This window comes from Dactylosporangium sp. NPDC051485 (assembly GCF_040682015.1).
In the GTDB taxonomy this organism is placed as follows: Bacteria; Actinomycetota; Actinomycetes; order Mycobacteriales; family Micromonosporaceae; genus Dactylosporangium.
Genome location: NZ_JBFAZW010000066.1, coordinates 1 through 55,014, shown reverse-complemented (window position 1 = coordinate 55,014; position 55,014 = coordinate 1). Strand labels below are relative to the sequence as shown.

Genomic DNA, 55,014 nt, shown 5'->3' with positions numbered 1-55,014 from the left:
CAGCCGCCACAGCGAGATGTCCGGGGACTGCCCGGAGAGGATCAGCAGCCGGCGCATGCTCAGCCGCACGATGTGGTGCGAGACGAAGAACAGCCACATGGCGAGGGGCAGCTCGATCAGGACGGAGGTGGCCAGGCTGATCCAGCGGTCGTCGCCGGCCGCGGTGAGCAGGTCGAACCAGGCGTCGCAGGCCAGCAGGGTGCCGCTCACCTGCGCGGCCAGGATCATGATCTGCCGCCGCCGCAGCGCCGCCCACGCGGTCAGGGCCAGGGCCGCGCCGAGCACGACGTCGAAGCCGACCCAGGTGATCCGCCAGTGCCCGGCGAGGTACTTCGGCGGCAGCGTCACGGTCAGCGCGATCACCCACGGAATCATGAGCACGCTGGCCACGCCGACGACGATGACGAACCGGCGCCGGGCCCCCTCCGCGACGTCCCTGGAACGCCGGGTGACCGGAGGCGCGAGCGCAGCCAGACGCCGGGCCAGCTCGGCCCGCTCCTCGGTCGTCATGGAGCGCAGCTCGGCGTCCCCGATCACGGTTCGACCATACGTCGCCGCGGGCCCGCGCGGCCCGCGGCGACGGGGTTCCTCAGCGGCCGCGCACCGCCCGGTAGCGGCCGACCAGCGACGCGGTGGACGAGTCCAGGGCCGAGAGGTCGGGGCTGTCCGAGGTGAGCGCCGGCTCGATCCGCTTGGCCAGCACCTTGCCCAGCTCCACGCCCCACTGGTCGAACGAGTCGATGTCCCAGATGGCGCCCTGGACGAAGACCTTGTGCTCGTACAGCGCGATGAGCTGCCCGAGCACCGACGGGGTGAGCTCGTCGGCGAGGATCGTCGTGGTGGGCCGGTTGCCGTGGAAGGTGCGGTGCGGCACCTCGGCCTCGGCCACCCCCTCGGCGGCGACCTGCTCCGCCGCCTTGCCGAACGCGAGCGCCTGCCCCTGGGCGAAAAGGTTGGCCATGAGCAGGTCGTGCTGGTCGCCGAGGGCGCCGAGCTCGGCCACGGGCCTGACGAAGCCGAGCAGGTCGGCCGGGATGAGCGCGGTGCCCTGGTGGATGAGCTGGTAGTAGGCGTGCTGGCCGTTGGTGCCGGGGGTGCCCCACACGATCGGCCCGGTCGCCCACTCGACCGGCCTGCCCTCGCGGTCGACGGACTTGCCGTTGGACTCCATGTCCAGCTGCTGCAGGTACGCGGTGAAGCGGGACAGGTAGTGGCTGTACGGCAGCACCGCGTGGGTCTGGGCGTCGTGGAAGTCGCGATACCAGATGCCGAGCAGGCCCAGGATCAGCGGCGCGTTGACCTCCGGCGGGGCGGTGCGGAAGTGCTCGTCCATCCGGTGGAACCCGTCGAGCATGGACCGGAAGCCCTCCGGGCCGAGCGCGACCATGAGCGACAGGCCGATCGCCGAGTCGTAGGAGTAGCGCCCGCCGACCCAGTCCCAGAACTCGAACATGTTGGTCGTGTCGATGCCGAACTTGGCGACCTCGCCGGCGTTGGTCGACACGGCCACGAAGTGCTTGGCCACGGCCTCCTCGGCGCCGAGCGCGTCGATCAGCCAGGTGCGGGCGGCGGTGGCGTTGGTGATCGTCTCGATCGTGGTGAACGTCTTGGACGACACGATGAACAGCGTGCTGTCCGGGTCGGCGTCGCGGACGGCCTCGTGCAGGTCGGCCCCGTCGACGTTGGAGACGAACTTGAAGGCCAGCGAGCGGTCGGTGAAGGCCCGCAGCGCCTCGTAGGCCATCGCCGGGCCGAGGTCCGACCCGCCGATGCCGATGTTGACCACGGTGGTGATGCGCTTGCCGGTGTGCCCCGTCCACTCCCCCGACCGGATCCGGTCGGCGAACGCGGCCATCCGGTCGAGCACGGCGTGGACCTTGGGCACCACGTTCTCGCCGTCGACGAAGATCTCGGCGTCGCGCGGCGCCCGCAGCGCGGTGTGCAGCACGGCCCGGTGCTCGGTAAAGTTGATCTTGTCACCGCGGAACATGGCGTCGCGCAGGTCGAACACCCCGCGGGCCGCCGCGAGCTCCTGCAGCAGCCGCAGTGTCTCGTCGGTGACGAGGTGCTTGCCATAGTCGAGGTAGAGGTCGCCGGTGGACACCGAGTAACGGCTGCCCCGGTCGGGGTCTTCGGCGAACAGGTCGCGCAGGTGCACCTCTCCGAGCTCCGAGCGGTGCTTGGCGAGCGCCGCCCACTCGGGCAGATGGTTGAGCCGAGGCATCAGGAAACTCCTAGCGAGTCAGCGAGAGACCACTCCACTCGCTGATTCTGCCCCCTTCACGCCCGTCTCGTCCCCGGTGTCCCGATCATGTCCGCGCCGCCACGCCCATTGCCCCACGAACAGCAGCGTGATGGTGGTGGCGATGGCCAGCACGAGGGTGGTCGGGACGTTGAACAGCTTGAGCGCGCTGGCCACCAGGACCACGACCAGGGCCGCCCGCACGACCCCGGCCGGCGCCCGGGACGACAGCCGCGCGCCGATGAGCACGCCGGGCACCGAGCCGATGAGCACCGCGGCGGCGAGGTCGAGCTTCAGGTCCCCGAAGAGCGCGTGGCCGAGCGCCGCCGAGAACACCAGCGGGATCGCCTGCACGAGGTCGGTCCCCACCAGGTCGCTCGGGCGCAGCGCGGGGTACAGCGCCAGGAGGATGACGATGATCAGCGACCCGGACCCGACCGAGGTCATCCCGACCACGAGCCCGCCGAGCGCCCCGAGCAGCAGGGTCGGCACCGGCCGGACCTTGATCGGCTTCGGCTCCCCCGCCCGCTCGCCGCCCTTGCGGTACGCCTTGATCAGCAGCCCGACGACGGCCAGCAGCAGCGCCACCCCCAGGGCGTTGCGCACCACGTCCTGGACCCGGTCGCCGCCCCCGAGGGCCCGCATGAGCAGCACGCCGAGGAACGCGCTGGGCACGCTGCCCAGGCACAGCCAGCGCACCAGCGCCCAGTTCACGGTCCCGCGCCGGGCGTGCACGAACCCGCCGAACGGCTTCATCACCGCGCTGGCCGCCAGGTCGCTGGAGACCGCGGCCAGCGGCGGCACGCCGAAGAACAGCACGAGGATGGGCGTCATGAGCGCCCCGCCCCCCATGCCGGTCAGCCCGACGATGACACCGACGCCGAGCCCGGCAAACGCCAGTTTGGGATCCACCCGCAGAAGTGTGCCGCCCGAAGCCTGTCTTGTCCACTGACTAAGTCGACAATCCAGGATTTAGCTACGCAAGGTCATGGCAGGCATGCATACCGCTACCGCTTGTCGCCCCGGAAGCGGCGCTGAGCGCTGCAACGCTCAGCGCCGCAGCGCGCGTCAGCGTCGGTGGACCTGGCGGTCAGGGTGGTGTTCCCGCCCTGGCCGCGGCGCCCTGATCCCCCGCTGCATGATCACCGGCGGGCGAACTCGAGGAGGCGGAAGAGCGTCAGCCACTGCTCTGGCCACACGAGCCCGACGGGGGTCGCCGCGTCCAGCCGCAGCGCCCGGAACGCGCCCGCGACCCGGGCCGGCGGATATCGGCGGGAGAGCGAGGCCAGCAGCGACCCGCCGGCACCACCGAAACCCAGCGAGACCATGCCGCGGTACCGCCCGAGCCTCCCCGCCGGCACCAGCACCTCGGCCCGGCGGGTGAGCCGCAGGATGCCCCCGTCGACGCCGGGCACCGGCCGGAAGGCGCCCCGCGGCACCCGCCCGGCCAGGCGCCACTCGAACTCGGGCCACGTCTCGACGGTGAGGCGGGACCAGCGGCCGTAGTCGCCGGTGCGCTTGCGGGCGTACTCCAGCTGGGTGAGCAGCGTCGCCGAGCGCAGCGTGGGCGCGGCCAGGCACCAGGCCACGACGGCGGACGTGAGCGCGTACGGGATGTTGCCCACGACGGCGAACGGCCCGCCGGGCACGGGCGCGGCCAGGAAGTCGCCGGTGCGCACGGTGAGCCCAGCCCGACGCGGCAGCGCGGCGGCCAGGCCCGGGTCGACCTCGTAGGCGACCACCCGCCCGGCCCGGCGCAGCAGTTCGGCGGTGAGGGCGCCCCGCCCGGCCCCGACCTCGACGACGAGGTCGGCCGGGTGCAGCGCGGCGGCGTCGGCGACCCGCCGGATCACCGAGGAATCGACAAGAAGGTTCTGCCCGTAGACGCGACGGGCGCGCGGATAGCGAGACATGACCAGGTTCCCTGAGGCGCGAGACGCGGATGCGGACGCGGAAGGGCCCTGGTTGCCCTTTGTTGGTGCAGGCGTCAGGCCTGGGCGACCAGGGCGCGACGCCGGATGCGCAGCCGCGCGGCCGGCGTCATCGCCGGCGTGATCAGGGCGTGCGTCGTGGTCATGGGCCGACAGTAACGCGGGCGGACAGCGCGGGCGAGCGTATTACTGCCGTGCCCTGCGGCGCAGCGCGTATGACATCCTAGGAAACTAGGATCGGTCCAGCCCGACCGCGGCGTGGCCGGCGCGTAAGGTGTTCGCGTGCGGGAGGCCACTTTCACGAAGCGCCCGGCGGGCGGCGTCGGGCTGCGCTCCGAGCGCGGTCCGGTCCTCGGTTCCGTCATGCTCACCACCGGTCTGGTGGCGCTGGACAGCACGATCATCGCCACCGCGGTCCCGTCGGTGGTGCGTGACCTCGGCGGCTTCGCGCACTTCCCCTGGCTCTTCTCGATCTACCTGCTGACCGCGGCGGTGACCACGCCGCTGTACGGCAAGCTGGCCGACGTCCTCGGGCGCAAGCCGGTCATGTTCTTCGGCGTCGCCGTGTTCCTCGTCGGCTCCGTGCTGTGCGGGGCGGCGTGGAGCATGCTCACGCTCATCGTGTTCCGGGCGGTGCAGGGCATCGGCGCGGGCGCGATCCAGCCGATGAGCATGACGATCATCGGCGATCTGTACACCGTGCCGGAGCGGGCCAAGGTCCAGGGCTACCTCGCGGGCGTGTGGGGCGTGTCCTCGGTCCTCGGGCCGACGCTGGGCGGGGTCTTCGCGGAGTACATCTCCTGGCGCTGGATCTTCTTCATCAACCTGCCGCTGGGCCTCATCGCGGCGTGGATGCTCGCCCGGCACCTGAAGGAAAAGGTCGAACGCCGCGAGCGCCGCGTCGACTACCTCGGCGCGGCCCTGCTCATCGCCGGCTGCACGCTGCTCATCCTGGGCATCCTCGAGGGCGGCATCAGCTGGGCGTGGGACAGCGCGCCGAGCATCGTCATCTTCGCCCTGGGCACGGTGCTGGTCACGGCGTTCGTGTTCGTGGAACGGCGCGCCGCGGAGCCCGTGCTGCCGCTGTGGGTGTTCCGGCACCGCACGCTCGTCGGCGGCAACCTGGCCTCGGTCACGATCGGCGCGACGGTCATCGGGCTGAGCTCCTACGTGCCCAACTTCTCCCAGGGCGTGCTCGGCACCGGCGCGCTCGTGGCCGGGTTCGTGGTCGCGGCCATGACGCTGGGTTGGCCGATCGCCGCCACGCTCTCCGGCAAGGTGTACCTCAGGATCGGCTTCCGCAACACCGCGCTGATCGGCAGCGTCATCATCATCGCCGGCACCGCGATGTGCGCCCTGCTGTCCGAGCAGACCACGGTCGGCATGGTCGCGGCGGCGTGCTTCGTCATCGGCGCGGGGCTGGGCCTGGCCTCGGCCCCGACGCTGGTGGCCATCCAGTCGGTGGTCGGCTGGGACCGCCGCGGCGTGGTCACCGGCACCAACATGTTCTGCCGCTCGATCGGCAGCGCGGTCGGCGCGGCGGTCTTCGGCGCCATCGCGAACACGACCCTGGACCGCCGCTTCGCCGCCGCCCCGCCGGACGTGCGCCCGGCCCTGGGCTCGGGGGCGGACGCGACCAGCATCGTGCTGCAGGGCCGGCACGCGTCCTCGGCGGTGGCCGACTACGTGCGGGCGGCCCTGTACTCGGCCACGCACAACGTCTTCATGGCCCTCGCCGTGGTCGGCGCGTGCAGCCTCCTGGTGCTGCTGCTCATCCCCCGCAAGATCGAACAGGTGCCCTAAAAATGTCATAGGTGCTCGCTAACCTGTCGCCGTGAACCTGGACCTCCCGGCGTCGTGGCGACGCAGCATCCATCCGCGGCGCGGCGGCGCGGCGGTGCCGTACGAACCGGCCCCGCCGGGCCCCACCGTCATGGACGATGCGGCCCCGCCGACCCCGCTCGGCGTGGCCACCGCGACCGCGGCGCTGCCGGACAGGCTCCGGACCCCCGTGCTGCGGGACACCGTCGCGACGCTGGCCGACGACTGGATCGCACGGCACGGGCTGGTCTTTGCCGCGCTGGCGGGCGCTGAATACTCAGGGCTGGCCGGGGCGTATGACGGGCTGTTGCTGGGGCAGATCCGGCGGGCCCTCGCCGCGGCGCCCGACGGCGAGTTCGAGGCCGCGGTGGAGGCCCTCCAGGCACTGCGGACCGCACACCACGCCGCACCGATGATCCGGGTCGCCACGTCGTTCCTCGTCCCGACCCGGACGGACTGGGTGGCCGAGGATATGGACGTGCTGCCCCGCGGACACGAGCACTGGACGCTCCTGCTCGGCTGCGTCACCACCACGGCACAGGCGACGCACGTGGTGCGAGAGCTCGGCTACGTCGACCTCGGCAATCTGAGCGCGCACAGCACCGCGACGCTGCACACACTGACCGAGGCCATCGGCGACGGCATCCTCGACGTCTACGCCGAGGACTGGGCCGGCCGGATCGCGAGCTGGGACGTCAACTACAGCGTCGCCGACTTTGTGCGGAGCATGGCCGAGGCCCTCGCCGTGATACCGACCGACCGGGCGTTCCAGGCGCTGCTCGACGGGGTCGTGGCGGGACGGAAGGGAGCGGCTGCCGCCGTGGCCGAGGCCGCCGAGCGCTTCCCGGAGCGGGCGATGCGGCTGCTGGAGGCCTCGGCCGCCCGGCCCCGCATCGGCGACCTGCTGCTCCTGCACGCGGCCCGCCACCCGGAGCTGGCCCCGGACCACCTGCGCCGGGCCGCGCCGGACGGCGCCGGCTCGGTGCCGGTGCTCGCCGCGCCGCCGTGGACGACCCGCGGCAAGCCGGCCAAGCCGGTCGTGCTGGCCGGGCTCGCGTGCACGGACGAGCCGGAGGCGGCCTGGCAGCCGGGCGCGCGGGAGCGGCTGATCGACAGGCTGGGCCAGCCGTACGCGCACCACGACTATCCGGCGCTCGCCGAGGAGGTCCGCGCCGGCACCGCCCGGGACTGGGAGGCGGAGAGCCTGTTCCTCTACGGGCCGGAGGATCTCGCCCGTTCGATGCTCCCGGTGTACCGGCCGAGAGGACGCAGCTTCGGCGGCGGGGCCTGGTTGCACAAGGCCGTCGCACGCTTCGGCATCGACGCGCTGCCGTTGTTGCTCGGCCACGTGCGGGTGCATCCGACCGACGGCACCCTGCTCATGTGGTACTCCAGCCCCGAGGTCGCGCTGCTCATGGCCGACTGGCACGCCCGGCTCAAGGAGGCCCGCAAGGTCGCGCTGGCCTGGCTGCAGACCCACCCGGCCCAGGCGGCCCGCGCGCTGGTCCCGGCGGCGCTGGGCAAGGCCGGGCCCGGGCGGCGCCAGGCCGGGCTGGCGCTGCTCGCCCTGGACGCGGCCGGGCAGCGGGAGACGGTGCTGGAGGCGGCGGCCGGGTACGGACCGGCGGCGGAGAAGGCCATCGCCGCCATGCTCGACGAGGACCCGCTGGTGCGGCAGCTGCCGACCCGGATCCCGGAGCCGCCGGACTGGGCCGACCCGATCGTTCTGCCGCCGGTCCGGGTGCGCGGCGGGGGCGGCGCCCTGCCCGCGGCGCAGATCCGGGCCCTGCTGACCATGCTCATGCTGTCCAAGCCCGGCGAGCCGTATGCGGGGCTGGCCCTCGTGCGCGAGGCGTGCGAGCCGGGCGACCTGGCCCACTTCGGCCTGCACCTGCTGCGCCGCTGGGAGGCGGCCGATGCCCCGCCCGCCGGCGGTTGGGCGCTCGACGCGCAGGCGGTCATCGGCGACGACGAGTCCGTCGAGAGGCTGGCGGAGCGGGTGCAGCGGTGGCCGTACGAGGGGGCGCACAAGCGGGCCGCGACCGGCCTCGACGTGCTCGCCGCGTTCGGGACCGAGGCGGCCCTGCGCCAGTTGCACGAGCTGTCGCGCAAGGCCAAGGCCCCGGCGGTGCGCGCCCGCGCCGGGCAGAACCTGACCGCCGCCGCCGAGGCCGCCGGCCTCACCGCCGAGCAGCTCACGGACCGCCTGGTGCCGTCGTTCGACCTGGCCCCGGACGCGACCATGGTGCTGGACTACGGCCCGCGCCGGTTCGTGGCCGGCTTCGACGAGCAGCTGCGGCCCTGGGTCGCCTACGAGGACGGCGCCCGCCGCAAGGACCTCCCGGCCCCGGCCGCCCGCGACGACGAGGCACTGGCCACCGCGGCCCGGCGCCGGTTCGCGGCGGCCAAGAAGGGCGTGCGCAAGGTCGCCACCGAGCAGGCCCAGCGCCTGGAGCGGGCCATGGGCGACGGCCGCCGCTGGACGGCCGCCGAGTTCCGCACCGTGTTCCTCGAGCACCCGGTGCTGTGGCTGCTGGCCCGCCGCCTGGTCTGGCGCGCCGACGACGGCCCGGCGCTGCGGGTGGCCGAGGACCGCACCCTCGCGGACGTGGCCGACGAGGAGGTGACGCTGCCCGGCGAGGCCCTGCTGGGCGTGGCCCACCCCGTCGACCTGGACGTCCCCGCGTGGTCTGCCGTGTTCGCCGACTACGGCATCCTGCAGCCCTTCGACCAGCTCTCCCGCGACGTGTACCGCCTCGGCCCCGGCGAGGCCGCCTCGCCCCGCCTGACCCGCTTCGACGACCGCCGCGCACTGAGCGTCGCGCTGATCGGCCTGGAGCGCCGGGGCTGGCGGCGCGAGGGCCGCGACGGCGCCCACCAGTCCCGGATGGAGCGCGACCTGCCCGGCGGCGCCGTCCTCATCGCCCAGCTCGACCCGGGCATCCTCCTCGGCGTGCCGGGCGAGCACCCGGAGCAGCACCTCGCCGACGTCTGGATCTGCCCGCCGGACGCCGACCCGTGGGGCCGCGACCGCCCCGTCCCCTTCTCGGCCCTGCCGGCCGCGACCGCCTCGGAGGTGCTCCGCGACCTGTCCTCAACCCTGGCTTAGCCCGCGCGGGCACCTCGACCGGCTGCGGGGACGTGGGCGGCGCGCTGTCGCAGGCGCGACGCCCGCGGACCGGTCGCACCGGGTCGCGGGGCCGACGCTGGACCGGGCCCGCCGCTGCCGCTCCCCCGCCTGGCGCAGCAGGTGCAGTGCCGGTCTCGAGTCCGGCGCTGGACGGGCCCGCCGTGGCCGCCTCCAAGCTGCTCCCGGCCTGGCACAGCAGGATCCAGCGCCAGTCTCGAGGCCAGCGGCCGCCTCCAAGGTGCTCCGTGGCCTGGCGCAGCACGTGACGTGCCGGTCTCGGGTCCCGCGCTGGACCGTTCGCCGTCAGCGCTGGTGGCCGTTCAGGGCTCGGGTGAACAGTTCCAGGACGGCGGCGACGGTCAGCGGCCGCCAGTCGGCGTGCATGATGTCGCGGGCGTACCGCCAGCGCAGCCGGCCGTCGGCGGCGGCCTCGCACTGCAGGACCGCGTGGGAGACCCGGTTCGACAGCGCGTTGCCGATCCGGACGGTCCGCGGCAGGGCGGGATCGGTGTGGCGGGACAGGGTGATCGCCTCGCGGGTGTCGAAGGTGAGCCGGGCCGGGCCGAGGCTGAGGGTCTTGTCCTGCAGGTCGAGGCGGGCGTCGTGCAACGTCCGAAGGATCCGCTCGTGCGCGTCCTCCAGCAGCGCGCGCAGGTCGCCCTCGGCCTGCTCGGCCTGGTGCCGGGCCTCCCGGGCGGCCTCCGCGGTGACCGCCTCGCTCGCGTCGCCGAGCGTGAGCCGGTGCTCCAGCCCGGCGGCCGCCTCGGTCATCGCCGCCGGCCCGGCGGGCAGCCGCTCGTCCTCGGCGATGCCGTCGAGGGTCTCGAGGACGGCCGCCGCGTCCTGCGGGCGCTGCGAGGGCTGCTTGCGCAGCAGCCGGAGCATCAGCCGGGCCAGCGCGTTGGGCACCCCGGCGGGCCACGGCGCGGCCTCCTCACGGTGCTGCTGGCGGTACTGCGGCTCCCGCGGCCCGGCGAACGGCCGCGCCCCGGTGAACACCTCGTAGGCCACGACGCCGAGCGCGTAGAGGTCGGTCTGGTTCGTGGCCTGCTGGCCGTCCCAGATCTCGGGGGCCATGTACGGGACGGTGCCGGGGAGCACGAAGGTGTAGGTCCCGGCGGACTCGTCCAGGTTCCGAGCGATCCCGAAGTCGGCGAGCCGCCACCGCTCGCCGTAGCGCAGCACGTTCGGCGTCTTCAGGTCCCGGTGCAGCACGGGCAGCGCGTGCAGCTGGCCGAGCCCCTCGGCCACCTCGCGCACGACCCGCAGCCCGGCGGCGAGGTCCATGGCCCGGCGCCGCAGCGCCGCGTGCAGCGACTCGTCGGCCAGCGGCAGCACGATCATCAGGTCGTCGCCGGCCAGGACGTGGGTGATCGGCACCACGAGGCGGTCGGTGGGCCGCCCGTCCCGGGCCGCGCGCATCAGCAGGTGACCGATCTCGACCTCGCGCATGCGGCGGCGCTCGGGGCCCTCCCCGTAGCCGCCGGGCCGGATCCGCTTGATCGCCACCGGCTGCCCGCCGGGGCCGCTGCCGCGGAAGACCTCCCCCATGCCGCTGGGCTCGCCGATGCGATCCGCCTCGTCGAAACCCCACTGCCGGCCATCGGTGTCCATGAAGATCACCACATCGACGATCGTAATAGCTGCCGGATGCGGCCCGGAATCAGCCGGACCGGGGTCGTGGACGGCGACGCGCTCGCCGCCCTCCCGGACCGGTTGCGCGGGCGGAACCCAGCAGCGCAAACACCCCGAGCGGGCGATCCGAATGCGCTCTGTCAGATATCAGGAACGGGGCCGACGAGCCGCCGAATATCTGCTGTGGGTTTCGCAACCGGAGTGCAGCGACTGGCCGCCCGGGCCCGTCGTGGAGATCGGCGGATCCCCCGTACACCCGTGGTCGGCACAGCTAGCTGGAGCTGCGCAGGGTAAGACTGGAGCTGCGCAGGGTAAGAGTGGTCGGCAGGCGGCGCGGGGTGGGCAGGGCCGGGTCGATGAGGTGACGGATCGCGGCGGCGGCCTCCTCCTCCACGGGCATGTAGACCGACGACAGGTCGGCCGCCTCGGCCAGGGCGCTGCCGTCGAAGCTCACCACGGCCACGTCGCCGGGGACGCGGCGGCCGGTTTCGCGGAGGGCCTGCAGTACGCCCATCGCGGAGACGTCGCAGGCGGCGAAGACGGCGTCGAGGTGCGGGTGGCGGGCCAGCAGCTCGTGGGCGGCGGCGTAGGCCGCCGGGCGGGTAAAGTCGCCGTCGATCGATACCACGTCCTGACCGGCGGCGGCCAGCGCGTGCAGGAACCCGGTCTTGCGCTCGCGGGCGCAGGGGGTCGGCGGGCCGAACACGGCGCCGATGCGCCGGCGGCCGGTGGCGACGAGATGCATGGCCGCCTGGTGGCCGCCGCCGTAGTTGTCCGGGGCTACGAACGGGATGCCCGGCGCCGCTTCGCCCAGCGCGATCGTGCGGGTCCGGCGGCGGTCCGGGGCCGCGGCGGCGGCCGGCATGTTGATGAGCACCCGCCCGAACGGCGGGTCGTCGGCGCCGGCCGGCGGCGCGGCCACCCGCCGGACCTGCAGCGCAATGTCCTGGCCGTCCAGGGCGCGCATCGCGCCGGTCAGCACCCGGCTGTAGAACGGCTTGGCGCTCAGCGCGGCGGGATCGGGGTCGACGATGAGGATCTCGATCCGCTCGGGGCGGGTCACGGCCGTCCGGCCGGTGGCGAGCGCCCGCGCCGCCGGGTGTGGCTCGAAGCCCAGCTGGACCGCCGCCTCGCGGACCCGTTGCCGCACCGTGTCCGTCGTGCCGGGCAGCCCGTTCATGGCCCGCGACGCGGTCGCCCGGGACACGCCGGCGACCCGCGCCACGTCGGCGAGCTTGGGCCGCTGCTGCTCCATGCGGGCAAACGTATCCGGACGCCGGCCGGGCTGTCGACGCGGTTACCCGGCCGGCAAACGGCTGCGATGGGAGGTGCACCAAGCCGCGCCTGGCCATGGGGGTGGCCGGCTCCACCGGCGACCCGCGTGGCGATCTCGCTGTTGCCGCTGCGGACGTAGCGGAACATGAGGTTGTGGGGGTAACGAACCGTTCTTGCCATTCCAGCAAGATGCCTTGCCGCTGACGCCAGGGCGCAAAACAATGGCGGTATGAGCGAGCAGTACGACGTCATCGTCATCGGCGGTGGAGCGGCCGGGCTGAGCGGGGCACTGACCCTGGCCCGGGCCCGCCGCCGGGTCCTGGTCATCGACGGCGGGCGGCCCCGCAACGCCCCCGCCGACGGCGTGCACAACTACCTGGGGCGGGAGGGGACCCCGCCCGGCGAGCTGCTGTCGATCGGGCGGCAGGAGATCCAGCGGTACGGCGCGGAAGTCCTCGAGGCGACGGTGAACTCCGTGCACGCAGAGGGCGACCTGTTCCGCGTCGACGGCGAGCACCTCGCGCGGCGGCTGCTCGTCACCACCGGCGTGGTCGACGAGTTGCCCGACATCCCGGGCGTGGCCGAGGGCTTCGGGCGGCACGTGCTGCACTGCCCGTACTGCCACGGCTGGGAGGTCCGCGACCGCCCCATCGGCATCATCGCCACCAGTGCCCTCGCCGGCCACGCGGCGCAGCTGTGGCCGCAGTGGAGCGACGACGTCGTGCTCTTCACCAACGGGCGCGAGATTCCCGGGGTACCGCGGAAGGTCCGCATCGTCGAGGGGCTCGTGGCGGGCGTCGACGAGTCCGGCGTACACCTGCGGGATGGAACCCTCGTCCCGCGGGAGGCCGTCGTGGTGCAGACCAGGCCCACCGTGCGGGCCGGGTTCCTGGCCGGCCTCGGGCTGCAGGTCGCGGACCTGGAGATGCAGGGCGAGGCGGTGGCCACGTACGTGCCGGCCGACCCGGCCGGGAAGACCTCCGTGCCCGGCGTGTGGGTGGCCGGCAACGTGGCCGACCCGATGGGGCAGGTGATCGGGGCCGCGGCGGCGGGGATGAAGGCCGGCGCGATGATCAACATGGATCTCATCGCCCAGCCCTGACCGGTACGGTGTGACGGTGAGCAGCGGCGAGGAACGCGACGGGGTCACGCTGACCAACCTGGACCAGCCCATCTTCGAGGGGGCCGGCGCGACCAAGCGCGATCTCGTCGACTACCTCGACGCCGTGCGCGACCGGATCCTCCCGGCGCTGCGCGACCGCCCGCTGTCCGTGGTGCGCATCATGCGCGGCCAGGACGCGTTCATGCAGAAGAACGTCCCGAAGTACACCCCAGAATGGGTCCCGACGGTCCACATGTGGGCCGAGACGTCGAAGCGGGACGTCGCCTACGCCCTGTGCAACGACCGGCGGACGCTGCTGTGGTTCGCCAACCAGCGCGCCGTGGAGTACCACCCGACGCTGGTCCGCGCCGACGACTGGGCGCACACCACGCACCTGGTCCTCGACCTCGACCCGCCGGAGGGCGACGGCTTCGGGCTGGTGGTGCGGGCCGCCGGCCTGGTCCGCGAGACCCTGTCGGCGGCCGGCCTCACCGGCGCGGTGAAGACCAGCGGCGCCAAGGGCCTGCACATCTTCGTGCCGATCGCGCCCACCCCGATGCAGGACGTGGCCGCGGCCACCCGCGCGATCGCGGCCCGCGCGGAGCGGCTCGACCCGCAACTGGCCACCACCGCGTTCATCCGCGAGGACCGGCACGGCAAGGTGTTCCTCGACCCGACCCGATCGGGCGGGGCCACGGTGGTGTCCGCGTACAGCCCGCGGCTGCGGCCCGGCTGCCCGGTGTCGTTCCCGCTCGACTGGGCCGACCTGGACCGGGTCACCCCGCGCGACTTCACCGTCCACACCGCACCCGGCCTGCTCGGCGCGGACGACCCGTGGGCGGCGCGGATGCCGGCGCCGCAGGAGATCCCGGCGGACCTGATCGCCGAGGGCCACACCATCCCGGTCCCGCGTGTGCAGGCCATGCACGAGGGCAAGCGCCGGGCCCGGGCCAAGCGGGCTGAGCAGTGATCCGCGTCGAGTCCGCAGACCCCGGCTGGGCGCGGCGGGGCCGGGAGCTGGCCGCGCAGGTCCGCGCCGCCGCCGGGCCGCTGGCGCTGCGGGTCGAGCACATCGGCAGACTGGCTGCGGGCCAACCCGGCGGCGGTGGCGGCCTGCGGGCGGTTCAAGGAGGTGCCGGCCCGGCACGTGCCCGACATCGGCGCCTATTCGGACATCAAGGACCCCGTGGTCGACCTGGTGGTGGCCGCGGCCCTCGCGGGTGAGCGCCCTCCGGACGTCCGGTAAGGTGCAGACGTGGTTTCGGGGATTAGCGTCGAGGCACCCGGCAGGATCGCGACGCGCACCCTGGTGCCGCTCGGTGTCATGTTCTTCTTCGTCGGCCTGTCGACCGCGGTCGTCGGCCCGTTCGTCGCGCTGTTCCTCAGCAGCGAGGTGCACGCGGGCCCCGCCCAGGTCGCCGCGTTCCTGATCGCCGGTCCGGTGGCCGGCATGGTGTCCAACACCATGCTGGGCAAGCTCTCCGACCGCCGCCCCATCCGCCGCCGCCTGCTGCTGACCGCCGCCCTGGCCGGCTGCTCGGGCTCGCTCGTGATCGCGTTCGTGCGCGAGTACTGGGTGCTGCTCGCCCTGACCATCACCGTGACCGCGATCAGCGGCGCACTGTTCCCGCAGTCCTTCGCCTACGCCCGCGAGGTGCTGCAGCAGCGCGGCTCCACCCGCGCCGCGATGGCGATCAGCACCCTGCGGATGCTGTTCTCGATCGCCTGGGTGGCCGGCCCGCCCGTCGCCGCGCTGCTGGTCCAGGCCGGCGGTTTCCGGGTGCTGTACCTCACCGCCGCCACCACGTACGCGGTGGCCGCCGTCGTCGTGCTGGTGCGCCTCGAGGAGGCCCCGCGCCCCGCGCACCACGAGCGGCCCCCGGCCGGCCGCGTGCGCGTGCCGGTGCTGCTGACGGTGGCCGCGTTCGCCCTCATGCAGGCCGCCGGGGTGCTCGGGGTGCAGGCGATGTCGCTGTACCTCGGCCAGGTGCTGCACGCCGAGGTCCGCGACGCCGGCCTCATCCTGGGCCTGTGCGCCGCCCTGGAGATCCCGCTGATGCTGGGCTTCGGCGCGCTGTCCACCCGCTACCCCCTCGGCCGCCTGATCATCCTCGGCAGCGCGATCGGCGCCCTGTACTACGCCCTGGTGAGCCTGACCACGCACAGCTGGCAGGTGGCGGTGCTGCAGCTGCTCAATGCCGGCTTCATCGCCGCCGTCCAGGGCCTGGGCATCTCCTACGTCCAGGAGCTCCTGCCGGGCGAGCCGGGCCGCGCCGCCACCCTGGCCGGCAACGCGTTCCCGATCGCGAGCATTATGTCCGGCCCCCTGCTGGGCCTGTCGGCGCACCTCGGCTACCGGTATGCGTACGTCTCCGGCGCCGTCCTGTGCTCCCTGGGCCTGCTCCTGCTCTTCACCATGGCCCGCCGCCACCAGCACCCGGCACCCGCCTGACCGCGCCGCCGGCCTGCGCTCGCCCGGCCGCCGCGAGTACGACGGGCCGGCTCGGGGTGGTGCTCAGAACCGGAAGCGGCTGACGAGGGTGCGCAGGTCGCCGGAGACGGCGGCCAGGTCCGCGGCGGCGTCGCGGACCGCGGTGACGCCGGTCGTGGTGGTCCGGTCAGTGGACGCGGCGGCGTTGTTTCTTGGCGCGGTTGCCGCAGCTGTCCATCGAGCACCAGCGGCGGCTGCCCGGGCGGGAGGCGTCCAGGAACACCGCGTGGCAGGAGGGGTCGGCGCACTCCCGCAGGCGCTCCGCCGCCGGCGACGTGACGAGGTCCAGGGCGTCGCGGGCGATGAGGGCCAGGGTGGCGGTGACGGGGTCGTTGGCGTACCACCGCCGCTCCCCGGTCTCGATCAGCGCCGGGATCGGCACCGAGCGCGCCGCCGCCTGGTTCACCCGCTCGCGCTGCTCCTCCGGCACGGCGGACAGGCCCCCGCCGCGGCGGGCGGCGCCGACCAGCGCGTGCACCGCCTCGCGCAGCTGCTGGGCGTCGCGCACGATCGCGGCCGGCACCACGCTGCCCGGCACCGGGGCGACCGGGCCGCACTGGGCGACCCACGCGGACAGCGCCGGGCCGTCGGGCAGGTCCTCCTCGGCCTGCGCGGTGCCGCGGTGGCGCAGCGTGCGGATGAAGTCGAGACACAGCCTGCCGGCTCCCTGGCGAAAGAGCATGTGGCTACCCTAGCCCCAACACCGGTTTAACCGGTACCCCTGCCCCCGCCGCCCGCGCGAGGAGGTCCCGCAGCGCGTCCAGGACGGGGCCGGGGCGCTGCGCATGGAGGTACTGGTGCGAGGCCCCCTCGACGAAGCGCTGCTCGCCGCCGGGCACGGACGCGGCGATCGAGGCGTGCAGGGCGCGAATGCCGTCGTGGGCCCGTTCGAGCAGGTCCGGCGGCATGTGCTGGGCCCACAGCGGGTTGCGCTCGGCCGCGGTGAGCACGATGAGCGGCACGCCGGGCGTCGGGCCGCCGGCGGCCAGCTCGGCGTACACCTCACGCTCCAGGTTGCGGCCCTCGGCGATGCCGGTGCGCCACGTCGCCAGGCGGTGCTCGACGAGCGCCTCGCGCAGGTCGGCCGGCCACTCGCGGTACACCTGGGAAAGCGCGGCGGCGGAGGCCGAACGCTGCTCGGGGGTGAGGTCCGGCAGCTCGTCCCAGGTGGGCTTCATCGCCTCGTTCATGGCCACCACCTCGGGCGGCAGGAACCGCAGGATGTCCTCGTGCCCGGGGTCGATGAGCAGCAGGCCGGCCACGTCGGCCGGGAACAGCTGGGCGAAGCGGCGGGCGTAGACGGCGCCCATGGAGTGCCCGGCGAGCACGTAGGGCCCGGGCAGGCCGGCCGCGCGGAGGGCGGCGCGCAGCTCGGCGGCCACGTCGGCGGCGCGGCGGGGCAGCGGGACCGGGTCGCTCCAGCCGGTGCCGCCGCGGTCGTACGTCACGGCGGTGGTCAGCTCCGCGGCGGCGCGCAGGACGTTGTCGTACTCCAGGCCGATCAGCCCGGCGCCGGGCAGGAACACGACCGGCGGCCCGCCCTCGCCGGCCCGGTAGAGCGCGATGCGGCGCCCGTCGACCTCGACGGTGGCACCCCGGGGCATTGTTCTCATGTCTGCGAACATTAGCAGTCGTGCGAACATAAGCCAATGGACCCCGTCGAACTGCTGCTGCACCCGGTCCGGCTGCGCATCGTGCACTCGCTGGCCGGGGGGCGCTCCCTGACCACGCAACAGCTGTGCGACCGGATCCCGGACGCGTCCAAGGCCACGGTGTACCGCCACGTCGCCCTCCTCGCCGAGGCCGGCATCCTGGAAGAGGCGGGCCAGCAGCGGGTGCGCGGCTTCGTGGAGCGCCACTACCGCCTGCAGCCGGCCCGCGCGACGGTCTCCGCCGAGCGCGCGGCCGCGGCCACCGTCGAGGAGCACCGGCGGGCGTTCGCCGCCGCGATGGCGGCGCTGCTGGCCGAGTACTCCGCCTACCTCGACGACCCCGCCGCCGACCCGGCCCGCGACCAGGTCGGCTACCGCCAGCACGCGCTGTGGCTGAGCGCGGCCGAGCGCGAGGAGCTCATCGCCGGCATGCGCGCCGCGATCGTGCCGCACCTGACCCACGAGCCCGGCCCGGGCCGGGAGCAGCACCTGCTGAGCCCGGTGCTGTTTCCCATGCACGATCACGACTCCTGATCGCTGCGCGAGGTTCTTGCGTCTTGGTCGCCGTTGCCCGACGCGGTGTGATGAGGGCATGCCAATCGTCACCGTGTTGCAGGGTCCCCGCGACGTCGAGCTCAAACGGGACCTCGTGCGTCGCATCACCGACGCGTTCGTCGACGCCTACAAGGTCCCGGCCGAGACCGTCCAGGTCTGGATCCAGGAGACGCCCCCGGAGAGCTGGTCGCTGGCCGGCACGCTCATCGCCGACAAGTAGCGGCCGCCTACGGTTGGCGGCATGGAACTGCGCCAGCTGCGGTACTTCGTGACCGTCGCCGAGACGCTGCACTTCGGGCGGGCGGCCGAGCTGCTGCACATCGTGCAACCCGCGGTCAGCCAGCAGATCCGCCGGCTGGAGCGGGAACTGGGCGCGCAGCTGTTCGACCGCTCGCCCCGGCGGGTGCGCATCACGGCGTTCGGCGAGCGCTTCCTGCCGGCGGCCCGCGAGGTCCTCGCCGCCGCCGACCGGGCCCTCGCCCTCGCCCACCCGGACCGCCGCACCATTCGCCTCGGCACGAGCACGGGCCTGGGCGAGCGCCTGGACCAGGTCCTCGAGCAACTGTCGCAAGCCGCACCCGACGTCGCCGTGGAGCTGGTGTCGGCACCCGTCGGGGAGCGCCTGGCCCAGGTCGCGGAGGGGCGCCTGGACGCCGCCTTCGTGCGGGGCGCGGCCCGGCACCCGGGGCTGCGAACCGTGGCACTGTGGACGGACCCGCTCGTCGCCGTGGTCTCGGCGCGCGGGCCGCTGGCGGCCGCCGCGTCCCTGGACCTGGCCGACCTGGCCGGGATGCGGCTGACGTTGACCGCGCGGCGCAACCACCCGGCGCTGGTCGACCTGGTGACCGGGGCGTGCGCGGCGGCGGGCTTCGAGCCGCGGCCGGGGCCGCCGGCCGGGACGCTGCAGGACACGCTGGCCGCCATCGGCGCGGACGAGACACTGTGGACGGTCGCCTACGCGGCCCACACCCGCACGCTGCGGGCCGGGAGGGTGGCCTTCGTGCCGTTCCGCGACCCCGGCCTGTCCCTGGTCACCTCCCTGGCCGTCCGCGACGGCGACCCGGACCCGGTGATCGCGGCCCTCGTCGGCGCCTAGTTCGCGCGGCGCCGGCGGGCCGCGGCGAAACACAGGATCGCCAGCAGCACCGCGAACGGGCCCCAGAGGTACCGTTCCCAGCCGCTCGGCGACGCGAAGTTCGCCAGCGCGCCGAGCAGGACCAGCCCGCCCAGCACCCACGTGGCGACCCGCGCGAACCCGTCCGGCGGCACGCTGGTCAGCCCCGCCCGCCGCGCGAGCACGAGCGCGGCGACGGCCCACACGGCGACCGCGAACGCGCTGGACACCCGCAGGTCGGCGGGCAACTGGCCCGGATGGCTGCCGCCCCACGCCGCGCGGCCGAACGGCGCGCCCGCCGCCAGCGACAGCTGGAAGGCCACCATCACCAGGCAACCGGCGGTCGCGGCGAGCGCGGCCGGGCGGGAAGCAGACGTGGTCAACTGGGGCTCCTGTCCATGTCGTCCAGGGCGGCGAGGCTCTCGTCCGCCCACGCGATCGCGGCCTCGGCGGTGTGCCGGCCCGCGGCGATGGTGAGGCGCCAGAACGGCGCATCGGCCGAATACTGCGGCTCGCCGGCGACCTCGGCGGCGAGCCGGTCCATCTCCCGCAGCCGCCGCTCGGCATCGGCCCGGGTGGCGGCGATCAGCTCGCGGCAGGCGTCGACGCCGAGCGTCCGGCCGAAGAACAGCCGCAGCATCAGCCCGTTGCGCGGCGGCACCTCCTGGATCGGCTGGCCGAGCAGCTCGCGCAGCCGCCGCGCCCCGTCCGGCGTGACCGCGAACGTCGAGGAGCGGGCCCGCGCGCCGCCGGTGCGGGCCACCAGCCCGCGCGCCTCCAGGTCGTTCAGGGTCGGGTAGATCTGGCCGAAGCTCTCGCTCCAGAAGTGGCCCAGCACGTCGCGGATGGCCTCGCGCAACGCGTACCCGGTCATCGGCTCGACGCTGAGCGCGCCGAGCACCGCCATCTCGGTCTGACTCGACCGTGCCATCCCCGCACCCCCAAATGTATCTGCCAGATATATTGGGCCGTCCGGGAAGCCAAGGTCAAGTCCGGGCCGACGATCGTCAGCAACCGGATACATTGGTCGGCGTGACCGAGACGATCCGGCTGACCGGCTACGCCCACGGCGGCGGCTGCGCGTGCAAGATCCCGCCCGGCGAGCTCGAGGCGGTGGTCGCCGGCCTGGTCGGCAGCCAGGCCCCCGCCGGGCCCGGCGAACTCCTCGTAGGCCTGGACGACGGCGACGACGCCGCCGTCGTCTCGATCGCCAATGGCACCGCGGTCGTCGCGACCGCCGACTTCTTCACGCCGGTCGTCGACGACCCCTACGACTGGGGGCGCATCGCCGCGGCCAACGCCCTGTCCGACGTCTACGCGATGGGCGGCCGGCCGGTGGTGGCCGTGAACCTGCTCGCCTGGCCGCGGGAGGTCCTGCCGCTGACCCTGGCCGCGGAGGTACTGCGCGGAGGCCTCGACGTCGCCCGCGAGGCCGGCTGTCACGTGGCCGGCGGACACTCCGTCGACGACCCGGAGCCGAAGTACGGCATGGCGGTCACCGGCCTGGCCGACCCGGACCGCCTGCTGCGCAACGACCGCGGCCGCCCCGGCCTGCCGCTCACCCTGACCAAGCCGCTGGGCATCGGCGTGCTCAACAGCCGGCACAAGGCCACCGGCGAGCCGTTCCCGCACGCGGTGGCCGCCATGACCACGCTGAACCGCGACGCCTCCGAGGCCGCCCTGGCCGCCGGCGCCGAGTGCGCCACCGACGTCACCGGCTTCGGCCTGCTCGGCCACCTGCACAAGCTCGCCCGGGCCAGCGGCGTCACCGCCGTCGTCGACGCCGCCGCGGTCCCCTACCTGGACGGCGCCCGGCAGGCCCTCGCCGACGGCTTCGTGAGCGGCGGCACGCGGCGCAACCTGGACTGGGTCCGCCCCCACCTCGACCCGGGCCGCACCAGCGAGGACGAGCTGCTGCTGCTCGCCGACGCCCAGACCTCGGGCGGCCTCCTCGTCGCCGGCGAACTGCCCGGCCACCCCGTGATCGGCCACCTCGTCCCCGGCGCGGGGGTGACCCTGCAGGTCCGCTGACCAGCTCGTCCCCCGCCGCGGATCATCCGTTCGACCGATCCGGTGATGTGTATCACCACCTAAGATCATCACTTCACGGCGAGCAGCGGGGTCCAGGGGTGCGCAGACAGTACTCGGTACCGGAGCGCCTCGGCGGCCTCGGCGTCGCGGTCGCGGCGGCGGCGGTGGTCTGGCCGGCGGTCACCGCCGGCACCGGCCTCGGCCTGCCATGCCCGCTGCGCTGGGCCACCGGCATCCCCTGCCCGTTCTGCGGGCTGACCACCGCCGCGGTGGAGCTGACGCACGGCCGGCCACTGGCCTCGCTCAGCGCCAACCCCGCGGTCCTGGGCCTCGCGATCCTCACCGCCGTGACGGTCCCGCTCGTCCTGCTGCGGTGGCTCGGCCTGGTCTCCCTGCCGGTGCCGTGGTCCGCCACCACCCGCCGCCGGATCGGGCTGGCCGCGCTCACCGCCGCGGCGGCGAGCTGGGCGTTGCAGCTCCACCGGTTCGGACTCGTCTGAGCCGTCACCGTTCCCCCCACACCCCGAGGAGCGATATCCCTATGAACTACGCATCCTGGCCGCAGCGCGTCGGCGCCAGCCTCGTCGACGCCATCCCGATCTGGATTCTCATCGGCATCGGCATCGCCGTGGACGGTCCCGGCAGCGACGGCGGCCCGGGCCTCATCTACTTCCTCTTCACGCTGCTCGCCCTCGCGTTCGCTCTCTACAACCGCTCGTACCTCGGCGGCCAGGGCGCCAGCATCGGCAAGAAGGCCCTCGGCCTGAAGCTCATCGACGAGCAGACCGGCCGGCCGCTCGGCTTCGGCAAGGCGTTCGTGCGCGACATCTGCCACTTCGTGGACGGCATCATCTGCTACATCGGCTTCCTGTTCCCGCTCTGGGACGCCAAGCGTCAGACCATCGCCGACAAGATCGTCAAGACCCTGGTCGTCAAGGGCTGATCGGCCGCCGCTGCCGGCCGCTCAGTCCGCTGGGCGGCCGGCCAGCACGAACCCGGGCAACGAAAACCGGGTGGCGAGCCCGGACAGCAGGAACGTCCCGCCCCGCAGCTGCGGCCGCCAGCCGCTGGCGAGGGCCTGCTCGACGAGCGCCCGCACGTCGGCGGGGGTCGGGTGCGCCATGTCCGTCGCGCCCGCGCCCCACGGGCCGGGCGGGAGTACCGAGATCAGGTCGGCCTGCAGCGCCTGCCCACTCTTGCCGCCGCCCCAGACCCGGACCCGGACGGCCCGCTGCCAGTCGACGCCGGCCCGCGTCCAGCGGATGTCCGCGCGCCACATGAACTCACGGGGGCCGATCCGCAGGCGGCGCAGGCGCGGGCGCGGCATGTCAGGCGCTGCCGCGCTGGGGTTCGACGACGTACTTGGGGTCCTTGGTCGAGGCGACGCCGGCCTCGTAGATGCCGAAGCGGGTGGCCAGGGAGCCGGCCAGCAGGGCGGCGCCGGACAGGGCGGACACGACGCGGCTGCGGCGGCCCAGCAGGGCGCCCGCCGCGCCGGCCAGGTTCAGGGCGCGGGCGGCGTGCAGGAGGCGGGCCGCCTTGCCCGTCCGGTACGGCTCGCTCAGCAGGCCCAGGCCGGTCTCGATGCGGTGGGTGGCGGCCACCTCCAGGGCCACGCCGGTGACCGCCAGGGCGCGGGCCGGGCCACCCTCCGACGGCGGGGCGCCGATCAGGCCGACGGCGGCGCCGCTGGCCAGTGCGCTGCCGGCGAAGGCGAACGGCAGGTCGGCGCGGGCCTCGTGCCACGACGGGACGGCCGTGTCGGCGATCAGGACCGCCGTGTACGTGGCCAGGCCCGGCGCCAGTGCCGCGGCCCCCAGCCCGGCGGCGCGACCGGCGGCGTCCGTGAGGCGGCCGGCCGGGCCGTTCCAGCGGCGGGGGCGGATCTCGGCCGTGGCCGCGAGCCCGGCGGCGCCGCCGAACGCGGTGAGGAGCCAGGTGCCGACGGACATCGGCGAGGTCGGCTTGGCCACCCGCAGCATGTGGTGGAAGCGCTCGGGCCGGCCGAGGTCGTTGATCAGGAAGTAGGTGCTCGCCCCCAGCGCCCCGAGTGCGGCCAGGCGGGCGGCCCGCCGGGTGCGCGGGCGGCCCGTCAGGTCGGCACCGGCCGCGAGCAGCGCACTGCCGGCCGCCAGCCCCCCGGTGAACAGGTACGCGGGGATGTCGTGCCGCCACGCCGGCGCCTTGAGGATCGGGCGTCCGTAGTACGAGTCGCTCACTTGCGCCTTCCCAGGAAGGAGACGGCCACCGCCGCGGCCATGGTCAGGGCGGCCAGCCCGGCGCGCTTCCACATCTGCGGCAGGTCCCGGGTGGTGACGACCGGGGCCGGGGGCAGGCCGTAGACCTCCGGCTCGTCGAGCAGCAGGAAGAAGGCGCCCTGGCCGCCGACGCCGTCGGCGGGGTCGTGGCCGTACAGCCGCGCCTGGGGGTCGTCGAGGGCCTCGAGGCGGGCCTGGGCGCGCTCGCGCAGCTCGTCCAGCGGCCCGTACTGGATGGACTCGGTCGGGCAGGCGGTCGCGCAGGCCGGCCTCAGGCCGTCGCCGATGCGGTCGTAGCACAGCGTGCACTTCCAGGCGCGGCCGTCGCCCTCGCGGCGGTCGATGACGCCGTAGGGGCAGGCGGAGATGCAGTACCCGCAGCCGTTACAGATGTCGGCCTGCACGATCACGGTGTCGAACTCGGTGCGCATCAGCGAGCCGGTCGGGCACACGTCGAGGCACGCGGCGTGGGTGCAGTGCTTGCACACGTCGGAGGCCATGAGCCAGCGCATGTCGCCGTGGTCGCCGACGGGCTGCTCGATGAAGGCGACGTGCCGCCACGAGTTCGCGTCGAGCTGGCCGGTGTTGTCGAAGGACAGGCCGAGCAGGTCGAGGCCGTCGGCCGGCACGCCGTTCCACTCCTTGCAGGCGACCTCGCAGGCCTTGCAGCCGATGCACACGCTGGTGTCGGTGAAGAAGCCCATCCGCTGCGGTGCGCTCACACGCCGGCCCTCCGGTTGTAGTCCTCGACAAGGGCGCGCAGCGCGGCGCCGCGGGGGCGGCGGCCGGGGCGCACGTCGCAGGTGCCCACCTTGCTCTCCTGGATCAGCACGTTGGGGTCGAGCACGATGCCGACGAGGTCGTTGGCGGAGTCGCCGGTGGTGAGGCCGGCGCTGCCCCAGTGGTACGGCAGCCACACCTGGTGCACCGGCCGCCCGTCGATGCGCAACGGCCGCAGCCGCTTGGTGACCAGCACCCGCGCCTCGATGGCGGAGCGGCTCGTGATGACGTGCGCCCAGCCGAGGTGCTCCAGGCCCCGCTCCTGCGCCAGGGCCGGGGACACCTCGACGAACATCGCCGGCTGCAGCTCCGACAGGTAGTCCAGGGTGCGGCTCATCCCGCCCGCGGTGTGATGCTCGGTGAGCCGGCTGATGGTGAACACGAACGGGAACACGTCGCTCTGGGACGGGTTGGACGGGTTCTCCGAGCGCTGGTACCGCTTGCGGGTCGGGTTGACCTGCTGCGGGTACAGCGGGTTGCGCACCGGCGACTCGGCCGGCTCGTAGTGCGCCGGCATCGGCCCGTCGACCAGCCCGGACGGCACGAACAGCCAGCCCTTGCCGTCGCTCTGCATCACGAACGGATCGTCCCCGGCGATGCCCGCCGATCCGGACGTGCCCCGCTGCGGGCGGTATGACGGCGGCTTCGTCTTCTCGAAGTCGGGCACGTCCGGGCCGGTCCACTCGCCCTGCTCGGCGTCCCACCAGATGTAGCGCTTGCGCTCGCTCCAGGGGCGGCCGTCAGGGTCTGCCGAGGCGCGGTTGTACATGATCCGCCGGTTCATCGGCCACGCCCAGCCCCACTCCAGCCCGATCGGGTCGGATTCCGACGCGGGGGTACGGCGGGCCGCCTGGTTGACGCCGTCGGCGTAGACGCCGGAGTAGATCCAGCAGCCGCACGCCGTGGAACCGTCGTCCTTGAGGTGCATGAAGCCGGACAGCGGGTCGCCGGTGGAGACGTCGAAGCCGTTGATCTCGCGCAGTACGGCCTCCGCGGAAGGCTCCTCGTGGGGCCCGTGCGTGGGGTAGTCCCAGGCCAGGTCGCGCACCGCCCGGTCGCGGGGCAGCGGCGAGTCCGCCAGCCGGGCCTTGAGCATCCGGCCGAGGTGGTAGAAGAACCACAGCTCGGAGCGGCAGTCGCCCGGCGGCTCGACGGCCTTGTGCCGCCACTGCAGCAGCCGCTGGGTCTGGGTGAACGTGCCCTCCTTCTCCACGTGGGAGGCGGCCGGGAGCAGGAACACCTCGGTCTTGCAGGTCTCGGGCGAGATCTCGCCGGTCTCGATCTCGGGCCCGTCGCGCCAGAAGTTGGCGCTCTCGATCTCGTACAGGTCGCGCACCACGAGCCAGTCCAGCTGGGCCATGCCGAGCCGCTGGGCCCGGCCGTGCGCGGAGCCGACGGCCGGGTTCTGCCCGAGCAGGAAGTAGCCCTTCACCTTGCCGTCGAGCATGTTCAGGACGGTCTGGTAGGTGCCGTGGTCGCCGGTGAGCCGGGGCAGGTACCCGTAGCCGTAGTCGTTCGCGGCGGTGGCGGCGTCGCCGAAGTACGCCTTGAGCAGGCTGACGGCGAAGGCCCCCGCGTTGCCCCAGAAGCCTTTCTGCCCGGGGTTGCGGATCGAGTCGACCCAGTCGGCGAGCGTGTCGTGCTTGCCGGCCGACGGCATCGGCAGGTACCCCGGCAGCAGGTTGAACAGCGTCGGGATGTCGGTCGAGCCCTGGATGCTGGCGTGCCCGCGCAGCGCCATGATCCCGCCGCCGGGCCGCCCCATGTTGCCCAGCAGCAGCTGGATGATGGCCCCGGTGCGGATGTACTGCACCCCGACCGAGTGCTGCGTCCAGCCGACCGAGTACACCAGCGCGGTCGTGCGCTCCCGCCCGGAGTTGCGGGTCCAGGCCTCGCACACCCGCGCGAACTGCTCCGGCGGCACGCCGCACACTTCGTGGACCATTTCCGGGGTGTACCGCGAGAAGTGCCGCTTCAGGATCTGGTACACGCAGCGCGGGTGCTGCAGCGTCGGGTCCCGGTCGGCGGCGGCCGGCACGGAGGGCCCGTGCGACTCGTGCTGCATCGCCGCCGCGGTCTCCCGCGTCGCGTAGCCGTGCTCCGGGTGGTGATGATGCCCCTGGTAGCGCCACGACGACGGGTCGTAGGCGGCCTTGTCCGGGTCGAAGCCGGAGAACAGCCCCTCGAGGTCCTCGGTGTCGCGGAACTCCTCGCCGATGATCGTGGCCGCGTTGGTGTACGCGACGACGTACTCGCGGAAGTCCAGCTCGTTGCTCAGGATGTGGTTGACCACGCCCCCGAGGAACGCGATGTCCGACCCGGCGCGGATCGGCACGAACATGTCAGCGAGCGCGCTGGTGCGCGTGAACCGGGGGTCGATGTGGATGACCTTCGCCCCGCGGGCCTTGGCCTCCATCACCCACTGGAAGCCCACCGGGTGGGCCTCGGCCATGTTCGAGCCCTGGATCACGATGCAGTCAGCGTTGGCCAGATCCTGCTGGGATCCGGTGGCCCCGCCGCGACCGAAGCTGGTCCCCAGACCGGGGACGGTGGCGGAGTGTCAAATGCGCGCCTGGTTCTCGATCTGCAGCGCCCCGACCGCCGTGAACAGCTTCTTGATCAGGTAGTTCTCTTCGTTGTCCAGCGTCGCCCCGCCGAGGCTGGCGATGCCGAGCGTCCGGTTGAGCGGCGTGCCGTGCTCGTCGGTGTCCTGCCAGGTCTCCTCCCTGGCCTTGACCACCCGGTCGGCGATCATCTCCATCGCCGTGCCGAGGTCGAGCTCCTCCCAGGCGGTCGCGTAGGGCCGCCGGTACTTCACCTTCGTCACCCGCAGCGGGCTGGTCACGAGGCTCTTGCTGGCCGAGCCCTTCGGGCACAGCCGCCCGCGCGAGATCGGGCTGTCGGGGTCGCCCTCGATCTGGATGACCTTGCCATCCTTGACGAACACCCGCTGCCCGCACCCGACGGCGCAGTAGGGGCACACGGACCGGGCCACCGAGTCGGCCTGCGTCGTGCGGGCCCGCAGCTCATCGGTGCCCGGCGAGCGCACGGCCTCGCCCCGACCGGTCGGATCCGACCCGGTCAGCTGCCGATACACGGGCCACCGCCGCAGCCACTCCATGGTCAACACTGTAGCGCCCGCCCACGCTGGACGCGTGGCCAGCCAGGACGAACCGGCGTGGGTGGTGCTGCTGCCCGTGGTCCTTCGAGGCCCTGTCCTCCCGGCGGCATCGCGGTAAACGACGTGCTCCTGCACCGCCTGGACCGGTAGCGTGCCTGCTCATGGACCGGGTCGAGCAGATCAACGGGGTGGACGCGCTGGTGCTGGCGGACGAGGGGCCGGCATACGGCGCCGAGCTGAGCGCGGGCGACCTGGTGGGCGCCGCCCTCTCCCACGGCGTCGACCTGGTGGTGATCCCGGCCCACCGCCTCACGGACGACTTCTACGTGCTGCGCACCGGCGTGGCCGGCGACATCCTGCAGAAGCTGGTGAACTACCACCTCCGCCTGGCCGTGATCGGCGACATCTCCGCCCACGTGGCGGCCAGCACCGCCCTGCGCGACCTGATCCGCGAGTCCAACCGCGGCCGCAACGCCTGGTTCCTGCCGGACCGCGAGTCCCTGGCGGCCCGCCTGCCGTGAGTCCGGGCCACCCCCGCGCCGCCCCCGCGTCGCCGCGCATGGTCTTCGGCATCAGCGTGCGCCATTTGCCATGATGCGTTGTTTACGGGGCAGCAATTTCGCCCGAGCCCTGGGATAATCGAAACATGGGCGGGCAGCTGCAACTCTTCACCAAGACCGAGTTGGCTGCCATGCGCGACCGGACCAGGTCGCGTCGCTATTCTCCGGCTATGGAGCAGTTCCGCCGGGAACATGCGCGACATCGCGCCTGGGGATTGGCCAAACGGCACGCCGAGCGGCTGCGCCGCGCACACGCCGACAGCCCACCACCGGCCGACGACCGGCAGGACGACTCGGCGCCCGGACCGGCACCTGAGCAGTCCGGACATCCCGCGAGCGGCAGCACGGCGGACGATACTGATCCCGCGCCGCACGAGACGAACGACACCACAAAGCCCAGCCCTACATCGAAGCGTCGGGACGCACCCGCACCACCACCGCGAAGACCCGCCGATGCGCCAACACGCCCGGACAATAAACGGCCACCGACGCATTGCGGTCGTCCTTCAACAATGCCACGCACGCCCGTTCCTTCAAGCCCCAGAATAACGGCATCAGACAACCGCCCGCCGCCGATTCCCGACGTATCGCTGCGAGTTTGCGAGCGCGGCTGGCGCTCTCTACGCCGTCAGCGCATTGGACAGGCGACGTCGAAGCCCGCTGCGACCCCACCCTGCGCCATGTCCTGGAACCGCCGACCGACCCACGGCTCCCCGCCGATCGTCGGGCCGTCCCGCCGCACCCGGGCCTCCGCACCCCGACCCGGACCCGCCGGACCTCGCCGCACTGCTGTCCCGGTTGCCGCTGGAGCGCACCCTCGCATACGCGACCGAGGCCCACCTCCCGCTGCCCGTCGCCGCCAACGTGCTGCGCGCCCCTGGACGGCGCAGCACGAACCGCCCACGGCCGCTGCCGCAGCGGCCTTGTCTGAGACGGCCCGGCCTGGGATGCCATCGCTCATTCCCTGACCGCCTTGGCCGTCACCGGCGCTGGCGCGGGTCGACCTCGCCCCGATACCCGCTCGGGCAGCAGCATCCGCGGTGGACCCTCCGGCCCGCAGCGGCAATGAACAGCTCAACGTGCGTTCTTCCTTCGGCGCGTTCGCCGCTCTCGCCGGCCCGATCAGCCGCGGCTGCCAAACCGCAAGAAGGCGCGCCCTCATCTGTCTGGCGCGCCGCCGCATCGACGTCCTGTGCGCCACGCTCCGCGACAAGGTTGCCTACCAACCACGGCCGGTCCCAGCCCCTACCATCACCGCCATGATGGAACTGAGCCTCAACGACTTCGCCGCCGCGGTGGCCGCCAGAGCCGCATGGTGGCAGGAGGCGGGGGTCCAGTGGCAGCTCCATTACGGCCCTGCCCATGACAAATCGGCAGCCTGGGTCGACTGCACCACCGCCCACCGCGAGGCCCAACTGACCGTCTGGACCAGCGGCGAAGCCGAACTGGACGTCGGCGACGTCTCCACCGGTGCCATTACCAGCACTCACTACGAACTGAGCGACACCGCCGAACTCGCTGTGTGCCTCGACGACCTCACCGGCCAGCTCACGGCACCCACTGGTGGGGCTTGACAAAGCCTAGAAGGACACCCCCGCGCGGCAAGGAGGACCCGCATGGCCCGCCTGCCCCCGACCCGTTGCGGGCGCCGCGCTACCGCCGCGTCGTCGATCGAAAAAGCGGCGAGGTCTTCGGTAGATGGTTCCTCGACCAAGACGACCATCAGCACGGAGACCTCGCGGCGGCTGGGCTCCGGACGGCCTCGCAGCGGGATCAAGGCGACCATCCCGTCCAAGGCCGACCGGGACGCAAACCGTCGCAAGCTGGGGTCAACGGGCGGCCGGCCGCCGGCCTTCGACCCCGGACGCTGCCGGCAACGCCACGCCGTTGAGTGCGGCATCAACCGCCTCGAACGTCACCGTGCCGTGGTCACGCGATACGACTGCCGTGCGCTACCGGGCCAGTCTGCGCATCACCGCGATCAGCGAATGGCTGTGGTCGGGCAGGTCTGGTCGACGTTCCACACCTGCGGCAGGTCGCTGCCACAGAGGCAGCAGGCGAAATCGCCGTCCTTGACCACGTTCAGTTGCGCGCAGTCAGGGCAGCGGCGGAACACGAACTCGGAGGTGAACCCACCCGGATGGTCCAGCCCTGCCTGCTGCAGCGCCGCCGCTAACGCAGGCCAGCAGGGCGGGTCGGGGCAGTAGCCGGTGGACTGATTGCTGACCTCGCTGACCAACCATCCGCCCGGACGCTGCACCACAGCGATCTCTCCGGCGGCGCGCACTGTACCGCCGCCCGCGCAGGCCACGTGTTCGCTGCGGCGGGCCGCCAATCGCAGGACACCGTCGGTGTCGACCACGTAGGTGAACGGCTCTGCCAGCTCTCGCGCGTTCACGGAGGCCACCCAGACGGCGAGATCCTCCGCGGACCGGATCGACCGTCCCTCCGCACCTTGCAGCGCGATCGCAGCGATGTCGGCAGGACCTACGTACCGGTAACGTCGCTGCTCACCAGCCACCGCCCGACCGTAGCGCCTTTCTGCAAACACTGCCGGGCGCGCCTGCCCCGCCACGCCGCTCGTCGCGCCGCCTCGGTGGGGGCTGGGGTGCGGGGTGGTGGTCAGGTCGGCAGGGCCTGCAGCACGTAGCGCTCCTTCAGCCAGGGGATCAGCATGCGGTACGCGACGATGGTGTCCGGCTGGCCGTTGTCGTGCGACAGGATGATCGAACCCGGGCGGACCAGGGCCTGGACCTGCGCGATGACGCGGGCGATGTGGGCATTGTGGTTCTTGTCCCTGGTGTGGTCCCAGTCGCGGGGGTCGACGTCCCAGTAGATCGACTCCATGCCCAGCGACTTGGCCCTGGCGACCAGGTCGGGGGTGAAGTTGCCGCCGGGCGCGCGGAAGTACTTGATCGGGGCGTCGGGCACGGCGGCGTGGATGGCGTCGTTGGTGTGCTGCAGGTCCCAGTCGATGTAGCTCGGGTCGCGCTTGGCCAGGTCGAGCAGGTGCTGCCACGAGTGGTTGCACAGCGTGTGGCCGTCGGCGTAGATCTGGCGGACCAGGTCGGGCCGGTCGCGCACCCGGAAGCCGACCATGCAGAAGGTGGCCTTCACGCCGTTGTCGCGCAGGATCTTGAGCAGCGCCGGGGTGTTGATCGGGTCGGGGCCGTCGTCGAAGGTGAGCGCGACCTCGGTGCCGGACGTGCGGCTCACCGACCCCGCCGGGCCGTCGCCGGCCGGTCGGGTCGTGGAGCTCTCCGGGACGTTCGACGTCGCCGGGGACCCGCTCGACGGCGGCGAGTCCGACGCCGGCGGCGAGGCCGGGGCGGACCCGTCCGCGGACGGCGACGCGGAGGCCGGCGGCGAGGGCGACTGCGACGCCGGGACCGAGGCCGGGGTGCCGGCGGTCACGCCCGGCTGGGCGGTGACGCGCGGCTTGTCGCCGTTGCAGGCCACGATGCCGGAAAACACCATGATGGCCGCGGCCGCGAGTGCGATCCTTCGCCTGTAGCCGAGCACTTCGAAGCTCCCCAATCTTCGCGAACAACGCGAAGCCACGCTATCGGAACGGCGGCCCGTGAGGCAGCCCCCGCCCTGGATGGCGACGCTGCGTATAGGCCGGCGTCACAGCGAGGCCCGCCACTCCACAGTGGGACGCGTGACGGTGCCCGTCGAGTTGCTCCTACGCCGGGCGCGCGATCACATCGACCGGCAAACCACGCAACCCGGGCACGGTCGCGGCCGTGGTGTGCCCGATGCGCTGCCTGACCCGCCGGCGTATCGAGCTGGCCCAGGACCTGCTGCGTAGCGGGAACCTTACCGTCGCCGAGGTGTGCCCGGCCGCCGGCTTCACGAGCCCGGGCTCCTGCTCGGCGAAGTTCACCCGGATCGCCGGTGAGCGCCCCAGGTCGTACCGCACGCCTCACATCCCCGGGTGCCGGCTGTTCACGGCCGGGGTGACCCGCCGCGTCGAGGCTGCCGTGCGCGACGACAGCGGCAACCGGCTCGTGCTCGCCGAACCGCGGGAGTTCGCCGGCTGAGCTACTGTCCCCGCATGGGTCGTCGTCAAGACCACGCGGCGGTACTGCGCGAGCTCCCACCCCCCGAATGGCCCGCCTACCCGGGGCAGCGCAGTGGCGCCGACCTCGAACCGGTGCGGGCGGTCGCCGGCATGGCCGCCCCGGACGCGCTGATCGCGCCGGGCGACAAGTACCTCGTGCTGTGCGGCGTCACCGGCCTCGGCCGCCTGCCGGCCGAAGCCGACCCCGGCGTCGCCTGGATCGCGCGCGAGCACCGCGGGAAGGCGAGGATGCGATGAGGACGGTGCACACCGCCGATCTCACGGCGGGCGAGCGGGCGCAGGCGCGGGCCGTGGTCGATGCCGCGTTCGGGGGCCGGTTCGCCGACACCGACTGGGCGCACGCGCTGGGCGGCCTGCACGTGCTGGCCGAGGCCGGGCCGCGGATCGTCGCGCACGCCTCCGTCGTCCAGCGCGCCCTGCTCGTCGACGGCGTCGCGATGCGGGCGGGGTATGTGGAGGCTGTTGCCGTACACCCGGATCATCAGCGACTCGGGTATGCCACCGCCCTCATGGACGAGGTGGAGCGCATCATCCGGGCCGCCTACGACATCGGGGCGCTGTCGGCGTCGTCGGCCGGCGCGGGGCTCTACGCCCGGCGGGGCTGGCTGCGGTGGCCCGGCACGACCGCCGTGCTCACCCCCGACGGCCTGCGCCCGACCCCGGGCGACGACGGCTCCACGTACGTCCTGCCGGTCGTCACCACCCGCCTCGAAGGCGTCCTGGCCTGCGACTTCCGCTCGGGAGACAGCTGGTAGAAAAAATCTTGGGAGGCGATGTCGGATCGCGGCGGGGCCGTTCGAGGGACCGGTTGAAGGCACCCACGACCGGAAGGAAGCCCACCATGACCGCCACGCTCGTCACCCCCGAGATCCAGGCCAACCGCATCACCCGCTCGCTGCTGGGCTACGGCGTGCTGGCCGGCCCGTTCTACGTCGGTGTGAGCCTCGCCCAGGCCCTGACCCGCGAGGGCTTCGACCTGAGCCGGCACTCGTGGAGCCTGCTGGCCAACGGGTCCCTCGGCTGGCTGCAGATCACCAACTTCGTCCTCGCCGGCCTGATGGTCATCGCCGCCGCGGTGGGGCTGGCCCGGGCCGTGCCGTCGCGGTGGGCCCCGCTCCTGGTCGGCGCCTTCGGGACGGCGATGATCGCGGCGGGCGCGCTGCGGGCCGACCCGGCGCTAGGCTTCCCGGCGGGCACCCCGGACGGCCCGGGCACCGTGTCGTGGCACGGCATCGGCCACCTGACGGCGGGCGGGATCGGGTTCCTGTGCGTGATCGCGGCGACGTGGGTGCTGGCCCGGCACCAGCCGCGGGGCCTGGCCTGGTACTCGCGGATCTCCGGCGTCCTGTTCCTGGCCGGGTTCGTGGGGATCGCGTCGGGCAACCGGGCACCGGCGCTGACCCTGGGCTTCGTCGCCGGGGTGATCATCATCTTCACCTGGCTCGCCGTGATCTCCGTCCGGCTGTACCGCTCGCTGCCCTGCCGGTGACCGAATCAGCTCGGGCTTTGGTGTCCACGGGCGGTCAAGGCAAGGGCGGGGTCATGCGGAAGGCGTGCACGGTGACGGCGACAGGCACGGTGCCGGGAGTCCGGGGCGGGCGCGCCGCGGCGTGGAGGGCGTCGCCAAGGGCTTGAATCCCGCTGCGGTACCGCTCCCACTCCTCCGGCGCCACCCAGAGCTCGCCGTCCGTCGTCGCGCCGGCGTGCTCAGGGTCGCGGCGGGCCGCCCGCTCCCGCAGGCCCACGGCGAGGGCCTCGGCCAGGAACGGCGCGCCCTCGCGCTGATCGGACAGCGGGGAGCCGTGCACCGTGCGGTAGCGCCGCTCGTGCCCGCCCCGCCGGTTGCGCTCCTCGGCCAGCTCGACGAGGCCGGCGGCGGCCAGGCGGCGCAGGTGCTGGCTGGCCAGCGCGTGCGAGATCGACAGCTCGCGGGCCAGCTCGGCGGCGGACAGGGGGCCGGGCCATATGAGGTTGAGCATGCGCAGGCGCAGGGGGTGGGCGAGGGCGCGGAGGACATCGTCCGGCATCCCCCAAGCATATGATTGGTGGTATGGCCTGGACGACGGGGAGGGTCCTGCAGGACCGCAATGCGCGGCTGTACCTCGGCGGGGTCCTCGTCTCGGGCTTCGGCGACTCGGCGATGTCCCTGGCCGCCGGCGTGTGGATCAAGGCGCGGACCGGCTCCGACGCCCTGGCCGGGATCGTCGGGGCCGGCATGTGGCTGGCCCTGCTGCTCGGCCCGGTGCTGGGCGGCGTCGCCGACCGGACCGACCGGCGGCGGCTGCTGGTGGCGGTGAACCTGGCCCTGGCGGCGGTGATGGCGGCGGTCGCGCTGGGCCGCCTGTGGATGCTGTTCGCCGGCTTGGCCCTGGTCGGCGCCGGGGCCGTACTGGCCGGGGCGGCCGAGGCGGCGCTACTGCCGGCCGCGGTGCCGCAGGGCCTGCGCGGCGACTTCAACGGGCTGGTGCGCAGCGTCACCGAGGGCATGAAGCTCGTGGCACCGCCCGTGGGCGCCGCCCTGTTCACGGTGCTCGGCGGCGCCGCCGTCGCGCTGCTCAACGCGGGCACGTTCGTCGCGGCGGCCCTGGCCTTCGGCCTGCTGCGGGTGAACCCCGGGCCGCCCGCCCCGGCCGCCGCCCGGACGGCACCGACCACAGGGAACGCCGGGAGCACGCGGGAGCCGGCGCCGCCCGTCCCGGCGGAAGCCCCGGCCCCGCGGACCACAGCGCCGGCGCCGCCCACCCCGAAAGACGCCCAGGCTGCGGGGACCGCCGAGCCGACGCCGCCCACACCGGAAGACGTCCCTACGGCGCGAGAGCCGACGCCGCCTACACCGGCGGATGCCCGGATCGGGCGGACCACGACCGGCGCCGGGACCGTGCGGGAGTCCGCCATGCGACTGCTGCGGCGGGATCGGGCGCTGCGGGCTCTGGTGCCGGCCGCGGCCGCCGCCTTGGTCGCCTCCAGCCTGTCCAGCAGCGCCACGTTCGCCGTGCTCGATGAGGGCCTGCACCGCTCGCCCGCGTTCGCCGGCGTGCTCACCCCGGCCCAGGGCCTGGGCTCGGTCGCCTGCGGACTGCTCGCCGGCACCCTGCTGCGCCGCCTCGGCGAGCGCGGCTTCGCGGCGCTGGGCCTCGCGCTCTTCGCCGCCGGGGCAGCCGCCCGGGTGGCGCCGTGGACGGGGGTGGTGGTGGCCGGGGGCGTGCTCATCGGGCTCGGCCTGCCGGCGCCGCTCATCGCCGCGGTGACCGCGGTCCAGCGGGCCGTGCCCGGGCGCGCCCTGGGCCGGGCCGCGGCCACCGCCAACACGCTGATGTTCGCCCCGACCGGCCCGGCGCTGCTACTCGGCGGCGCCGCCGTCGCCCTGCTCGACTACCGGGTCCAGATCATCGCCGCGGCCGCCCTCGGCGGGCTCGCCGGCGCCCTGCTGCTGCGGCACCGACGCCGATGGGCCGGCGCGGAGCACACGGCGCAACCGCTCGTGCCAGAAGAGGCAGACCGGGCCGGCGCAGAGCGCACGACGCAGCCGCTCGTGCCAGAAGAGGCAGACCGGGCCGGCGCAGAGCGCACGACGCAGCCGCTCGTGCCGGAGGAGGTAGACGGGGCCGGCGCAGAGCGAGGCCGGCACAGCGATCCCCTCCTCCGCGGCGGCCGCCAGGATGCCGCGAACCCTCCGCCGGGCGGGCCGGCTACCGGCCGGCCGCCGCCCGCAGCAGGAACCCGCCGCCGTCGCGCCGGCCGACGGTGAGCGCGCAGCCGGCCGCGTCGAGCCGCTCGCGCAGCCCCGACAGGCCGTGGCCCGCCGAGCCGGAGACCGGCGCCTCCTCGGGCGCCGCGGCCAGTTCCGCGGTCGGGCCCCGGCCGTCGTCGCTGATCTCGATGGCGCCCCGGTCGAGGCGGATCCAGCAGTGCTTGGCCTCGCTGTGCCGCACGACGTTGGTCACGCCCTCGCGGACCACCCAGGCGAAGAGCTCCTGCCGCTCCGGGTCGACCTCCTCGCCGGTGACCGGCACGTCGGCCTCGATCCCGGCCGCGTCCAGGGCGCTGCGGGCCGAGGCGAGCTCGCCGGCCAGGGACATCTCCCGGTAGCCGGCCACGGCCGCCCGCACGTCGGCGAGGGCCTCCCGCACGAGCCGCTGGATGTCGGTCAGCTCGGCCTCGGCGCGCTCGGGGGCGAGCTGCACCAGCCGGGCGGCCAGCTCGCTTTTCACCGACACCACGGTGAGCGAGTGGCCGAGCAGGTCGTGCAGGTCGCGGGCGAAGCGGTTGCGCTCGGCGGCGATGGCCAGCCGGGTGATCTCCTCGCGGGCCTCGGCGAGCTGGGCGTTGCGCTGCAGGACCCGGGTCACGCCCCACACGGCCAGGGCGGCCACCATGATGGCGAAGGTCAGGTCGATGCCGTGGTCCCAGCCGGGCACGGTCCGCGGCAGCACGAACGCGGCGGCGGCGCAGCTCAGCACGACGCCCCAGGCGCCGGCCGTGGGGAGCGAGAAGACGGCGGTGACGGCGATGTAGACCAGCGAGGTGAGCCCCGACTCCCCGACGTCGACGGTGAGCACCGTGGCCAGCGCGACCAGCACGGCGAGGAGGGCCAGGGACCGGGCCAGGGCCGGGGTGCGGCCGGTGGCGCGCCGCTCGCTGCGGATCGCCATGAAGCCCAGCACGTAGATGACGCAGAACGCGATGGCGGCGGTCAGGCCGGTGATCCGCTGCCAGGTTTCGGGGCGGTGCCAGGCGTCGCCGATCGGGCCGGCCATGTAGAACAGCCACACCGCCGCCCACGCCCAGAAGAACCGGGACGCGGGACGGCGGTCGGACAGGCCGGGAGGCATCTCGAACACGGTAGCCGACCTCAGGCGCGCGCGGTGTCCACGCGGAATCGGCGCAGGGCGATGAGGGCCAGGGCGACGGTCCAGCCGGCCAGCACCAGGATCGCCTGGGTGTCGATGTGGCCGCCGTCCAGCGGGCTGCGGGCGACCTGACCGGTCCAGTAGGACGGGGTCAGCTTGGCGATGTACCGCAGCGTGTCCGGCATGAGGTCCACGGGCACCCACAGGCCACCGAAGGCGGCGAGGGTCAGGTTGAGCAACGCGGAGACCTGCTGGACGCTGTCGGGCTTGGCAAGGTACCCGATGACCACGCCCAGCGCCGCGAACGGCAGCGAGGACAGCCACGCCCCGACGAAGCACAGCACCCACTCGGCCGCGCTCAGCCGCACGTGCAGCCCGGCGGCCCCGACGGCGAACGTGATGATCACCGGCAGGACGCCGACGGCCAGGGCGAGCAGCACCTTGTTCAGCACGTAGGCGGCGGGCGAGAGCGGGGTCAGCCGCAGCGTGCGGTTCCAGCCGAGGCCGCGCTCCACGGCGATGGTGCCGCCGCTGGAGACGGCCGCGGTCATCGCGCCGAACAGCGCCATGCTGACCATGACGTACTTCTTCGCGTCCGCGTCCCCGCGGACCGACACGCCGCCAATGATGAGCAACAGCAGGGCCGGCATGAGGGTGGAGAAGATGACGACGCGCTTGTTGCGCAACAGGCGGACGGCTTCCAGCCGCATGTAGGACAGGTTCACTGGATGCTCCCGGCGGCGGTGAGGGCGATGAAGGCGTCTTCGAGGTTGCGGCTGGTGACCTCGATGTCGTGCGCGGAGGTCGCGGCCAGCAGCGCGCGCAGGGCGGCGTCGGAGTCGTCGCAGTGCAGCAGCACGGTCTCGCCGCGCGACTCGACGCGCTCGACGCCGGGCAGCGCGGCCAGGGCGGCGAGGTCGGCGCCGGGGATCGCGGCGCGGATGGTACGGCCCGACACGGCGGCCTTGATCTGGGCACCGCTGCCGTCGGCGATGATCCGCCCGGAGCGCAGCAGCACGATCCGGTCGGCGTAGTCGTCGGCCTCTTCGAGGTACTGCGTGGCGAAGAGCACCGTGCGGCCCCGGGCCGTCTCCTCGCGCATCGAGGCCCAGAAGGCCCGGCGCGTCTCCACGTCCATGCCGGTCGTGGGCTCGTCGAGGACGAGCAGGTCGGGGTTGACGACCAGCGCCATCGCGAAGCGGATCCGCTGCTGCTGGCCGCCGGAGAGCCCGGCGACGCGCTGGCGGGCGAACTCGGCGACGCCGGCCCGCTGCAGCACCTCCGCGACCGGGCGGGGGTTGCGCTGCAGGGCCGCGGCGAGGCGTACCGTCTCCTCGGCCGTCAGGTCCGGCAGGAGACCGCCGCTCTGCATGAGCGCGCCGACCGCGCCCTGGGCGATGGCCTTGGCCGGTGCGTCGCCGAACAGGCGCACCTCGCCGGCGTCGGGCCGCTGCAGCCCGAGCAGCATGTCGATCGTGGTCGACTTGCCCGCCCCGTTCGGGCCGAGCAGCGCGACGACCTCGCCCCGGCGGATCGTGAGGTCGAGCCCGTCCACGGCGGTGACCGCACCGAACCGCTTCGTGAGCCCGGTCAGCTGGACTGCTTCGTTGGTCATGCCGACAGCATCGCCCGGGATCGACGCCGATCGGGCTGCATCGCGTCACCCGCACCCCCATGACATCTGTCATGAGGGCGTTCGCTTGCCATGCCCGGCCCCCGTCGGCGACGTGACGCACCCTCATGACATCTGTCATGAAGGCGTGAGCTTGCCAGGCCCGGCTACCGTCGGCGGCGTGACGCGGCGACTGTGGCTGGTCGGCACGGCCGGGCTGACGGCCGGGGCCGTGGTGGCGACCGTGGCCCTGGCGCCCGAGGGCTCGGCCCCGCCGGGCCGGGCGCTGCAGTGGCTGCTGTTCGTGGGCTCCTCCGTGCACGTGGCGGCGACCGCGTGGTTCTTCACGGTGCCGCAGGTGCGCCGGCACGCTTGGCAGAGCCGGATGCGGTACGTCCACGTGCCCGCCGCCCTCGTGGTGCTCTGCGCCGCCGTCGCCGCGCTGCTGCCGGCCCGGCTGCTCGCCTGGCCGCTGCTGGGCTTCTTCGCCTGGCAGTTCTTCCACTTCCAGAAGCAGAACCTGGGCCTGGCCGCGCTCGCCGGGGTATCGCACGGGGCCGGCTCACTGCGCCCGGGCGAGCGGCGCGCCATCGTCGCCGCCGGCCTGGCGGGCACGGCCGCGCTGCTGGTCCGCCCGGAACTGCTGCAGCTGACCGTGGACACCCGCGTGCGCTGGCTGTTCCCGCTGGCCGGCGCCGCCTTCGCGGGCGCCGTGCTGGCCGGGATCTGGCTGTTCCTGCGCCGCCCCCGGCAGGCCCGGCCCGTGCCGTTCGCCGTCGTGTACGGCATCTCGCTGCTGTTCTTCGCGCCGGTGTTCGTCTTCGCCTCGCCCTATGCCGCGGTGGCGGGGCTGACGATCGCGCACGGGTACCAGTACCTGCTCATCGTCGGCCTGGTCGCGGGCGCCCGGACACCCTCGGCGGATCGGCTGGCGCCCGTGCTGGGGCTGGCCGCCTTCGTGAACATCGCGCTGCTGGGCGGCCTCGCGCTCAACGCGGCCTCGCACCTGCACGACGGCGGGCCGGTGGCGCGGGCGGTGTTCGGCGCCTACACCGGGCTGCTCATGGCCCACTTCGTGGTCGACGCGGGGTTGTGGCGCCTGCGTGACGCCTTCCCCCGCGCCTTCCTCACCGAACGCTTGCCCTACCTTCTGGCTGGTTCAGCCCCCGCCACAGCCGCCGGCGGCGCCTGAGGCAGGTGCGGCGATCGCGACGACCGCCACCACGGCCACGGTCAGGGCGACCACGGCCAGCAGGATGACGAGCCGGACGCGGCTGCGGCGGCGCGGCTCGACCGGCGCTTCCGCTTCGACCGGCGCTTCTTGGAGTGCCATGCGGCCGACGATAGCGGCCCCGCGCAAATATCCTGGGCGGCGTGATCGTCCCGGAGATCGTGCGCAGCAAGGCCCGGGCGGCCGGTGCGCAGGCGTGGCTGGCCGCGGTGCCCGGCCTGGTCGCCGGCCTGGAGTCGGACTGGGACATCCGGGTCGGCCGGGTGCTGGAGGGCGGCACCGAGGCCCTTGTCGCCGAGGCCGAGCTGGCCGGCGGCACCCCGGCCGTGCTCAAGCTGCACATCGACCGGCCCGGCGGGCACGCCCGGCACGAGGCCACGGTGCTGCGCCTGGCCGGCGGCGACGGCTGCGCCCGCCTGCTGCGCGCCGACGAGGCCCGCTCCGCGCTGCTGCTGGAGCGGCTGGGCCCGGCGCTGTCCGAGTTCGGCCTGCCGCTGCTCCGCCGCCTGGAGATCCTCGCCGACGCCGCCGCCCGCGGCGCGCCGCGGCCCACGACGACGAGCGGGCCACGCTGGTCCACGGCGACGTGCACCAGTGGAACGCGCTGCGGGCCCCCGGCGGCGGCTTCCGGCTCGTGGACCCGGACGGGCTGCTGGCGGAGGCGGAGTACGACCTGGGGGTCCTCATGCGCGAGGACCCCGAGGACCTCATGGCCGGCGACCCGCGCGCCCGCGCGCGCTGGCTGGCCGCCCGCACCGGCCGGGACGAGGCGGCGATCTGGGAGTGGGGCGTGGCCGAGCGAGTCTCGACCGGTCTGCTCCTGCACGAGGTCGGTCTGCAGCCGGTGGCCCGCGAGATGCTCGCCGCCGCCGACCGCATAGCGTTGCTGCCGTGAGCATCGTCAGCGTGCACGTCCGCCTGCGCCCGCGCGAGCTCGAGCACCTCCGCGAGCTGCTCGCCGCCACGCCGGCCGCCGCGTACGAGTACGCCTCGTCCCTGCGCGACGCGGGCCAGCGGGGCCTGGACGTCGACAAGGCCTGGGCCGCGCTGGACCGCCTGCTGACCCGCCGCGAGGCCCCGGTGGCCGTCTTCGGCGGCGGCGAGGCGCTGAGCACGCACGAGTGGGGCTACGACGCCCCGCGCCTGCTGGACCCGGGCTCGGTCGCCGAGGCCGCGCGCTTCCTGGCCGCCACCCCGTTCCCGTCCCTGGCCGGCGACGACGCGCTCGAGGTGCTGGACGCTTCCGGGGTGTACCCCGGGATCTGGGACGAGGACTGGGCGCTGGACTACCTGTCGTACCACTACGCCCGCCTCGCCGCCCTGTTCCGCGCGGCGGCCGCGGCCCGCGAGCCGATCCTCACCTGGACGGCCTGAGCTCCCCGGACGGGCGACCCCCGAACGATGGATCCGGTGCCGAAACGGCTACGGGCGGTAACGGCGGGCGGGACCATGGCAGAGTCCCGTCCCCCAAACGTTCGGAGCCTCGACGCCGATGCCCGCGAACCGGATGCGGCGCGCGGCGGAGCGCTCGCTGCGCCGGGACGCCGGCCGCCCACCGGCGCTGCTGGGCCCGGACGGCGCGCGCGTCGACCCCGCCACCCTGCTGGAGCGCCGCGGCGAGCGCCTGTGGCTGCTGACCTCCCCGGGCGCCGCCGACGCCGATCCCCTGGCCTGGCTGTCGCGGGTCGCGCGGCTGCGGGCGGCCGCCGACCCGGCCGTCGCCCAGCGCCCGGTGCTCGTCGACCTGCCCCGCCTCGCCGCCGACGGCCCGGTGACCACCGACGGGGTGCTGGCCGCCGTGACCGGCCCCGGCGCCCGGTCCAGGTCGGCCAATGCGAAGCCGCGCCGGGCCCGACCGGGCGAAACCGAGCACGGCTACCTGGTGCTGCTGGCCGGGCTGGACACGGCCGGCGGCGCGGTGCGGGCGGCCGTGGCCGGCCTCCCCGGCCCGCTGGCCCGGCTCGCCGCGGCCTCGACCGTCATCACGCTCTCCCACGCGGAGCCGGTCCCCGGTTTCCACGCCCCCGCCGTGGTGCTTGCCGCCCCCGGGGCCGGCAGCGGCCCGGACGCGGACCCGCACGCGCTGGCCGGGGAGGCGGCGTGGGAGGCGCTGGCGGGGCGGCTGCGCACCCAGCGGCCGTGGCCGGCCGGCCTGCTCTCGGCCGTGGTGACGGCCTGCACGACGGCGCCCGAGCAGCTGCGGTGGCGCATCATCGACGATCTCGCCGCGCTGCCCGACCGGCGGCTGCTGTTCCAGGCGGCGATGGCGGCCGGGGCGGCCGACGACGACGGGGTGCGCCGGGCCGCCCGCACCGAGATCGAGTCGCTCGCCGGGACCGCGGCGGGGGTCCGTGACGCCCGGTGGCTGGGGCGGCTGCTGGACGTGCTCGCGGTGCTCGACGCGGGGGCGCACCGGCCCGACGCCGACGCGCCCGCGCCCGACGCGGTACTGCTGCGGATGGCCGCGACCGGGCGCCCCGGCTCGGCGCCGCTGACCCTGCTGGCCCGCCGCGACCCGGGCGCCGCGATCGCCGCCGCGGAGCGGACCGCCGACCCGCTCGACCTGGACGCGGTGGCGCGGGCGGCCGGCGACCCGCAGGTGGCCCGGGCCGTGGTGCGGCGGGGCGGGGTGTACCCGCCGTGGGAGACGGCCCTGGTGTACCGCGCCCAGCTCGACCCGGCCGTGGCCAACGCCCTGCTGGCCGAGCCCGACCCCGTCGGCGGGCCGGCGCTCGCGGGCCGCTGGCGGGAGTTCCCGCTCACCCGCGGCAGCGCCCTCGGCCGGCTCCTCGACGACGTGCTGGCTCGCCCGTGGGTGTGGCCGGCGCACGCCGCGCCGCTGCTGCTCACGCTGTCGGGCGCGCGGCCGCCCGCGTCGCCGGTGCCGGTGCTCGCCGCCGCCCTGCCCCGCGCGGGGGCCGGTGCGATGGCGGCCGCCCTGGCCGTGCTCGCCGCCGGCCGGCTGGCCGGGCCCGACGTCACGCCGCCGCTCGCCACCACGGCGGTCGTCGCCGCCGTCGCCGTGGCCGGCCTCTGCGTGACCCTCCGCCTCCACCAGTGGCGCGCCGCCACGAGCGTGTCCACGGCGCCCGATGCTGCTGCGTCGCCCGATGCCTCCGCGGCGCGGGCGCCCCGCGCTTCCGGTCCGCCGACGCCGCTGCGCGCCCTCGCGGCGAGCGCCCGGAGGCGCGCCCTGCGGCGGCTTGCGGGCATCGCGACGGGCCCGATGGACGGGCGGCCGGTGCCGTTTCGCCGGGAGCACGTGCTCGCGGCCGTGGCCGGGCTCGGCGTACGGCCGATCCGGAGGCTGGCGCCGGGGCGGTTCGTGCTGGACGAGCCGCTGCGGCGGGCCTGCGTGCGGGCAGGGGTGCCCGAGGCCGAGATCACCCACCTGCTGCGCCTGCTCGCCGCCCGGTGGAGGCTGCGCGCCGCGGCGGTTCCCGTGCTCCCCGGGCAGGCGTTCCCCCCGGGCAGCGAGAGCCGGGCGCCGGCCGAGGGCTAAAACCGGTGGCCTGAAGTTGTGTCCGTAACTCGCCCAAGTGGATCGTCGAGGGCAGGGGAAGGCCTCGTCGAGGTTGGCGGCTAGACCGGGTCGAACACGAAGTAGGGGTGCTCGGCCTCGATGATCCGCACGGCGACGTCAAGGCCAACGAGCGCCAGGCTGATGGATTCCTCCTTCGAACGCTCCGCCCAGGCGCGGGTCAGCGTTATCTGACCGAACACGTAGTGGCCCTCGGTCATCTGCACAATGCCGAGGGCGTACGGCAGGAAGGGCTCCCAGAACGCGTACGGGGCGCGATGCAGCACCGACGAGCTGTAGATCGAGCCGGTCCCGGCCCCGTCTTCCCAGCCGAGGTCCTTGGACAGGCAGGAGGGGCACAGCCAACGAGGGTGCCACACGACCTCACCGCACTGGTGGCAGCGCTGGTGGCGGAACCGGCCTTCCCGCAAGCCGGCCCAGAACGGCGCGGCCTCCGGGGAGTATCGGGCGACGACGCGGGAGTCGTCCTCAGAACGCATGTCAGGCTCCAATGCTCAACGCGACAGCAGGGTGACGTGGTGGCAGGCCATCATGCCGCCGACCGCGTGGGTCAGCGCGATGCCCGGGTGCTGCACCTGCAGGCCGAGCGCCTCGCCCCGGAGCTGGCGAACCGCCTCGATGATCGGGTCCATGCCACAGCTGATGCCCGGCTGCCCGAAGGAGAGCCACCCGCCGTTGGTGTTCCAGGGCAGGTCGCCGCCGGGGCGCAGCCGGCCGGAGCGCACGAGTGCGGGCGCCTGACCCTTTTCGCAGAAGCCGAAGTCCTCCATGAAGATCATGGCCATGTGCGTGAAGTTGTTTCCGCACTGCACCATCCCGACGTCGGACGCGGTGATCCCCGCCATCTCGTAGGCGCGCCGCGAGGCGTGGCGTGCTCCGGTATGGGTCAGGTTCGGCAGCGGCCCGAGGTCGTGTGGCGAGGAGCGCAGCGCCATGCGGTCGGTCGCGTACTCGTGCGTGTTCATGCCGCCGAAGCCGAGGATGCGCACGGGCTTGTCGGTCAGGTCGGCCGCGCGCTCGGCACTCGTCACGAGCAGCGCGCCGCCGGTGCCCTGCGGGCCCCAGATCGCGGAGTTCCACAGCCTGATCGGGTCGGCGATCATCCGCGACCGGAGCACGGTGTCGATCGTGATCTCGCCCTTGGGGCCTTTCGCGGAGTACGGGTGGTGCACCGCCCACGCCTGATGGTCGACGGCCACCTGGGCGAGGTCCGCCTCCGTGACCCCGTACTCGTGCATGTACCGCGTGGCGCCCTGCGCGTAGATCGAGGGCACGGTCGGCCCGTACGGCAGCTCGAACTCGGGGTCGGAGTCGTAGCCGGCCGTCTTCTTGATGTGCGACGCGGACGAGCCGGGGTTGTCGGCGACGAGGATCAGCGCGTAGTCGATGATGCCCGCCGAGACGAAGGCCGACGCGTAGGCGAGGGTCGCGTTGACGCCCGCGCCGTGCGAGGTCACCTCCGAGGTGTACGCCGGAGTGATCTTGAGGTAGCTGCTGATGATGTTGTTCCACTGCGGGCGCAGGTCCATCGTGGGCGAGCGCCCCGTGAACACGCCGCCGATGAGGTCCCGGCTGATGCCCGTCTTCCTCACCAGGTCGAGGAAGGCATCGACGGCGAGCTCGGTCGTGTGCTTGGGATCGTCGTCGGTACCGTAGGCGTCGCCGTAGTTGGCGATCGCGACGTCCAGCCCCTTCATCGCGTGGTCCCCTCCGGCCGCGGCGGGCACGCCCGCAGCACGCCCGTGCTCCTGTCGATCGGCCATTCGACGAGCTTGTGCCGCTCGATCTCCCGTTTCGTGACCGAACGGGGCAGCTCGTCCACGAACACGAACTCGACCGGGGTCTTGAAGTACGCGAGCCGCTCCTTGCACCACTCGGCGAGGGCATCCGGGTCCGGGCTCGCCGCCCGGGAGCTCACGTATGCCCTGATGTCCTGCTCCCCGAGCTCGGCGGGGATGCCCACGACCGCCGCCTCGATCACGCTCGGGTGCTGCTCGATGACCTCCTCGACCTCGGCGACGGACACGTTCTCGCCGCGGCGGCGGATCCAGTGCGCCTGCCGGCCGACCACGTGCAGCCAGCCGTCCTCGTCGAGATAGGCGAGATCACCGGTGTGGATCCAGAAGTTGCGCCAGCGCTGCAGGGTCTCGGCCGGCCGGTTGTAGTAGCCGAGCGACATCGAGTACGGGAGGGCCGGCCGCAGCAGCAGTTCGCCGATCTCGCCGCTGGGCAGCGGCTCGTCGTGCTCCCCGGCGATACGCACCTCGGCCCACCCGCGGGGGCGGCCGGATGAGCCGGCCCTGGAGTCCGCCGGCGTGTTCGTGAACAGCATGGTGCCGGTCTCGGTCGACCCGTAGGTGCTGACGATCTTCGTGCCGAACCGCCGCTCGAACTCCTCCGCCGGCCCGCGGCCGATGGCGAGGCGGAGCGTGTGCTCGCGGTCACGGGGCGAGGGCTCGGCCTTGAGCAGGATCGACATCATGGTCGGCATGATCTCGCCGATGGTCGCGCCGAAGCCGTCGGCGATGTCCCAGAACCGGCTCGCGCTGAACCACTTCGGCAGCATCGTCGGGATGCCGCTGGCGAAGGGCCCGAGCAGGCCCATCTCCTGCCCGCCGCAGTGAAAGAGCTGGGTGGAGGACAGGTGCCGGTCGCCCGGCCGAGGGTCGTACACGGTCTTGTACCGCTCGATCGCGCACAGGTAGGAGAAGTGCGTCCGCATCGTCGCCTTGGGCAGGCCCGTCGTGCCGCCCGTGAAGAGGATGCAGGCCGTGTCGCTGGGCTCCGCGACGACGGGCAGCGCGGACGTGTCGGCGTCGAACAGCTCGTCGAACCCGAGGTCGCCCCAGGCCGGCCCGGTGTCGCGGATCCGCACGTGCAGCCTCGTGCCGCCCGCCGCGGTGACGGCGGGGATGCTCGCCACGGTCTGGACGTACTCGTCGCCGGCGATGAGCGCGATCGGGTCGCTCTCGCCGAGGGCGTGGGAGAGGTCGCGGGCGGCGAGCGAGGTGTTGAGCGGCACCGCGATCGCGCCGATCTTCATCGCCGCGATCCAGGTGAGCAGCTGCGGGGTGCCGTTGGGCAGGATCGTCGCGATGCGGTCCCCGCGCCGGATCCCGCGGGCGAGGAAGCCGCGGGCCAGCGCGTTGCTCTGCCGCTCGATGTCGCCGTAGGTGAGGGGCGCCTCCCCCGAGAAGCTCACCGCCTCCCGATCGCCGAGTCGCTCCGCCTGGGATGTCACGAGTTCGCCAAGAGTGCTCCACGGCGCACTCGCCGCGCCATTCGACATCACATCCAACGCAACCACCTTTCAGTCGAACGACCAGTTAGTCACTTCTTCGGGAGATACCATTTGCCGCATCGCGCCCGGCTGCGGATTCCGAGCGCGACGATGCGGCGGCGAACTACGGCGGGGGCCGGGCATGCCGACGCCCGGCATGCGAGGACGAGCCCCGAAGGCCGCCCCGTCCACCCGGACCTCCCTGACGGCCGCCCGCGGTGCGCTCCCGCAGTCATCCGGGACGGCGGCGGCCACGCCGTCCCGGACGACTCGCGCGCGGAGGCGGTCAGCGGGTGAAGGTCGCCGCGAACCAGCCGGAGGTGTCCGTGAGGTCCGACTGCTTGATCGATGCCCAGTCGTCGCGCCGCACGAGGCCCTTCGGGTCCTGGAGGGTGCCGGGGATGTTCGGCAGCACGCTCATCGCCTGCTGGTCCGAGTTCAGGATCGCCTGACCGTCCGCTCCCATGGCGAAGTCGAGCAGCAAGAGGCCGGCGTTGGGGTGTCCGCTCTTGGCCATGGCCACCGCGTAGAAGGTGAACGCGGTCGTGCCGCCGGGCGGGAGCTGGTAGTCGATGGGCGCGTCCTTGGCCTTCAGCAGCTGGACCGAGGCCGCGTTGCCCGTCGGCGAGGCGAGCAGCTCGCCGCTCGCGATCGACTGCGCGGTGACCGACATGGCGCTGTCGATGTGCGGCGCCTGCTTCGCCAGCTGCTTGAAGTAGTCGTCACCGAGCTCCTTGCGCAGGAAGAGGTACTCCGCCTGGTGCGCGGCGGCCGTCGGGACGTTCGGGATGCCGACGCGACCCTTGAACTTCGGCGTCAGCAGGTCTTCGTAGGTCGGCGGCCCGGACAGCAGCTTCGTGTTCCAGACCAGCACGTAGGGGTTCACGGAGATCGGCGCCAGGTCGACGCCGAGGTCCGCGGCGGGGTAACCCGCGGCGCCAGGACCGGCCGGCTTCGCCAGCAGGCCCTTCTGGTGCAGGCCGGTGAGGAAGTTGTAGTCGGAGTTGGACAGCAGCATGTCCACGTCGAGGCCCCGCCCGGCCGAGATCTCGGCGCCGAGCCGGGTCACCTGCTCGGAGGAGATGAGCTTCACCATGCTCACTTTGATCTTGGGGTACTTCTTCTCGAAAGCCGTCGCCAGCCTGCCCGCGACCTTGTCGTCCGCGGCCGACCAGACGGTGACCACGCCCTCCTGCTCGGCGGCCGCAACGACCGCATCCCAGCCGCCCTGCGTATCGGCGGTCTTCATCTCGCCGCGGCCACCGGAACAGGCCGACACGACCAGCACGGACAGCGCGGCCGCCGTGATCGATAACGCTCGCCGCAGAATCCCCCGACTCTCCCAGCCATTGCAGTTCCATATCCGTAACCCTCCATGGGCGCAGATCGGGGAAGGACTCGCAACACATGCGGCCCTTGCTAGCCAATGATAGTTACTACCTAGGTAGGTATCAATCGTCACGGCCTGGAGGCCGGCGGCCTATACCGCATCGTGACCGAGAGCCTCGGCCGTGACGACCGCCCAGCGCTCGAAGACGCCGAGCCCCTCGCCCACCGCGCCGGAGTCGACGAGGGCCCCGATCCGCTCCGGGCCGTAGCCCAGCCGGCCGAGCACCCGCCGGCCGTCCGCGCCCCGGTCGGGTGCCGGCCAGCCGGGCCGGTCGAGCGCCACGCTGCAGGCCGGCCGCGGCACAACCTGCCGCATCCGGCCGAACTTGGGGTGCTCGAACCGCCGCAGGATTCCCCGCCGGGACAGTTCGCCCTGCGTGGCAGCGTCATGCACGTCGGCCTCCGCCGGGTGGCCGTCGCGCGCGGTGGACGCCTCGACCGCGCAGCGCGATCCGGCCTGCAGGCGCACGGCGGTGCGCAACAGGCTGCCGCGCACGATCGAGCCGTTGCCGCGCCGCTGACGTCCCCGCAGCGCGACGAGGGTGCCGAAGGCGCCGAGGTAGCCGGTGGCGTAGTCGTTCACCGGGTACGGCACCTGGACGGGCGTGGCCCGCGCCCGGTCGTCCTGCATCCCCGACGCGGCCTGCGCGTTGTGCTCCCACCCCGCGCGCTCCTCCCACGGCCCGTCGTAGTCGAAGGCGTTGAGTTCGGTGACCACGAGGCCTGGGTGGCGCGCCACCAGCGTTCGCGCGTCAAGGCCGAATCCCGCGAGCTTGCCGCTGCGGAAGTTCTGCAGCACGACGTCGGCCCGGTCGATGAGCTTGCCGACGACCTCCACTCCCCCGTCCGTACGCAGGTCGACGATGATGCTCTCCTTGGTCCGGTTCACGTCGAACCACTGGAAGGGCGTGATCTCCCGGTCGGGGCTGTCCACCTTGACGACCTCGGCCCCCAGTTCGCCGAGGATGCGGCCGCAGGTCGGGCCGGCGAGCACGATGCAGAGGTCCACGACGCGAACGCCGTCGAGCGGGAGCGGCCCGGCCAGCGGCGCGCCGCGCCCGGCACCCGCGGTCGGAATCACGGTCACGGCCGGCCCGAGCGAGGACAGCCGGCCGGCGCCGGGGCCCGGCTTCGCGAGAATGCCACTTGCCACCAGGTGCGGCTCCGCGAGCGACTCCGCCCTGGTCCTGACGACGGTGCAGGCTCCGCCCGCGGCATTGATGTCGCGCTCCCATTCCCAGGAGTCGCCCCGCAGGAACAACTCGGCGAACCTGCCGCGCCACAGCGCTTCGGTCTCGCGGTCCGGCAGGACATCCAGGCCCGAGACGGCGTCGTCGACCCACTCCGGATGTCCCGCGACGCTCATCAGCGCGCGCACGAACTTCGGGTACAGGCCGTGCAGCTGCACGAAACGGCCGTCGCGGCAGCGGTAGATCTCCATCATCGGCAGGTGCGGCCGGGTCGCGCCATCCGGCATCGGCGGCGCGTCGAAGTCGACGAGCCTCCTGCTCAGCACGGTGGCCGCCGCCACGTCGAGGGGCACGGTGATCGCGACGCGGTCGCGGGCCTCACGCAACAGCGCGGCGACGACGTAGACCGCGCCGATCAGGGAGGCGTAGTGGCTCGCGACCGGCAGCGGGTCGACATGTGGCGGGGTGCCGCCGAGGCGGTTGATGCCGACCTCCGCGGCGATCTTCGCGTCGATGTCGTCGTCCTCCGCGGACCAGCCGGGATGCTCCGCCGTCAGCGAGGGCACGATGGCGCACACCACGATCGAGGGCCTCGTGGCGTGGATGCGCCCGGCCGGCCAGCCGGCCGACGCGACGGCGCCCGGCCTGGCGTCATCGAGTAGGACGTCGGCGCCGCGGAGCCGCCCGGCGAAGCCGGTTCCGGCGACGGCATCCAGGGTGACGGTCTCCACCGTCGCGCCGTGGTCGGCCAGCAGCGAGCAGAGGTAGTCACCGGCGAGGCTCGCCCCGACGCGAATGACCGTCACGTCGTCGAGCTCCCGCCCGCGCGCGCCGCCGTCATTCATTACTACCTCCGCTGATAGATACTCGACTGGGCCCAGAGGCCACTTCCGGCGCCAGGAACAATGGGCAGCTCATCCAGACTCCCTCCGCCTCTTACCCGGCCGTGGGCGCGATCACTACCAACTGGAAGAGTTAGCATGGCCACCATAGGTCCGCCCGACGAGCCGGTCAACGGTTCGGGGCGTAGAGAGGCGCCGCAGCCGAGGTCTCGGCACGCGAAGCGGCCCCTTCCCGCCGGCGCGAAGCGGGGAGCATGGCCGCCTGGGCCACGTCGCCGGACCAGCCGGCGGAACTGAACCGCCCCGGCCACGCCGAGCCGGGGCCCTACGCCGCCCCGCCACGGTCGTGCAGGAGGCTAACGGCGGGTCAGCAGGCGGGCGGCGGTGTTGCGGGCGGCCAGGGCCAGGCGGGTGCGGGGCACGATCAGAGCGGCGGAGCGGCCGGCGTGGCGCACCTTCGGGTCGGTCCGGGTGCGGTGCTCGGCCTCGTAGCGGCGCAGCGCGGCGCCGAGGTCCGAGGGCGCGCCGGACAGGGCCGTGGCCAGGGTGTGCGCGCCGGCCATGGCCAGGCTCGAGCCGTCGCCGAAGAGGGAGACGCAGGAGGCGGCGTCGCCGGCCAGGGTCACCCGGCCGCGGGTCCAGGCCGGTAGGTGCACGCGGCTGACGGCGTCGAAGTACAGCTCGGCGGTCTCCAGCCTTTCCAGCAGCTGCGGGGCGCGCCACCCCGCGCCCGCGTAGGCGTCGGCGACGAACCGGCGGTGGGCGGCCGTGTCGCGGTGGTCCATCCCGGGCACCGCCGCGCCGCGGAAGATGAGGGCGGCCAGGGCGTTGCCGCGGGCCGGGTGCACGGAGACCATGCGGCCCGGCTCGTTGTACATCAGCACGTCGCGCGGATCGTCCGACGGCCCGCCCAGGGGCAGGGTCGCGACCCAGACGCCCAGGTGGCGCACCACCTCGCGCTCGGGGGCGAAGGCCAGGCGGCGCACGGCCGAGTGCAGCCCGTCGGCGCCGACGACGAGGTCGAAGCGCTGCGGGGCGGCGCGGTCGAAGGTGACGCCGACGCCGGCGTCGTCGGGCTCCAGCGCGGTGACGGCGTCGTCGTAGCGGAAGTCGGCGTGGTCGCGGGCGGCGGCGAAGAGCACCGCGGCCAGGTCCGCGCGGGGGATCTCGACGGCGTCGGGGCTGGTCTGCATCGGCAGCCGGGCGATCGTGCGGCCGACCGCGTCGACGACCCGCATGGCGTCGGCGTGGGTGGCGTGCTCGCGCAGGGCCGCCAGCACGCCCATGGCGCGGGCCACGGGCAGGGCCGGGCCGCGGACGTCGACCGGGTTGCCGCTGGAGCGCACGCCGGCGGCGCGCTCGACGACGGTGACCCGCCAGCCGCCGCGGGCCAGGAAGTAGGCGGCGGTGGTGCCGGCCACGCCGGCGCCGGAGATGAGGACCGAAGGCGTCATGCCTCGACGATATTCGCACTGAGTGCAAGTTTGCAATGAGTGCCAGCTAACACTCAGTGCGATATGCTGCGGGCATGTCGTTGCGGGAGATGAAGCGGCAGCGCACGCGGCAGGCGCTGGTCGAGGCGGCGATCGAGCTGTTCGAGCGGGACGGGTACGAGCAGACGACGATCGCCGACATCGCCGCGGCGGCCGAGATCGGGACGCGGACGTTCTTCGGGTACTTCGCCACGAAGGAGGACCTGCTCTTCCCCGAGTCCGACGCGCGGGTGGCGGCGTCGCTCGCCGAGATCGCGGCCCGCGGGCCCGGCGACGGGCCGGTCGAGGTCCTGCTGCGCGCCCTGCACCGCGTCGGCGACGACAGCGACGACCTCACCGGCCGGCTGGCCGCGCTGCGGCTGCGCCTCATCCAGCAGGTGCCGGCGGTGCGCGGCAAGGCGCTGCAGATGCAGGTGGCGGCCCAGGCCGAGATCGCGCGGCACCTGGCCGCGGCGTTCCCCGACGAGCTCGACCACGTCACCTCTGCCGCGCTGGTCGGGGCCTTCGTCGGCGCGGTCACCGGGGCCCTCGCCGCCCTGCTGGAGCCCTCGATGCCGCAGGATCCCGCGGTGGTACAGCGGGAAGTCCAGCGAGCCACCGAAGTAGCGCTTCGCCCATGGCTCGCACACGATGTGCGACGACAGGGGTCGCGGACCCCGTAAACGTGGCCCATGCGAGGCGAACACGGGTCGGCCGGCGAGCGGCTGATGCAGCAGCAGGCGGGGACGGTACAGCGGGCCGAGCGCTTCTACGACCAGCAGGTCCTGTCCGCGCTCAACGACCGGATGATCGAGTTCATCGGGCGGCAGGAGATGATGTTCGTCGCCACCGCCGACGCGCTCGGGCATTGCGACTGCACGTTCCGGGCCGGGCCGCCGGGCTTCGTCGCCGTGCTGGCGCCGGACCGGGTGGCGTGGCCGGAGTACCGCGGCAACGGCGTCATGGCCAGCGTCGGCAACGTGGTCGAGAACCCCAACGTCGGGCTCATCTTCGTGGACTTCTTCCGCGACGTGATCGGCCTGCACGTCAACGGCCACGCGACCCTCGCCCCCGACGCCGAGATGCGCCGCGAGTTCCCGCACCTGCCGAGCGACCAGGTGCCCGGACGGCGAGCGGAGCGCTGGGTGAACGTGTTCGTGGAGGAGGCGTACATCCACTGCGCCAAGCACATCCCGAAACTGCGCAAGGTGACGGCCGAGGACCGTGCGTGGGGCACCGACGACACGCGCCGCAAGGGGGGCGACTTCTTCGGCGTCGCCGCCGGGACATTGGGTACGGTTGGGCGATGAACAGCTTCTTCGACAAGGTCAAACACCTGGCTGACGAGCACGACGAGAAGGTCGACCAGGCACTGGAAAAGGTTGGCGACGTCATCGACGAGCGCACCGGAGGCAAATACACCGAGCACATCGAGAAGGGTGTCGCCGCCGCCCAGGAATACACCGGCAAGAACGACACCCAGCCCTGACCCCCGCACCCGCAACCCCCGCGAGGCCTAGTCAACCCATGAACTAGCGCCGCCGGGGCACCAGCTGGACCAGCGCGGCGAGCAGCACCTCGAGCACGACCAGCGCGACCAGGCTCGCCTGGAAGCCGCCGGTGATGCTCGCCGCGTGGTAGAACGCGAACCCGATGAGCGCCACCCCGACCGCGTTGCCCGTCTGGTTCACCGTGGCCAGCACGCCCGACGCGGCGCCGGCGTGCTCGGGGGCCACGTTGGTCAGCGCCAGCGTGGTCAGCGGCGCGAGGGCCATGCCCATGCCGACGCCCTCCAGCGCCAGGCCCGGCAGCAGCCAGGCGATCGGGTGGGTCGCCGCCGCCGCCATCGCGGCCAGCCCGGCGGCCATCACCAGCGCGCCGGCCGTGACCGACTGCCGTCCCATCCGGGCTGCGATGCGGTGCGCGTTGGTCGAGGTGAGCAGGTAGCCGCCGCCGACCGCCATGAACACCGCCCCCGACTCGAGTGCCGACAGGCCCCGGCCGGACTGCAGGTACAGCGCCAGCACGAGAAAGAACGACGCCTGGCCCATCCAGAACGCCTGCACGGCGACGAGGGCGGTGCTGAACGCCTTGCGGCGGAACATGCTCAGGTCGACGAGCGGGCTCCTGCGGTACCGCTGATGGGCCACGAATCCGGCGAGAGCACGGCGGCCAGGCCGAGGCACAGCCACGTCCACAGCGGCCAGCCCAGCTCGCGGCCCTGAATGAGCGGCAGGACGAGGGCGACCAGGGCCGCCGTGACCAGGGCCGCGCCGGGCAGGTCGAGCCGGCTGCCGGTGCCCCGCGACTCGGGGATGGTCCGCAGCATGGCGAGCGCGGCCACCCCGATCGGCAGGTTGATGAGGAAGCACAGCCGCCAGTCGAGGCCGAACAGGTCGGCCTTGATGAGCACGCCGCCGACCACCTGGCCGAAGACGGCGCCGAGGCCCAGCGTGAGGCCGTAGCGCGCGAACGCCTTCGGCTGCGCCGGCGCCGGCGCCGGCACCACGGTGCGCAGCACGGCCAGGGTCTGCGGCATGATCAGGGCGGCACCCACGCCCTGCAGCGCCCGCCCGGCGACGAGCGCCCAGGCGGCCGGCGCGACCCCGCAGAGCACCGAGGCCACCGTGAACAGCGTCAGGCCGGCCGCGAGCACCCGGCGGCGGCCGTAGATGTCGCCGAGCCGGCCGCCGGTGATGAGCCCGGTGGCGAGGGCCAGGCCGAAGCCGGCCACCACCCACTGCAGGGCGGACGGGCCGGCGCGCAGGTCGCGCTGGATCGCGGGCATCGCCACGTTGACGATGAAGAAGTCCAGCGCGGTCATGAACGTGACGGTGAGCAGGGCGGGCAGGACGCCGCGCGGGGCGCGGGGCGCGGCGCCGGCGCCGGTCGCCGCGGCGGTGATCGTCGGTGTCGTCATGGCCCAGGACGCTACGAAGCATCCCGGCCGGCGGAATCGGCATTGCTTAGGTAATGGTGACCGGCATGTAGGGTCGGTGGGTGCTCTTCGGCCGGACGGGGGAACAGGATCGGCTGCGCGCGCTCACCGAGGCGGCCCGCGACGGGTCCGGCGGCGCCCTGGTGCTGCGCGGCGGGCCCGGCATCGGCAAGACCGCACTGCTGGACTGGGCCGCCCGGCTGCCGGCCGCGCTGGTGCTGCGCGGCGGCGGCGTGGAGTTCGAGGCCGACCTGCCCTTCGCCGGGCTGAGCCAGCTGCTGCGCCCGGTGCTGGCCCACCTCGACCGGCTCCCGGCCCCGCAGAAGGCCGCGCTGTCCGGCGCCTTCGGTCTCGGGCCCGCCGGCGAGGCCGACCGGCTGCTGGTCGGCTTCGGGGTGCTCTCGCTGCTGGCCGAGGCGGCCGGGGACGGGCCGGTGCTGTGCCTCGTCGACGACGCGCAGTGGCTCGACTCCGTCTCCGCCGACGCGCTGCTGTTCGCCGCCCGCCGCCTCGCCGGCGAGGGGGTCGCGCTGGTGCTCGCCGCGCGCGACGGCGGGTTCGCCGCCCCCGGGCTGCCGGAGGCGCGGATGGAGGGGCTGGGCGACGACGACGCCGGGCGGCTGCTGGAGCCGGGCATGGATCCGGCCCTGCGCCAGCGGATCCTCACCGAGGCGCAGGGCAACCCGCTCGCCCTCATCGAGCTGCCGCGGGCCGGGCGGGCCGCGCTCGCCGCCGCCGCGGACCCGCTGCCGGAGCGCCTGCAGGCCGCCTTCCACGGGCAGGTCGAGCGGCTGCCGCCGGTGTCCTCGGCGGCGGCGGCCAGCAGCGCCGCGCGCGTGGCCGGCGCTTACCGTACGGAGGCGGAGTGGACGATCGGCGGCCGGACC

Annotated in this window: 57 protein-coding genes and 2 pseudogenes (1 of these 59 only partly in view); 30 read left to right on the top strand and 29 right to left on the bottom strand. The window is 73.8% G+C overall.

Annotated features, from left to right (window positions below; genetic code table 11):
- The 4 genes from AB0M46_RS31870 to erm form a co-directional block, all read right to left on the bottom strand.
- Window positions 1–537, bottom strand: partial view of a hypothetical protein gene (locus tag AB0M46_RS31870; protein WP_363342050.1) — the 5' portion only. The gene continues 51 nt to the left of window position 1, outside the view; the window shows 537 of its 588 coding nt (coding positions 1–537); it begins with the start codon at window positions 535–537; the stop codon falls past the left edge of the window.
- Window positions 538–589: 52 nt separating this feature from the next.
- Window positions 590–2,224 (bottom strand): glucose-6-phosphate isomerase, encoded by a 1,635-nt coding sequence (gene pgi, locus AB0M46_RS31865; RefSeq protein ID WP_363342048.1) that lies wholly within the window; start codon window positions 2,222–2,224, stop codon window positions 590–592.
- 18 nt (window positions 2,225–2,242) lie between these two features.
- Entirely contained in the window at window positions 2,243–3,154 is a 912-nt protein-coding gene (locus AB0M46_RS31860; protein WP_363342046.1) for a sulfite exporter TauE/SafE family protein, read from the bottom strand.
- Window positions 3,155–3,384: 230 nt separating this feature from the next.
- Window positions 3,385–4,155 (bottom strand): ErmE/ErmH/ErmO/ErmR family 23S rRNA (adenine(2058)-N(6))-methyltransferase, encoded by a 771-nt coding sequence (gene erm / locus AB0M46_RS31855; RefSeq protein ID WP_363342044.1) that lies wholly within the window; start codon window positions 4,153–4,155, stop codon window positions 3,385–3,387.
- Between the two features lie 300 nt (window positions 4,156–4,455).
- On the opposite strand from erm, the gene AB0M46_RS31850 reads away from it, so the two are divergent.
- Together AB0M46_RS31850 and AB0M46_RS31845 are read left to right on the top strand one after the other, a co-directional pair.
- A complete protein-coding gene (locus tag AB0M46_RS31850) occupies window positions 4,456–5,976 on the top strand; it encodes an MDR family MFS transporter (protein ID WP_363342042.1) in 1,521 nt (506 codons plus the stop codon).
- 31 nt (window positions 5,977–6,007) lie between these two features.
- A complete protein-coding gene (locus tag AB0M46_RS31845) occupies window positions 6,008–9,103 on the top strand; it encodes a DUF4132 domain-containing protein (RefSeq protein ID WP_363342040.1) in 3,096 nt (1,031 codons plus the stop codon).
- Window positions 9,104–9,427: 324 nt separating this feature from the next.
- On the opposite strand, the gene AB0M46_RS31840 is transcribed toward AB0M46_RS31845, so the two are convergent.
- Both AB0M46_RS31840 and AB0M46_RS31835 read right to left on the bottom strand, forming a co-directional pair.
- Entirely contained in the window at window positions 9,428–10,750 is a 1,323-nt protein-coding gene (locus AB0M46_RS31840) for a serine/threonine-protein kinase (protein WP_363342038.1), read from the bottom strand.
- 280 nt (window positions 10,751–11,030) lie between these two features.
- The gene (locus AB0M46_RS31835) at window positions 11,031–12,014 is read right to left on the bottom strand and encodes a LacI family DNA-binding transcriptional regulator (protein ID WP_363342036.1); all 984 of its coding nucleotides are present in this window, start codon (window positions 12,012–12,014) and stop codon (window positions 11,031–11,033) included.
- 249 nt (window positions 12,015–12,263) lie between these two features.
- Between AB0M46_RS31835 and AB0M46_RS31830 the strand changes: the two genes are divergently transcribed.
- The 4 genes from AB0M46_RS31830 to AB0M46_RS31815 all read left to right on the top strand — a co-directional run bounded on the left by AB0M46_RS31830 (window position 12,264) and on the right by AB0M46_RS31815 (window position 15,588).
- Window positions 12,264–13,136, top strand: a complete 873-nt coding sequence (locus tag AB0M46_RS31830; RefSeq protein WP_363342034.1) for an NAD(P)/FAD-dependent oxidoreductase — start codon at window positions 12,264–12,266, stop codon at window positions 13,134–13,136.
- A 16-nt stretch (window positions 13,137–13,152) separates the two neighbouring features.
- Window positions 13,153–14,106: an ATP-dependent DNA ligase gene (locus AB0M46_RS31825; protein ID WP_363342032.1), complete on the top strand. Its 954-nt coding sequence runs from the start codon at window positions 13,153–13,155 to the stop codon at window positions 14,104–14,106.
- Window positions 14,107–14,241: 135 nt separating this feature from the next.
- Window positions 14,242–14,382, top strand: coding sequence for a hypothetical protein (locus AB0M46_RS31820; RefSeq protein WP_363342030.1), 141 nt, complete (start codon window positions 14,242–14,244; stop codon window positions 14,380–14,382).
- 9 nt (window positions 14,383–14,391) lie between these two features.
- Complete coding sequence (locus tag AB0M46_RS31815) at window positions 14,392–15,588, top strand: sugar efflux transporter (protein ID WP_363342028.1); 1,197 nt, start codon at window positions 14,392–14,394, stop codon at window positions 15,586–15,588.
- Window positions 15,589–15,754: 166 nt separating this feature from the next.
- Here the strand turns inward: AB0M46_RS31815 and AB0M46_RS31810 are convergent, their stop codons facing one another.
- Together AB0M46_RS31810 and AB0M46_RS31805 are read right to left on the bottom strand one after the other, a co-directional pair.
- Window positions 15,755–16,309: an ABATE domain-containing protein gene (locus tag AB0M46_RS31810; protein ID WP_363342026.1), complete on the bottom strand. Its 555-nt coding sequence runs from the start codon at window positions 16,307–16,309 to the stop codon at window positions 15,755–15,757.
- A gap of 4 nt (window positions 16,310–16,313) precedes the next feature.
- Entirely contained in the window at window positions 16,314–17,240 is a 927-nt protein-coding gene (locus AB0M46_RS31805) for an alpha/beta hydrolase (RefSeq protein ID WP_363342024.1), read from the bottom strand.
- Between the two features lie 36 nt (window positions 17,241–17,276).
- On the opposite strand from AB0M46_RS31805, the gene AB0M46_RS31800 reads away from it, so the two are divergent.
- Genes AB0M46_RS31800 through AB0M46_RS31790 form a run of 3 tightly spaced genes read left to right on the top strand, consistent with a single transcriptional unit; the run spans window position 17,277 to window position 18,930 of the window.
- Entirely contained in the window at window positions 17,277–17,813 is a 537-nt protein-coding gene (locus AB0M46_RS31800) for a helix-turn-helix domain-containing protein (RefSeq protein ID WP_363342022.1), read from the top strand.
- A gap of 58 nt (window positions 17,814–17,871) precedes the next feature.
- Entirely contained in the window at window positions 17,872–18,054 is a 183-nt protein-coding gene (gene dmpI / locus AB0M46_RS31795) for a 4-oxalocrotonate tautomerase DmpI (RefSeq protein WP_363342020.1), read from the top strand.
- 21 nt (window positions 18,055–18,075) lie between these two features.
- Window positions 18,076–18,930, top strand: a complete 855-nt coding sequence (locus tag AB0M46_RS31790; protein WP_363342018.1) for a LysR family transcriptional regulator — start codon at window positions 18,076–18,078, stop codon at window positions 18,928–18,930.
- Here AB0M46_RS31790 and AB0M46_RS31785 read toward each other — a convergent pair.
- Together AB0M46_RS31785 and AB0M46_RS31780 are read right to left on the bottom strand one after the other, a co-directional pair.
- Entirely contained in the window at window positions 18,927–19,331 is a 405-nt protein-coding gene (locus tag AB0M46_RS31785) for a hypothetical protein (protein WP_363342016.1), read from the bottom strand. The two genes, AB0M46_RS31790 and AB0M46_RS31785, sit on opposite strands and share 4 nt — an antisense overlap.
- Complete coding sequence (locus AB0M46_RS31780; protein ID WP_363342014.1) at window positions 19,328–19,879, bottom strand: PadR family transcriptional regulator; 552 nt, start codon at window positions 19,877–19,879, stop codon at window positions 19,328–19,330. Before AB0M46_RS31780 ends, AB0M46_RS31785 begins: the two co-directional genes overlap by 4 nt.
- A gap of 92 nt (window positions 19,880–19,971) precedes the next feature.
- Between AB0M46_RS31780 and selD the strand changes: the two genes are divergently transcribed.
- The 3 genes from selD to AB0M46_RS31765 all read left to right on the top strand — a co-directional run bounded on the left by selD (window position 19,972) and on the right by AB0M46_RS31765 (window position 21,922).
- Window positions 19,972–20,979 carry a selenide, water dikinase SelD gene (gene selD, locus AB0M46_RS31775; protein WP_363342012.1) on the top strand — a complete coding sequence of 336 codons (1,008 nt, stop codon included), beginning with the start codon at window positions 19,972–19,974 and terminating at the stop codon, window positions 20,977–20,979.
- A gap of 98 nt (window positions 20,980–21,077) precedes the next feature.
- The gene (locus AB0M46_RS31770) at window positions 21,078–21,479 is read left to right on the top strand and encodes a DUF2752 domain-containing protein (RefSeq protein WP_363342010.1); all 402 of its coding nucleotides are present in this window, start codon (window positions 21,078–21,080) and stop codon (window positions 21,477–21,479) included.
- A gap of 41 nt (window positions 21,480–21,520) precedes the next feature.
- Window positions 21,521–21,922: an RDD family protein gene (locus tag AB0M46_RS31765; protein ID WP_363342008.1), complete on the top strand. Its 402-nt coding sequence runs from the start codon at window positions 21,521–21,523 to the stop codon at window positions 21,920–21,922.
- Window positions 21,923–21,943: 21 nt separating this feature from the next.
- On the opposite strand, the gene AB0M46_RS31760 is transcribed toward AB0M46_RS31765, so the two are convergent.
- From AB0M46_RS31760 to fdh, 4 genes are read right to left on the bottom strand one after another with little or no spacing between them, the layout of a single operon-like run.
- Window positions 21,944–22,306, bottom strand: coding sequence for an integrase (locus tag AB0M46_RS31760; RefSeq protein WP_363342006.1), 363 nt, complete (start codon window positions 22,304–22,306; stop codon window positions 21,944–21,946).
- A gap of 1 nt (window position 22,307) precedes the next feature.
- Complete coding sequence (gene nrfD, locus AB0M46_RS31755; protein ID WP_363342004.1) at window positions 22,308–23,198, bottom strand: NrfD/PsrC family molybdoenzyme membrane anchor subunit; 891 nt, start codon at window positions 23,196–23,198, stop codon at window positions 22,308–22,310.
- Window positions 23,195–23,941, bottom strand: a complete 747-nt coding sequence (locus tag AB0M46_RS31750; protein ID WP_363342072.1) for a 4Fe-4S dicluster domain-containing protein — start codon at window positions 23,939–23,941, stop codon at window positions 23,195–23,197. Before AB0M46_RS31750 ends, nrfD begins: the two co-directional genes overlap by 4 nt.
- Window positions 23,942–23,955: 14 nt before the next feature.
- The gene (gene fdh, locus AB0M46_RS31745; protein ID WP_363342002.1) at window positions 23,956–27,138 is read right to left on the bottom strand and encodes a formate dehydrogenase; all 3,183 of its coding nucleotides are present in this window, start codon (window positions 27,136–27,138) and stop codon (window positions 23,956–23,958) included.
- Between the two features lie 161 nt (window positions 27,139–27,299).
- Here fdh and AB0M46_RS31740 point away from each other — a divergent pair, with 161 nt between their 5' ends.
- The 3 genes and pseudogenes from AB0M46_RS31740 to AB0M46_RS31730 all read left to right on the top strand — a co-directional run.
- Window positions 27,300–27,659, top strand: coding sequence for a DUF4180 domain-containing protein (locus AB0M46_RS31740; protein WP_363342000.1), 360 nt, complete (start codon window positions 27,300–27,302; stop codon window positions 27,657–27,659).
- A gap of 1,301 nt (window positions 27,660–28,960) precedes the next feature.
- Window positions 28,961–29,272: a hypothetical protein gene (locus tag AB0M46_RS31735; protein WP_363342070.1), complete on the top strand. Its 312-nt coding sequence runs from the start codon at window positions 28,961–28,963 to the stop codon at window positions 29,270–29,272.
- Between the two features lie 195 nt (window positions 29,273–29,467).
- A pseudogene (locus tag AB0M46_RS31730) lies at window positions 29,468–29,774 on the top strand (hypothetical protein); the annotation flags it as partial.
- Here AB0M46_RS31730 and AB0M46_RS31725 read toward each other — a convergent pair.
- Together AB0M46_RS31725 and AB0M46_RS31720 are read right to left on the bottom strand one after the other, a co-directional pair.
- On the bottom strand, window positions 29,680–30,219 hold the full coding sequence (locus AB0M46_RS31725) for a hypothetical protein (protein WP_363341998.1): 540 nt from the start codon (window positions 30,217–30,219) through the stop codon (window positions 29,680–29,682). The pseudogene AB0M46_RS31730 and the gene AB0M46_RS31725 overlap by 95 nt on opposite strands.
- Window positions 30,220–30,320: 101 nt before the next feature.
- On the bottom strand, window positions 30,321–30,914 hold the full coding sequence (locus AB0M46_RS31720) for a polysaccharide deacetylase family protein (RefSeq protein WP_363341996.1): 594 nt from the start codon (window positions 30,912–30,914) through the stop codon (window positions 30,321–30,323).
- Here AB0M46_RS31720 and AB0M46_RS31715 point away from each other — a divergent pair.
- From AB0M46_RS31715 to AB0M46_RS31695, 5 genes are all read left to right on the top strand, one after another.
- A complete protein-coding gene (locus tag AB0M46_RS31715; protein ID WP_363341994.1) occupies window positions 30,904–31,212 on the top strand; it encodes a hypothetical protein in 309 nt (102 codons plus the stop codon). The genes AB0M46_RS31720 and AB0M46_RS31715 overlap by 11 nt on opposite strands.
- 244 nt (window positions 31,213–31,456) lie before the next feature.
- Window positions 31,457–31,741: a helix-turn-helix domain-containing protein gene (locus AB0M46_RS31710; RefSeq protein WP_363341992.1), complete on the top strand. Its 285-nt coding sequence runs from the start codon at window positions 31,457–31,459 to the stop codon at window positions 31,739–31,741.
- Between the two features lie 14 nt (window positions 31,742–31,755).
- Window positions 31,756–32,019 carry a hypothetical protein gene (locus AB0M46_RS31705; RefSeq protein ID WP_363341990.1) on the top strand — a complete coding sequence of 88 codons (264 nt, stop codon included), beginning with the start codon at window positions 31,756–31,758 and terminating at the stop codon, window positions 32,017–32,019.
- A complete protein-coding gene (locus AB0M46_RS31700; protein ID WP_363341988.1) occupies window positions 32,016–32,537 on the top strand; it encodes a GNAT family N-acetyltransferase in 522 nt (173 codons plus the stop codon). The genes AB0M46_RS31705 and AB0M46_RS31700 overlap by 4 nt, the downstream gene beginning before the upstream one ends.
- Window positions 32,538–32,623: 86 nt before the next feature.
- Complete coding sequence (locus tag AB0M46_RS31695) at window positions 32,624–33,271, top strand: DUF998 domain-containing protein (RefSeq protein ID WP_363341986.1); 648 nt, start codon at window positions 32,624–32,626, stop codon at window positions 33,269–33,271.
- Between the two features lie 34 nt (window positions 33,272–33,305).
- Here the strand turns inward: AB0M46_RS31695 and AB0M46_RS31690 are convergent, their stop codons facing one another.
- The gene (locus tag AB0M46_RS31690) at window positions 33,306–33,809 is read right to left on the bottom strand and encodes a metalloregulator ArsR/SmtB family transcription factor (protein WP_363341984.1); all 504 of its coding nucleotides are present in this window, start codon (window positions 33,807–33,809) and stop codon (window positions 33,306–33,308) included.
- A gap of 23 nt (window positions 33,810–33,832) precedes the next feature.
- On the opposite strand from AB0M46_RS31690, the gene AB0M46_RS31685 reads away from it, so the two are divergent.
- Window positions 33,833–35,530: an MFS transporter gene (locus AB0M46_RS31685; RefSeq protein WP_363341982.1), complete on the top strand. Its 1,698-nt coding sequence runs from the start codon at window positions 33,833–33,835 to the stop codon at window positions 35,528–35,530.
- On the opposite strand, the gene AB0M46_RS31680 is transcribed toward AB0M46_RS31685, so the two are convergent.
- Genes AB0M46_RS31680 through AB0M46_RS31670 form a run of 3 tightly spaced genes read right to left on the bottom strand, consistent with a single transcriptional unit; the run spans window position 35,472 to window position 38,247 of the window.
- Window positions 35,472–36,614, bottom strand: a complete 1,143-nt coding sequence (locus tag AB0M46_RS31680; RefSeq protein ID WP_363342068.1) for a sensor histidine kinase — start codon at window positions 36,612–36,614, stop codon at window positions 35,472–35,474. The two genes, AB0M46_RS31685 and AB0M46_RS31680, sit on opposite strands and share 59 nt — an antisense overlap.
- Window positions 36,615–36,634: 20 nt before the next feature.
- Complete coding sequence (locus tag AB0M46_RS31675; protein WP_363341980.1) at window positions 36,635–37,357, bottom strand: ABC transporter permease; 723 nt, start codon at window positions 37,355–37,357, stop codon at window positions 36,635–36,637.
- A complete protein-coding gene (locus tag AB0M46_RS31670) occupies window positions 37,354–38,247 on the bottom strand; it encodes an ABC transporter ATP-binding protein (protein ID WP_363341978.1) in 894 nt (297 codons plus the stop codon). Before AB0M46_RS31670 ends, AB0M46_RS31675 begins: the two co-directional genes overlap by 4 nt.
- A 178-nt stretch (window positions 38,248–38,425) precedes the next feature.
- Between AB0M46_RS31670 and AB0M46_RS31665 the strand changes: the two genes are divergently transcribed.
- Complete coding sequence (locus tag AB0M46_RS31665; RefSeq protein ID WP_363341976.1) at window positions 38,426–39,436, top strand: hypothetical protein; 1,011 nt, start codon at window positions 38,426–38,428, stop codon at window positions 39,434–39,436.
- Here AB0M46_RS31665 and AB0M46_RS31660 read toward each other — a convergent pair.
- Window positions 39,404–39,577 carry a hypothetical protein gene (locus AB0M46_RS31660; protein ID WP_363341974.1) on the bottom strand — a complete coding sequence of 58 codons (174 nt, stop codon included), beginning with the start codon at window positions 39,575–39,577 and terminating at the stop codon, window positions 39,404–39,406. The genes AB0M46_RS31665 and AB0M46_RS31660 overlap by 33 nt on opposite strands.
- A 41-nt stretch (window positions 39,578–39,618) precedes the next feature.
- Between AB0M46_RS31660 and AB0M46_RS31655 the strand changes: the two are divergent.
- From AB0M46_RS31655 to AB0M46_RS31640, 4 genes and pseudogenes are all read left to right on the top strand, one after another.
- Window positions 39,619–39,906, top strand: a pseudogene (locus AB0M46_RS31655) (aminoglycoside/hydroxyurea antibiotic resistance kinase); the annotation flags it as partial.
- 155 nt (window positions 39,907–40,061) lie between these two features.
- Window positions 40,062–40,370 (top strand): hypothetical protein, encoded by a 309-nt coding sequence (locus AB0M46_RS31650; protein WP_363342076.1) that lies wholly within the window; start codon window positions 40,062–40,064, stop codon window positions 40,368–40,370.
- Window positions 40,367–40,849, top strand: a complete 483-nt coding sequence (locus tag AB0M46_RS31645; RefSeq protein ID WP_363341972.1) for a DUF1877 family protein — start codon at window positions 40,367–40,369, stop codon at window positions 40,847–40,849. The genes AB0M46_RS31650 and AB0M46_RS31645 overlap by 4 nt, the downstream gene beginning before the upstream one ends.
- Window positions 40,850–40,967: 118 nt before the next feature.
- Window positions 40,968–42,977: a hypothetical protein gene (locus tag AB0M46_RS31640; RefSeq protein WP_363341970.1), complete on the top strand. Its 2,010-nt coding sequence runs from the start codon at window positions 40,968–40,970 to the stop codon at window positions 42,975–42,977.
- An 80-nt stretch (window positions 42,978–43,057) separates the two neighbouring features.
- Here AB0M46_RS31640 and AB0M46_RS31635 read toward each other — a convergent pair whose 3' ends face one another.
- The 6 genes from AB0M46_RS31635 to AB0M46_RS31610 all read right to left on the bottom strand — a co-directional run bounded on the left by AB0M46_RS31635 (window position 43,058) and on the right by AB0M46_RS31610 (window position 51,171).
- Window positions 43,058–43,495 (bottom strand): zinc ribbon domain-containing protein, encoded by a 438-nt coding sequence (locus tag AB0M46_RS31635; protein ID WP_363341968.1) that lies wholly within the window; start codon window positions 43,493–43,495, stop codon window positions 43,058–43,060.
- 15 nt (window positions 43,496–43,510) lie between these two features.
- Window positions 43,511–44,713, bottom strand: a complete 1,203-nt coding sequence (locus AB0M46_RS31630) for a thiolase family protein (RefSeq protein WP_363341966.1) — start codon at window positions 44,711–44,713, stop codon at window positions 43,511–43,513.
- Window positions 44,710–46,257: an AMP-binding protein gene (locus AB0M46_RS31625; RefSeq protein WP_363341964.1), complete on the bottom strand. Its 1,548-nt coding sequence runs from the start codon at window positions 46,255–46,257 to the stop codon at window positions 44,710–44,712. Before AB0M46_RS31625 ends, AB0M46_RS31630 begins: the two co-directional genes overlap by 4 nt.
- 325 nt (window positions 46,258–46,582) lie before the next feature.
- A complete protein-coding gene (locus tag AB0M46_RS31620) occupies window positions 46,583–47,545 on the bottom strand; it encodes an extracellular solute-binding protein (RefSeq protein WP_363341962.1) in 963 nt (320 codons plus the stop codon).
- A gap of 231 nt (window positions 47,546–47,776) precedes the next feature.
- Window positions 47,777–49,720 carry a CoA transferase gene (locus tag AB0M46_RS31615; RefSeq protein ID WP_363341960.1) on the bottom strand — a complete coding sequence of 648 codons (1,944 nt, stop codon included), beginning with the start codon at window positions 49,718–49,720 and terminating at the stop codon, window positions 47,777–47,779.
- 353 nt (window positions 49,721–50,073) lie between these two features.
- A complete protein-coding gene (locus AB0M46_RS31610; RefSeq protein ID WP_363341958.1) occupies window positions 50,074–51,171 on the bottom strand; it encodes an FAD-dependent monooxygenase in 1,098 nt (365 codons plus the stop codon).
- A gap of 74 nt (window positions 51,172–51,245) precedes the next feature.
- On the opposite strand from AB0M46_RS31610, the gene AB0M46_RS31605 reads away from it, so the two are divergent.
- From AB0M46_RS31605 to AB0M46_RS31595, 3 genes are read left to right on the top strand one after another with little or no spacing between them, the layout of a single operon-like run.
- A complete protein-coding gene (locus tag AB0M46_RS31605) occupies window positions 51,246–51,872 on the top strand; it encodes a TetR/AcrR family transcriptional regulator (RefSeq protein ID WP_363341956.1) in 627 nt (208 codons plus the stop codon).
- 9 nt (window positions 51,873–51,881) lie between these two features.
- Window positions 51,882–52,499 carry a pyridoxamine 5'-phosphate oxidase family protein gene (locus tag AB0M46_RS31600; RefSeq protein ID WP_363341954.1) on the top strand — a complete coding sequence of 206 codons (618 nt, stop codon included), beginning with the start codon at window positions 51,882–51,884 and terminating at the stop codon, window positions 52,497–52,499.
- Complete coding sequence (locus AB0M46_RS31595; protein WP_363341952.1) at window positions 52,496–52,678, top strand: antitoxin; 183 nt, start codon at window positions 52,496–52,498, stop codon at window positions 52,676–52,678. Before AB0M46_RS31600 ends, AB0M46_RS31595 begins: the two co-directional genes overlap by 4 nt.
- Window positions 52,679–52,721: 43 nt before the next feature.
- Here AB0M46_RS31595 and AB0M46_RS31590 read toward each other — a convergent pair whose 3' ends face one another.
- Complete coding sequence (locus tag AB0M46_RS31590) at window positions 52,722–53,339, bottom strand: MFS transporter (RefSeq protein ID WP_363341950.1); 618 nt, start codon at window positions 53,337–53,339, stop codon at window positions 52,722–52,724.
- Window positions 53,297–54,109 (bottom strand): MFS transporter, encoded by an 813-nt coding sequence (locus tag AB0M46_RS31585; RefSeq protein WP_363341948.1) that lies wholly within the window; start codon window positions 54,107–54,109, stop codon window positions 53,297–53,299. The genes AB0M46_RS31590 and AB0M46_RS31585 overlap by 43 nt, the downstream gene beginning before the upstream one ends.
- Before the next feature lie 80 nt (window positions 54,110–54,189).
- Here AB0M46_RS31585 and AB0M46_RS31580 point away from each other — a divergent pair.
- Window positions 54,190–55,014: ATP-binding protein (locus tag AB0M46_RS31580; RefSeq protein ID WP_363341946.1), on the top strand; the 825-nt coding region annotated here is incomplete at its 3' end.

Coding starts and splice junctions, on each gene's coding strand:
- pgi (WP_363342048.1), bottom strand. CDS start 2,224: ATGCCTCGGCTCAACCATCTGCCCGAGTGGGCGGCGCTCGCCAAGCAC.
- erm (WP_363342044.1), bottom strand. CDS start 4,155: ATGTCTCGCTATCCGCGCGCCCGTCGCGTCTACGGGCAGAACCTTCTT.
- AB0M46_RS31835 (WP_363342036.1), bottom strand. CDS start 12,014: ATGGAGCAGCAGCGGCCCAAGCTCGCCGACGTGGCGCGGGTCGCCGGC.
- AB0M46_RS31830 (WP_363342034.1), top strand. CDS start 12,264: ATGAGCGAGCAGTACGACGTCATCGTCATCGGCGGTGGAGCGGCCGGG.
- AB0M46_RS31810 (WP_363342026.1), bottom strand. CDS start 16,309: ATGCTCTTTCGCCAGGGAGCCGGCAGGCTGTGTCTCGACTTCATCCGC.
- AB0M46_RS31805 (WP_363342024.1), bottom strand. CDS start 17,240: ATGAGAACAATGCCCCGGGGTGCCACCGTCGAGGTCGACGGGCGCCGC.
- AB0M46_RS31800 (WP_363342022.1), top strand. CDS start 17,277: ATGGACCCCGTCGAACTGCTGCTGCACCCGGTCCGGCTGCGCATCGTG.
- dmpI (WP_363342020.1), top strand. CDS start 17,872: ATGCCAATCGTCACCGTGTTGCAGGGTCCCCGCGACGTCGAGCTCAAA.
- AB0M46_RS31790 (WP_363342018.1), top strand. CDS start 18,076: ATGGAACTGCGCCAGCTGCGGTACTTCGTGACCGTCGCCGAGACGCTG.
- AB0M46_RS31780 (WP_363342014.1), bottom strand. CDS start 19,879: ATGGCACGGTCGAGTCAGACCGAGATGGCGGTGCTCGGCGCGCTCAGC.
- AB0M46_RS31765 (WP_363342008.1), top strand. CDS start 21,521: ATGAACTACGCATCCTGGCCGCAGCGCGTCGGCGCCAGCCTCGTCGAC.
- AB0M46_RS31760 (WP_363342006.1), bottom strand. CDS start 22,306: ATGCCGCGCCCGCGCCTGCGCCGCCTGCGGATCGGCCCCCGTGAGTTC.
- AB0M46_RS31750 (WP_363342072.1), bottom strand. CDS start 23,941: ATGGGCTTCTTCACCGACACCAGCGTGTGCATCGGCTGCAAGGCCTGC.
- AB0M46_RS31740 (WP_363342000.1), top strand. CDS start 27,300: ATGGACCGGGTCGAGCAGATCAACGGGGTGGACGCGCTGGTGCTGGCG.
- AB0M46_RS31735 (WP_363342070.1), top strand. CDS start 28,961: ATGGAACTGAGCCTCAACGACTTCGCCGCCGCGGTGGCCGCCAGAGCC.
- AB0M46_RS31710 (WP_363341992.1), top strand. CDS start 31,457: ATGCGCTGCCTGACCCGCCGGCGTATCGAGCTGGCCCAGGACCTGCTG.
- AB0M46_RS31705 (WP_363341990.1), top strand. CDS start 31,756: ATGGGTCGTCGTCAAGACCACGCGGCGGTACTGCGCGAGCTCCCACCC.
- AB0M46_RS31700 (WP_363341988.1), top strand. CDS start 32,016: ATGAGGACGGTGCACACCGCCGATCTCACGGCGGGCGAGCGGGCGCAG.
- AB0M46_RS31695 (WP_363341986.1), top strand. CDS start 32,624: ATGACCGCCACGCTCGTCACCCCCGAGATCCAGGCCAACCGCATCACC.
- AB0M46_RS31690 (WP_363341984.1), bottom strand. CDS start 33,809: ATGCCGGACGATGTCCTCCGCGCCCTCGCCCACCCCCTGCGCCTGCGC.
- AB0M46_RS31685 (WP_363341982.1), top strand. CDS start 33,833: ATGGCCTGGACGACGGGGAGGGTCCTGCAGGACCGCAATGCGCGGCTG.
- AB0M46_RS31680 (WP_363342068.1), bottom strand. CDS start 36,614: ATGCCTCCCGGCCTGTCCGACCGCCGTCCCGCGTCCCGGTTCTTCTGG.
- AB0M46_RS31670 (WP_363341978.1), bottom strand. CDS start 38,247: ATGACCAACGAAGCAGTCCAGCTGACCGGGCTCACGAAGCGGTTCGGT.
- AB0M46_RS31660 (WP_363341974.1), bottom strand. CDS start 39,577: ATGGCACTCCAAGAAGCGCCGGTCGAAGCGGAAGCGCCGGTCGAGCCG.
- AB0M46_RS31640 (WP_363341970.1), top strand. CDS start 40,968: ATGCCCGCGAACCGGATGCGGCGCGCGGCGGAGCGCTCGCTGCGCCGG.
- AB0M46_RS31635 (WP_363341968.1), bottom strand. CDS start 43,495: ATGCGTTCTGAGGACGACTCCCGCGTCGTCGCCCGATACTCCCCGGAG.
- AB0M46_RS31630 (WP_363341966.1), bottom strand. CDS start 44,713: ATGAAGGGGCTGGACGTCGCGATCGCCAACTACGGCGACGCCTACGGT.
- AB0M46_RS31620 (WP_363341962.1), bottom strand. CDS start 47,545: ATGAAGACCGCCGATACGCAGGGCGGCTGGGATGCGGTCGTTGCGGCC.
- AB0M46_RS31615 (WP_363341960.1), bottom strand. CDS start 49,720: ATGAATGACGGCGGCGCGCGCGGGCGGGAGCTCGACGACGTGACGGTC.
- AB0M46_RS31610 (WP_363341958.1), bottom strand. CDS start 51,171: ATGACGCCTTCGGTCCTCATCTCCGGCGCCGGCGTGGCCGGCACCACC.
- AB0M46_RS31605 (WP_363341956.1), top strand. CDS start 51,246: ATGTCGTTGCGGGAGATGAAGCGGCAGCGCACGCGGCAGGCGCTGGTC.
- AB0M46_RS31600 (WP_363341954.1), top strand. CDS start 51,882: ATGCGAGGCGAACACGGGTCGGCCGGCGAGCGGCTGATGCAGCAGCAG.
- AB0M46_RS31595 (WP_363341952.1), top strand. CDS start 52,496: ATGAACAGCTTCTTCGACAAGGTCAAACACCTGGCTGACGAGCACGAC.
- AB0M46_RS31585 (WP_363341948.1), bottom strand. CDS start 54,109: ATGACGACACCGACGATCACCGCCGCGGCGACCGGCGCCGGCGCCGCG.